The organism is Mycobacterium botniense, from assembly GCF_010723305.1.
Lineage (GTDB): Bacteria > Actinomycetota > Actinomycetes > Mycobacteriales > Mycobacteriaceae > Mycobacterium > Mycobacterium botniense.
In genome coordinates, this window is record NZ_BLKW01000002.1 from 1548256 (window position 1) to 1604758 (window position 56503).

General features: G+C 65.3%; 57 protein-coding genes and 1 tRNA gene (2 of these 58 running past the window's edge). 30 read left to right on the plus strand and 28 right to left on the minus strand.

Going from position 1 to position 56503, the window contains the following annotated elements:
• The 4 genes in view from egtA to egtD are tightly spaced (each overlapping or abutting the next) and all read left to right on the plus strand, a layout consistent with a single transcriptional unit that may run on beyond the window.
• Nucleotides 1-182, plus strand: the final stretch of a protein-coding gene (egtA, locus tag G6N08_RS07180) for an ergothioneine biosynthesis glutamate--cysteine ligase EgtA (RefSeq protein WP_163755593.1). The gene continues 1111 nt to the left of window position 1, outside the view; 182 of the gene's 1293 nt are visible here — the last part of the coding sequence; the start codon falls outside the window, past its left edge; the stop codon is at nt 180-182.
• The gene (gene egtB / locus G6N08_RS07185; protein ID WP_163755595.1) at nt 179-1537 is read left to right on the plus strand and encodes an ergothioneine biosynthesis protein EgtB; all 1359 of its coding nucleotides are present in this window, start codon (nt 179-181) and stop codon (nt 1535-1537) included. Before egtA ends, egtB begins: the two co-directional genes overlap by 4 nt.
• Entirely contained in the window at nt 1537-2235 is a 699-nt protein-coding gene (egtC, locus tag G6N08_RS07190; protein WP_163755597.1) for an ergothioneine biosynthesis protein EgtC, read from the plus strand. Before egtB ends, egtC begins: the two co-directional genes overlap by 1 nt.
• Nucleotides 2235-3200, plus strand: coding sequence for an L-histidine N(alpha)-methyltransferase (egtD, locus tag G6N08_RS07195; RefSeq protein ID WP_163755599.1), 966 nt, complete (start codon nt 2235-2237; stop codon nt 3198-3200). Before egtC ends, egtD begins: the two co-directional genes overlap by 1 nt.
• A 41-nt stretch (nt 3201-3241) precedes the next feature.
• On the opposite strand, the gene G6N08_RS07200 is transcribed toward egtD, so the two are convergent.
• Both G6N08_RS07200 and G6N08_RS07205 read right to left on the minus strand, forming a co-directional pair.
• Nucleotides 3242-3922, minus strand: coding sequence for a class I SAM-dependent methyltransferase (locus tag G6N08_RS07200; protein ID WP_163755602.1), 681 nt, complete (start codon nt 3920-3922; stop codon nt 3242-3244).
• 10 nt (nt 3923-3932) lie between these two features.
• A complete protein-coding gene (locus G6N08_RS07205) occupies nt 3933-5411 on the minus strand; it encodes a glutamate-cysteine ligase family protein (protein WP_163755604.1) in 1479 nt (492 codons plus the stop codon).
• 163 nt (nt 5412-5574) lie between these two features.
• Here G6N08_RS07205 and glpK point away from each other — a divergent pair, with 163 nt between their 5' ends.
• Nucleotides 5575-7092 carry a glycerol kinase GlpK gene (glpK, locus tag G6N08_RS07210; RefSeq protein ID WP_163755606.1) on the plus strand — a complete coding sequence of 506 codons (1518 nt, stop codon included), beginning with the start codon at nt 5575-5577 and terminating at the stop codon, nt 7090-7092.
• Between the two features lie 75 nt (nt 7093-7167).
• Here glpK and G6N08_RS07215 read toward each other — a convergent pair whose 3' ends face one another.
• Nucleotides 7168-8043: an RDD family protein gene (locus tag G6N08_RS07215; protein WP_163755607.1), complete on the minus strand. Its 876-nt coding sequence runs from the start codon at nt 8041-8043 to the stop codon at nt 7168-7170.
• A gap of 136 nt (nt 8044-8179) precedes the next feature.
• Here G6N08_RS07215 and G6N08_RS07220 point away from each other — a divergent pair, with 136 nt between their 5' ends.
• Nucleotides 8180-9172 (plus strand): stage II sporulation protein M, encoded by a 993-nt coding sequence (locus G6N08_RS07220; protein ID WP_163755608.1) that lies wholly within the window; start codon nt 8180-8182, stop codon nt 9170-9172.
• A 105-nt stretch (nt 9173-9277) separates the two neighbouring features.
• On the opposite strand, the gene G6N08_RS07225 is transcribed toward G6N08_RS07220, so the two are convergent.
• The 5 genes from G6N08_RS07225 to G6N08_RS07245 are packed head-to-tail and all read right to left on the minus strand — an operon-like array spanning nt 9278 to nt 14783.
• The gene (locus tag G6N08_RS07225) at nt 9278-10600 is read right to left on the minus strand and encodes a DUF58 domain-containing protein (protein WP_163755609.1); all 1323 of its coding nucleotides are present in this window, start codon (nt 10598-10600) and stop codon (nt 9278-9280) included.
• A complete protein-coding gene (locus tag G6N08_RS07230; protein WP_163755610.1) occupies nt 10600-11583 on the minus strand; it encodes an AAA family ATPase in 984 nt (327 codons plus the stop codon). Before G6N08_RS07230 ends, G6N08_RS07225 begins: the two co-directional genes overlap by 1 nt.
• The gene (locus G6N08_RS07235) at nt 11580-12731 is read right to left on the minus strand and encodes a DUF4350 domain-containing protein (RefSeq protein ID WP_163755611.1); all 1152 of its coding nucleotides are present in this window, start codon (nt 12729-12731) and stop codon (nt 11580-11582) included. The genes G6N08_RS07230 and G6N08_RS07235 overlap by 4 nt, the downstream gene beginning before the upstream one ends.
• Nucleotides 12728-13381, minus strand: coding sequence for a DUF4129 domain-containing protein (locus G6N08_RS07240; protein ID WP_163755612.1), 654 nt, complete (start codon nt 13379-13381; stop codon nt 12728-12730). The genes G6N08_RS07235 and G6N08_RS07240 overlap by 4 nt, the downstream gene beginning before the upstream one ends.
• 13 nt (nt 13382-13394) lie before the next feature.
• Complete coding sequence (locus G6N08_RS07245; protein WP_218033350.1) at nt 13395-14783, minus strand: DUF7847 domain-containing protein; 1389 nt, start codon at nt 14781-14783, stop codon at nt 13395-13397.
• A gap of 17 nt (nt 14784-14800) precedes the next feature.
• On the opposite strand from G6N08_RS07245, the gene G6N08_RS07250 reads away from it, so the two are divergent.
• Both G6N08_RS07250 and G6N08_RS07255 read left to right on the plus strand, forming a co-directional pair.
• The gene (locus G6N08_RS07250; protein ID WP_163755614.1) at nt 14801-15265 is read left to right on the plus strand and encodes a GatB/YqeY domain-containing protein; all 465 of its coding nucleotides are present in this window, start codon (nt 14801-14803) and stop codon (nt 15263-15265) included.
• A 217-nt stretch (nt 15266-15482) separates the two neighbouring features.
• Nucleotides 15483-16487: an LLM class F420-dependent oxidoreductase gene (locus tag G6N08_RS07255; protein ID WP_163755616.1), complete on the plus strand. Its 1005-nt coding sequence runs from the start codon at nt 15483-15485 to the stop codon at nt 16485-16487.
• Between the two features lie 343 nt (nt 16488-16830).
• Here G6N08_RS07255 and G6N08_RS07260 read toward each other — a convergent pair whose 3' ends face one another.
• The 7 genes from G6N08_RS07260 to G6N08_RS07290 form a co-directional block, all read right to left on the minus strand.
• Nucleotides 16831-17892 (minus strand): iron-containing redox enzyme family protein, encoded by a 1062-nt coding sequence (locus G6N08_RS07260; protein WP_163755618.1) that lies wholly within the window; start codon nt 17890-17892, stop codon nt 16831-16833.
• A gap of 320 nt (nt 17893-18212) precedes the next feature.
• Nucleotides 18213-19346, minus strand: a complete 1134-nt coding sequence (locus tag G6N08_RS07265) for a molybdopterin-dependent oxidoreductase (protein WP_246216634.1) — start codon at nt 19344-19346, stop codon at nt 18213-18215.
• Entirely contained in the window at nt 19343-21538 is a 2196-nt protein-coding gene (locus G6N08_RS07270; RefSeq protein WP_163755620.1) for a SpoIIE family protein phosphatase, read from the minus strand. Before G6N08_RS07270 ends, G6N08_RS07265 begins: the two co-directional genes overlap by 4 nt.
• On the minus strand, nt 21535-22161 hold the full coding sequence (locus tag G6N08_RS07275) for a SpoIIE family protein phosphatase (protein ID WP_163755622.1): 627 nt from the start codon (nt 22159-22161) through the stop codon (nt 21535-21537). Before G6N08_RS07275 ends, G6N08_RS07270 begins: the two co-directional genes overlap by 4 nt.
• On the minus strand, nt 22154-22564 hold the full coding sequence (locus tag G6N08_RS07280) for an anti-sigma regulatory factor (RefSeq protein ID WP_163755624.1): 411 nt from the start codon (nt 22562-22564) through the stop codon (nt 22154-22156). Before G6N08_RS07280 ends, G6N08_RS07275 begins: the two co-directional genes overlap by 8 nt.
• On the minus strand, nt 22554-22943 hold the full coding sequence (locus G6N08_RS07285) for an STAS domain-containing protein (protein ID WP_163755626.1): 390 nt from the start codon (nt 22941-22943) through the stop codon (nt 22554-22556). The genes G6N08_RS07280 and G6N08_RS07285 overlap by 11 nt, the downstream gene beginning before the upstream one ends.
• A gap of 23 nt (nt 22944-22966) precedes the next feature.
• A complete protein-coding gene (locus tag G6N08_RS07290) occupies nt 22967-23869 on the minus strand; it encodes an STAS domain-containing protein (protein WP_163755628.1) in 903 nt (300 codons plus the stop codon).
• Between the two features lie 166 nt (nt 23870-24035).
• On the opposite strand from G6N08_RS07290, the gene G6N08_RS07295 reads away from it, so the two are divergent.
• Nucleotides 24036-24404, plus strand: coding sequence for an STAS domain-containing protein (locus tag G6N08_RS07295; RefSeq protein WP_163755630.1), 369 nt, complete (start codon nt 24036-24038; stop codon nt 24402-24404).
• Between the two features lie 110 nt (nt 24405-24514).
• On the opposite strand, the gene G6N08_RS07300 is transcribed toward G6N08_RS07295, so the two are convergent.
• The 4 genes from G6N08_RS07300 to ponA2 all read right to left on the minus strand — a co-directional run bounded on the left by G6N08_RS07300 (nt 24515) and on the right by ponA2 (nt 29537).
• Nucleotides 24515-24588, minus strand: a tRNA-Pro gene (locus G6N08_RS07300).
• A 387-nt stretch (nt 24589-24975) separates the two neighbouring features.
• Nucleotides 24976-26082, minus strand: a complete 1107-nt coding sequence (gene cds1, locus G6N08_RS07305) for an L-cysteine desulfhydrase Cds1 (RefSeq protein ID WP_218033351.1) — start codon at nt 26080-26082, stop codon at nt 24976-24978.
• Complete coding sequence (locus tag G6N08_RS07310; RefSeq protein WP_246216710.1) at nt 26079-27044, minus strand: metallophosphoesterase; 966 nt, start codon at nt 27042-27044, stop codon at nt 26079-26081. The genes cds1 and G6N08_RS07310 overlap by 4 nt, the downstream gene beginning before the upstream one ends.
• 69 nt (nt 27045-27113) lie before the next feature.
• Complete coding sequence (gene ponA2, locus G6N08_RS07315) at nt 27114-29537, minus strand: transglycosylase/D,D-transpeptidase PonA2 (RefSeq protein WP_163755635.1); 2424 nt, start codon at nt 29535-29537, stop codon at nt 27114-27116.
• Between the two features lie 342 nt (nt 29538-29879).
• Here ponA2 and G6N08_RS07320 point away from each other — a divergent pair, with 342 nt between their 5' ends.
• Nucleotides 29880-30233 (plus strand): WhiB family transcriptional regulator, encoded by a 354-nt coding sequence (locus G6N08_RS07320; RefSeq protein WP_163755637.1) that lies wholly within the window; start codon nt 29880-29882, stop codon nt 30231-30233.
• A 20-nt stretch (nt 30234-30253) separates the two neighbouring features.
• Here the strand turns inward: G6N08_RS07320 and bagB are convergent, their stop codons facing one another.
• Nucleotides 30254-31429: an ATPase BagB gene (gene bagB / locus G6N08_RS07325; protein ID WP_163755639.1), complete on the minus strand. Its 1176-nt coding sequence runs from the start codon at nt 31427-31429 to the stop codon at nt 30254-30256.
• Entirely contained in the window at nt 31426-32439 is a 1014-nt protein-coding gene (gene bagA / locus G6N08_RS07330; RefSeq protein ID WP_163755641.1) for an ATPase BagA, read from the minus strand. Before bagA ends, bagB begins: the two co-directional genes overlap by 4 nt.
• 145 nt (nt 32440-32584) lie before the next feature.
• On the opposite strand from bagA, the gene sp36 reads away from it, so the two are divergent.
• The 3 genes from sp36 to G6N08_RS07345 are packed head-to-tail and all read left to right on the plus strand — an operon-like array spanning nt 32585 to nt 34014.
• On the plus strand, nt 32585-32746 hold the full coding sequence (gene sp36 / locus G6N08_RS07335) for a Sp36 family protein (protein WP_163755643.1): 162 nt from the start codon (nt 32585-32587) through the stop codon (nt 32744-32746).
• Between the two features lie 15 nt (nt 32747-32761).
• Nucleotides 32762-33217: a RidA family protein gene (locus G6N08_RS07340; protein WP_163755645.1), complete on the plus strand. Its 456-nt coding sequence runs from the start codon at nt 32762-32764 to the stop codon at nt 33215-33217.
• Nucleotides 33218-33222: 5 nt separating this feature from the next.
• Nucleotides 33223-34014, plus strand: a complete 792-nt coding sequence (locus G6N08_RS07345) for an MBL fold metallo-hydrolase (protein ID WP_163755647.1) — start codon at nt 33223-33225, stop codon at nt 34012-34014.
• Between the two features lie 82 nt (nt 34015-34096).
• Here the strand turns inward: G6N08_RS07345 and crp are convergent, their stop codons facing one another.
• Together crp and G6N08_RS07355 are read right to left on the minus strand one after the other, a co-directional pair.
• Nucleotides 34097-34771: a cAMP-activated global transcriptional regulator CRP gene (crp, locus tag G6N08_RS07350; RefSeq protein WP_083090133.1), complete on the minus strand. Its 675-nt coding sequence runs from the start codon at nt 34769-34771 to the stop codon at nt 34097-34099.
• A 155-nt stretch (nt 34772-34926) separates the two neighbouring features.
• Nucleotides 34927-35265 (minus strand): hypothetical protein, encoded by a 339-nt coding sequence (locus tag G6N08_RS07355; RefSeq protein WP_163756826.1) that lies wholly within the window; start codon nt 35263-35265, stop codon nt 34927-34929.
• Between the two features lie 216 nt (nt 35266-35481).
• Between G6N08_RS07355 and nth the strand changes: the two genes are divergently transcribed.
• The 4 genes from nth (at nt 35482) to marP (ending at nt 38909) form a co-directional block, all read left to right on the plus strand.
• Nucleotides 35482-36162 carry an endonuclease III gene (nth, locus tag G6N08_RS07360; RefSeq protein ID WP_163755649.1) on the plus strand — a complete coding sequence of 227 codons (681 nt, stop codon included), beginning with the start codon at nt 35482-35484 and terminating at the stop codon, nt 36160-36162.
• A 46-nt stretch (nt 36163-36208) separates the two neighbouring features.
• On the plus strand, nt 36209-36844 hold the full coding sequence (locus G6N08_RS07365) for a TlpA family protein disulfide reductase (protein WP_246216635.1): 636 nt from the start codon (nt 36209-36211) through the stop codon (nt 36842-36844).
• A gap of 92 nt (nt 36845-36936) precedes the next feature.
• A complete protein-coding gene (locus G6N08_RS07370) occupies nt 36937-37704 on the plus strand; it encodes an NUDIX hydrolase (protein WP_163755653.1) in 768 nt (255 codons plus the stop codon).
• A 14-nt stretch (nt 37705-37718) separates the two neighbouring features.
• Entirely contained in the window at nt 37719-38909 is a 1191-nt protein-coding gene (gene marP, locus G6N08_RS07375; protein WP_163756828.1) for an acid resistance serine protease MarP, read from the plus strand.
• Here the strand turns inward: marP and G6N08_RS07380 are convergent.
• Nucleotides 38902-39867, minus strand: a complete 966-nt coding sequence (locus G6N08_RS07380; RefSeq protein ID WP_163755655.1) for an alpha/beta fold hydrolase — start codon at nt 39865-39867, stop codon at nt 38902-38904. The two genes, marP and G6N08_RS07380, sit on opposite strands and share 8 nt — an antisense overlap.
• The gene (locus G6N08_RS07385; protein ID WP_371868967.1) at nt 39867-40418 is read right to left on the minus strand and encodes a phage holin family protein; all 552 of its coding nucleotides are present in this window, start codon (nt 40416-40418) and stop codon (nt 39867-39869) included. Before G6N08_RS07385 ends, G6N08_RS07380 begins: the two co-directional genes overlap by 1 nt.
• 194 nt (nt 40419-40612) lie before the next feature.
• Here G6N08_RS07385 and G6N08_RS07390 point away from each other — a divergent pair, with 194 nt between their 5' ends.
• On the plus strand, nt 40613-41317 hold the full coding sequence (locus tag G6N08_RS07390) for a chymotrypsin family serine protease (protein ID WP_163755659.1): 705 nt from the start codon (nt 40613-40615) through the stop codon (nt 41315-41317).
• An 18-nt stretch (nt 41318-41335) separates the two neighbouring features.
• On the opposite strand, the gene acs is transcribed toward G6N08_RS07390, so the two are convergent.
• Complete coding sequence (gene acs, locus G6N08_RS07395; protein WP_163755675.1) at nt 41336-43306, minus strand: acetate--CoA ligase; 1971 nt, start codon at nt 43304-43306, stop codon at nt 41336-41338.
• Nucleotides 43307-43543: 237 nt separating this feature from the next.
• On the opposite strand from acs, the gene G6N08_RS07400 reads away from it, so the two are divergent.
• The 5 genes from G6N08_RS07400 to G6N08_RS07420 all read left to right on the plus strand — a co-directional run bounded on the left by G6N08_RS07400 (nt 43544) and on the right by G6N08_RS07420 (nt 49400).
• Nucleotides 43544-45151 (plus strand): peptide ABC transporter substrate-binding protein, encoded by a 1608-nt coding sequence (locus G6N08_RS07400; RefSeq protein WP_163755677.1) that lies wholly within the window; start codon nt 43544-43546, stop codon nt 45149-45151.
• Nucleotides 45151-46077: an ABC transporter permease gene (locus G6N08_RS07405; RefSeq protein WP_163755679.1), complete on the plus strand. Its 927-nt coding sequence runs from the start codon at nt 45151-45153 to the stop codon at nt 46075-46077. Before G6N08_RS07400 ends, G6N08_RS07405 begins: the two co-directional genes overlap by 1 nt.
• 61 nt (nt 46078-46138) lie before the next feature.
• Complete coding sequence (locus G6N08_RS07410; RefSeq protein WP_371869005.1) at nt 46139-47020, plus strand: ABC transporter permease; 882 nt, start codon at nt 46139-46141, stop codon at nt 47018-47020.
• On the plus strand, nt 47017-48660 hold the full coding sequence (locus G6N08_RS07415; protein WP_163755683.1) for a dipeptide ABC transporter ATP-binding protein: 1644 nt from the start codon (nt 47017-47019) through the stop codon (nt 48658-48660). Before G6N08_RS07410 ends, G6N08_RS07415 begins: the two co-directional genes overlap by 4 nt.
• A complete protein-coding gene (locus G6N08_RS07420) occupies nt 48657-49400 on the plus strand; it encodes an oxidoreductase (protein WP_163755685.1) in 744 nt (247 codons plus the stop codon). The genes G6N08_RS07415 and G6N08_RS07420 overlap by 4 nt, the downstream gene beginning before the upstream one ends.
• Nucleotides 49401-49892: 492 nt before the next feature.
• Here G6N08_RS07420 and G6N08_RS07425 read toward each other — a convergent pair whose 3' ends face one another.
• The gene (locus G6N08_RS07425) at nt 49893-50750 is read right to left on the minus strand and encodes an HAD-IB family hydrolase (RefSeq protein WP_163755687.1); all 858 of its coding nucleotides are present in this window, start codon (nt 50748-50750) and stop codon (nt 49893-49895) included.
• Nucleotides 50751-51264: 514 nt separating this feature from the next.
• Here G6N08_RS07425 and ssd point away from each other — a divergent pair.
• The 7 genes from ssd to G6N08_RS07460 all read left to right on the plus strand — a co-directional run bounded on the left by ssd (nt 51265) and on the right by G6N08_RS07460 (nt 55911).
• Nucleotides 51265-52314, plus strand: a complete 1050-nt coding sequence (gene ssd, locus G6N08_RS07430; protein ID WP_163756830.1) for a septum site-determining protein Ssd — start codon at nt 51265-51267, stop codon at nt 52312-52314.
• On the plus strand, nt 52311-53477 hold the full coding sequence (locus G6N08_RS07435; RefSeq protein WP_163755689.1) for a TadA family conjugal transfer-associated ATPase: 1167 nt from the start codon (nt 52311-52313) through the stop codon (nt 53475-53477). Before ssd ends, G6N08_RS07435 begins: the two co-directional genes overlap by 4 nt.
• Nucleotides 53474-54268, plus strand: a complete 795-nt coding sequence (locus G6N08_RS07440) for a type II secretion system F family protein (protein ID WP_163755691.1) — start codon at nt 53474-53476, stop codon at nt 54266-54268. Before G6N08_RS07435 ends, G6N08_RS07440 begins: the two co-directional genes overlap by 4 nt.
• A gap of 67 nt (nt 54269-54335) precedes the next feature.
• A complete protein-coding gene (locus tag G6N08_RS07445; protein ID WP_174813263.1) occupies nt 54336-54926 on the plus strand; it encodes a type II secretion system F family protein in 591 nt (196 codons plus the stop codon).
• Between the two features lie 79 nt (nt 54927-55005).
• Nucleotides 55006-55209, plus strand: a complete 204-nt coding sequence (locus G6N08_RS07450) for a DUF4244 domain-containing protein (RefSeq protein ID WP_163755693.1) — start codon at nt 55006-55008, stop codon at nt 55207-55209.
• 23 nt (nt 55210-55232) lie between these two features.
• Nucleotides 55233-55535: a TadE family type IV pilus minor pilin gene (locus G6N08_RS07455; protein ID WP_246216636.1), complete on the plus strand. Its 303-nt coding sequence runs from the start codon at nt 55233-55235 to the stop codon at nt 55533-55535.
• Between the two features lie 31 nt (nt 55536-55566).
• A complete protein-coding gene (locus G6N08_RS07460) occupies nt 55567-55911 on the plus strand; it encodes an Rv3654c family TadE-like protein (protein ID WP_246216637.1) in 345 nt (114 codons plus the stop codon).
• Nucleotide 55912: 1 nt separating this feature from the next.
• On the opposite strand, the gene G6N08_RS07465 is transcribed toward G6N08_RS07460, so the two are convergent.
• Nucleotides 55913-56503: the final stretch of a DEAD/DEAH box helicase gene (locus tag G6N08_RS07465; protein ID WP_163755698.1), read on the minus strand. Its footprint extends 1734 nt past the window's final position; 591 of the gene's 2325 nt are visible here — the last part of the coding sequence; its start codon lies off the right edge, out of view; the stop codon is at nt 55913-55915.

The window sequence follows — 56503 nt, forward strand, 5'->3', positions numbered from 1 at the left end:
CGGCGGCCAATCGGTGTGTGGCCGCCGCTGTCGAGCGAGCACCGGAACAACTGACCGAGCCGATGCAGCGGTTGGTTCGTAATGTCGAACAGGGCCGCTGTCCGGCCGACGAATTCTGTGAGCAGGTGGTCGGGCACGGTATCGCACCGGCGCTCGCACGGTTGGCGCAAGGGGGATTGTGAGTCGGCGAGAACAGCTGGCCCGCGATCTGGGGCGGGCACGAGAACGCACGCTTCGGTTGGTGGATCTCGATGATGCCGAGCTTCGCCGCCAGTACGACCCGTTGATGAGCCCACTGGTGTGGGACTTGGCGCATATCGGCCAGCAGGAGGAACTGTGGTTGCTGCGCGGAGGCGACGGCACGCGGCCGGGGATGTTGCCGCCCGAAATCGACAGCCTCTACGACGCCTTCCAGCATCCGCGCGCCGGCCGCGGCGCTTTACCGTTGCTGTCCCCGGATGAGGCGCGGGCGTATTGCCGCGCGGTGCGTTCGGCTGCGCTGGATACCCTCGATGCCCTGCCCGAGCACCAGCTGGGGGATCCGATGGGCTGTGCTGACAGGTCGGAGGGGACGGCAGCGTGGTCCGATCCGGGCTTCGTGTTCGCCATGGTGGTCAGCCACGAACACCAGCACAACGAAACCATGCTGCAGGCATTGAATCTGCGCCGCGGTGCGCCGCTGCTGCGTGCAACAGCTACCGTGCCCGCGGGCCGGCCAGGGCTGGCCGGGACATCGGTGCTGGTGCCGGGCGGGCCGTTCGTGCTGGGTGTGGACGGCGCAGACGAGCCGTTCGCGCTGGACAACGAACGCCCCGCCCACCTCGTCGACGTGCCGGCGTTCCGGATCGGCCGGGTTCCGGTCACCAACGGCGAATGGCAGCAGTTCGTCGACGACGGCGGCTACACCAACCCGCGGTGGTGGTCGCCGCGCGGTTGGGAACATCGCCAGCGCGCCGGCTTGACGGCGCCCCAATTTTGGAATGGCGACGGCACCCGCACACGGTTCGGGTATGTGGAGACCATTCCCGCTGACGAACCGGTGCAGCATGTCAGCTACTTCGAGGCCGAAGCCTACGCCGCGTGGGCAGGTGCCCGCCTGCCCACCGAAATCGAATGGGAGAAGGCCTGTGCGTGGGATCCCGCGACTGGCAGCAGGCGCCGTTACCCGTGGGGGCACGACGAGCCGTCGGCCACGCGTGCCAACCTCGGCGGCGCTGCGCTACGTCCCGCGCCCGTCGGCGCCTACCCGGCGGGTGCGTCCGCGTATGGGGCCGAGCAGATGATCGGCGATGTGTGGGAGTGGACCAGTTCACCGCTGCGGCCCTGGCCGGGATTCGTCCCGATGATCTACCAGCGCTATTCGCAACCATTCTTCGGTGGCGATTACCGGGTCTTGCGGGGGGGATCGTGGGCGGTGGAGCCGGGCATCCTGCGGCCCAGCTTCCGTAACTGGGATCACCCCTACCGTCGGCAGATATTCTGCGGTGTCCGGCTGGCCTGGTCGGTCCCGGACGGCGAAGTCCGGGAACCGGCCTGATGTGCCGCCAGCTGGGATGGCTCGGGCGGGAGGTCACGGTCTCCTCGCTGATGCTGGATCCGCCGCACTCGCTGCGAGTGCAGTCATACGCACCGCGTCGGCAAAAGCACGGGATGATCAACGCCGACGGGTGGGGTGTCGGCTTTTTCGATGGTGTCACGCCGAGACGCTGGCGCAGCACGGCGCCGCTATGGGCGGATTCGTCGTTCGAGTCGGTCGCGCCGGCGCTGCGCACCCGGTGCATGGTCGCATCGGTGCGCTCGGCGAGCGCGGGAATGCCGATCGAACTCGGCGCTACCGCGCCGTTCACCGACGGTCAGTGGCTGTTGGCGCACAACGGGACCGTCGACCGCACGGTGCTGCCCCGCTGTGTGTCGGCCGAACCGGTGTGCGACAGCACCATCCTCGCGGCTGTGCTCTTCGAACGCGGGCTGGACGCTCTGGGGGAAACCGTCGCCGCAGTCGGAGCCGCGGACCGCAACGCCCGGCTGAACATCCTTGCTGCCGACGGTTCCCGGCTTTTGGCGACCACCTGGGGGGACACACTGTCGATCCTGCGCCGTGATGACGGGGTGGTGGTGGCCAGTGAGCCGTACGACGACGATCCCCGCTGGGAAGACGTGCCCGACCGCCACCTCGTGCAGGTCACCGCGGACGGGGTCACGCTGACCGCACTGCACTCTGCGAAAGGATCGTGATGACCCTGTCGCTGTCGAACCACCTGGCCGCCGGTTCGGCATATCAGGCCTTGTGTCGGGATGTGTTCGACGGCCTACAGCGAACACCGAAATCTTTGCCGCCCAAGTGGTTTTACGACTCGGTGGGCAGCGATCTGTTCGACCAGATCACTCGGCTGCCCGAGTACTACCCCACGCGTGCCGAAGCCGCTATCCTGCGGTCCTGCTCAGCGGAAGTGGCCCACGCCAGCCGGGCCGACACCCTGGTCGAGCTGGGTAGCGGCACCTCGGAGAAAACCCGCATGCTGCTGGACGCACTGCACCACCGCGGGTCACTGCGCCGATTCGTGCCCTTCGACGTCGACGCCGCCATGTTGCACGCGGCAGCGACCGCCATCCAGCGTGAATATCCGTACATCGAAATCGAAGCCGTGTGCGGAGATTTCGAGGAACACCTGGGCGAGATTCCCGGCGGCGGGCGGCGGCTTTTCGTGTTCTTGGGTTCGACGATCGGCAACCTGACCGGCGGGCCGCGCGCGCAGTTCCTGGCGGCGCTGGCCGCGGTGCTGCGCCCCGGGGACAGCCTGCTGCTGGGCACCGATCTGGTGAAAGACAGCGAGCGGCTGGTGCGTGCATACGACGACGCCGCCGGGGTGACAGCCCGGTTCAACCGCAATGTGCTCGCCGTCATCAACCGGGAACTCGACGCCGATTTCGACCTCGGCGCCTATCGGCATGTCGCACGCTGGAATGCCGGTGAAGAGCGGATCGAGATGTGGTTGCGTGCCGAGCGGCCCCAGCGAGTGCGGGTGCGCGCGCTGAACCTCACCGTCGAGTTCGCTGCGGGCGAAGAGATGCTCACCGAGGTGTCGTGCAAGTTCCGGCCCGCCGCGGTGGCAGCCGAGTTGGCCGCCGCGGAACTGCGCCGAACGCATTGGTGGACAGACGACGCCGGCGACTTCGGGTTGTCACTGGCTGTCAAGTAGGCCGCGGCTCGCCCCACCTGGTGCGGCCCGAGCAGCTTGCGTTAGCCGGTCTTGTGGGCAGTGAGCAGGTACGCAGGCATCTTCGCCCGGCCTTTCTCGTCCCTGGCGAACTCCGGCATCTGGAACGGCGCATCGGCGCGGGCCGCTGGGGTGTTGGCGTGGATGAAGGCCGGGCGGATCTCGTCGATCTCCCAGTATTTTGACACCGCTGCCCGCAACTCGTCTTCGTCGACCGTGTTGGGCCCCTGCTCGGCCTCTGGTGGAAATGCACTTTTGGCGAACACTAGCGCGAAATAGCTGGCCCCGGGGGCCGCGGCCCGGTGCACCGAGCGCAGGTAGTCGTCGCGCGCCTCGACCGGTAGCGAGTGAAACAGCGTGGAGTCGACCACGGTGTTGAAGCGGCCGTCATAGCCGGTCAATGTGGTGATGTCGGCCTGCACGAAGCTGGCGTTGCCCAGCCCCCGTTCCGCTGCCGCTTTTCGTGCGGCGGTGATGGCGGTGGGCGTGAGGTCGACGCCGACGACCGTGTACCCTTCGGCGGCCAGCGCCAGGGATAGCTCGGCATATCCGCAGCCGGCGTCGAGCACCTCGCTGCGGAACTTGCCTGCGCGCATCAGTGCAGCCAGCTCCGGCTGTGGTTCACCGATATTCCACGGCGGCGGGCCCTCGAAGACGCCCTCCTGCCGGTAGACGCTGTCCCAGTCCATCACTTCATTGGCCATGAAATCCACGCTACTCGGCAAGATCCCAGACATGCACCGGCTCATTGGTGTGCATGTTCTCGCAGTATCGGCGCAGCATCTCAGCGAGAGCCGCGGGCCGGGTCATCCCAGCCTCCTGTAGTGACCGCACGGTGGACACCTGCCAGACGGCGCCGTTGCGGCCCGTTTTGGCGCGGCCTTCGATGACACCGAGAAACCGGTCACGTGCCTCGACGGCAACATCCCACCGCCGCAGGCCCTCATCGGCCATCGGCAGCAGGTGGCGCAGGACCAATTCATCGGTTGTGACCTCGCCCACACCCGGCCAGTGCATGCGGGCAGCGATGCCGTGTCGCGCGGCATTCAAGAAATTGGCATGAGCGGCAGTGAAACTCATCTTAGTCCAGAGCGGACGATCGTCCTCTGACAGGACACGCAGCACGCCGTAGTAGAACACCGAATTGGCCAGCATGTCGACAACCGTCGGCCCGGCGGGCAACACCCGGTTTTCGACCCTGAGGTGGGGCCGGCCGTCGACGACGTCGTATACCGGCCGGTTCCAGCGGTATACGGTTCCGTTGTGCAGCCGCAACTCGGCAAGCTGCGGAGTCCGTCCGGCAGCCAGCTCGGCGACGGGATCCTCGTCGGACACCTCGGGCAGCAATGACGGAAAGTAGCGCACATTTTCTTCGAAAAGGTCGAAGATCGACGTGATCCAGCGCTCGCCGAACCACACCCGGGGCCGCACCCCCTGGGCTTTGAGCTCGTTGGGGCGAGTGTCGGTGGCCTGGGTGAACAGTTCGATGCGGGTTTCCGCCCACAGCTGATGACCGAAGAAGTAGGGCGAGTTCGCCCCCAACGCCAGTTGCGGCCCGGCCAGCACCTGCGCGGCGTTCCAGTTGTGGGCGAAAACACCGGGAGGCACCTGCAGGTGCAATTGCACGCTCGTGCAAGCGGATTCGGGAGCGATGGACGCGGAATGCAGACTCAGCGGCTCGGGGCCGCTGATGTCGATCTGAATGTCCTCGCCGCGGGCGCTGAAGATGGAGTCGTTGAGCGCCGCATACCGCGTCGACTCGCTCATCCAGCCTTCGGTGAGGTGCCCGGGCATCAGCGTGGGCAGAATACCGATCATCACGATGTGGGTGCCGTTGGTGTTGGCTTTAGCTTCGGCTGCGTTCAAGCTGGCCCGGACGTCGGCCTCCAGTTCCAGAACGGTGTGCCCGGCCAGGGGCCGGGGAGGAACATTTAATTCGATGTTGTACGCGCCCAGTTCGGTCTGATAAGCGGGGTCGGCGATAGCGGCCAGTACGGGCTGATTCGCCATCGCTGGTCGGTACTCCGAATCGACCAGATTGCACTCGATTTCCATGCCGGTGAGCGGTCGGTCGAATTCGAAACTGGACTGCGCCAGCATCGTTTCGAAGACGTCTAGGCACAGCTGTACTTTGCGCCGGTATTGACGCCGGTGAGCGCGGTTGTAGGCGGCGCGCTTGACCTCTTCACCCACATCGCCGATGCAACAGGTTTCCCGGCTTCTGCGCAACCAAGGCGATGGATTGGGGTGTGCGAGCCAGCGGCCCCCTCGCCCGCATCCTGTGCCGGGCTACCTCGTAGAGCTACCGGAAGGCCATCATGGATGGTTACACTGACCGCGGGCCAAAGGAGCACAGGTGGCCGAATTCGTCGCCGCTATCGACCAGGGCACCACCAGCACTCGGTGCATGATTTTCAGCCACGACGGCGCCGAAGTCGCGCGCCATCAGCGTGAGCATGAGCAGATCCTGCCGCGCGCGGGCTGGGTCGAACACAACCCAGCCGAGATCTGGGAGCATACCGCATCAGCGCTCACATCCGTCCTGCAGATGACCAACCTTTCACCAAAAGATATTGCTGCGCTGGGAGTGACAAACCAGCGGGAGACCACGCTGGTGTGGGATCGGCACACCGGGCGGCCGTACTGCAACGCGATCGTCTGGCAGGACACCCGCACCGACCATATCGCCGCGGTGCTGGATCGTGACGGGCGCGGCGATGTGATACGCCGCAAAGCCGGCCTGCCGCCGGCCACCTATTTCTCCGGCGGGAAATTGCAGTGGATTCTTGACAATGTCGAGGGTGTGCGTGAAGCCGCCGAACACGGTGACGCCCTGTTCGGCACCGTCGACACTTGGCTGGTGTGGAATTTGACGGGCGGACCGCGCGGCGGGGTGCACGTCACCGACGTCACCAACGCCAGCCGAACCATGCTGATGGATCTGGAGACGCTGGACTGGGACGATGAGTTGCTGTCGCTCTTCACTATTCCGCGGGAAATGCTGCCGGTGATCGCGCCGTCATCGCCGCAGCAGCCCTACGGCGTGACGTCCAAGACCGGACCGGTGGGCGGTGAGGTGCCGATCACCGGAATCCTCGGCGACCAGCATGCGGCGATGGTCGGTCAGGTTTGCCTGGCCGAAGGAGAAGCGAAAAACACGTACGGCACAGGCAATTTTCTGCTGCTTAACACAGGTGAGAAGATCGTACGGTCACGCAATGGCCTGCTGACGACCGTCTGTTACCAGTTCGAAGACGCGAAACCAGTTTATGCCCTTGAAGGTTCGATCGCGGTAACCGGTGCTGCAGTGCAGTGGCTGCGTGACCAGCTGGGTATCATCGGCGCTGCCGAGGAAAGTGAGGCGCTGGCCCGCCAAGTTCCCGACAGTGGCGGGGTGTACTTCGTGCCGGCATTTTCCGGTTTGTTCGCTCCCTACTGGCGATCCGATGCCCGTGGCGCAATCGTGGGCTTGTCCCGGTACCACACCAACGCTCACCTGGCACGCGCTACGCTGGAGGCCATTTGCTACCAAAGTCGTGACGTGGTCGATGCGATGGAAGCTGATTCCGATGTGCGCCTTGAGGTTTTAAAGGTAGACGGTGGTGTTACCTCCAACGACTTATGCATGCAGATTCAGGCTGATGTTCTGGGAGTAGATGTGGTACGGCCCGTTGTTGCCGAAACCACAGCGCTCGGCGCGGCCTACGCCGCGGGCCTGGCGGTCGGGTTCTGGGCGGATCCGGCCGAGCTGCGGGCGAACTGGCGGGAGGATAAGCGGTGGCGGCCGGTTTGGTCTGCCGACCAACGCGCAGCGGCATATGCGGGTTGGCGTAAAGCGGTGCAGCGCACGCTGAACTGGGTCGACGTGTGCTGAGTTGGTGGGCTGGACTGGGGGCCGGACCAGCCGCTCGCCGGCGAGATCACCTTGCCGGCTGTTGCGATCAAGCCGTCACTGAGGTGGTGTGAGCCCGTCGGCGTCCGGCGGCCGTTGCGAGGAGGCGGGCTGGGGGCCATGCCCCAACGGTGTCCCCGGCGTTGGCCAGGGCGGGCCCGGTGATCGCAGCGGCTCGGGTGAGCGGGGCGTCGCACGCAGTCGCGCGAGCTCGCGCCGATGCCGTTCAGCTAACACGGCGGCCAACACCAGCTGTGGCGGAGTACCTGGCGGAGGTGGTGGCGCGATGTGCGCGAGCACGTCACCGGCGATTCGGTACGCCATTTGCTCACGCACCCGAGGGTCGAGTTGTTTTGCTCGAGAGAGGAATTGCCGTGCCACTTCAGCCTGGTGACCGCTGAGGCCCGACAGCTGCAGCGACGACGCCCACTGGGCGAGCGCGGGCGGCATCTCCGGTGGTGGGCCTAACCGCGGCCCGCGTTCACTGATGACGACCGTGCCGGCAAAAATATCGCCGATACGTTTGGCTTTCGGTGACACCATACTGCAGATCATTGCCGGACTCCCGGCGAACATCCAGATTTCCACCACCGAGGCCAACGCACGAAAAAGCGCCTGCCGAAAACGTTCCGGACCGCCGTCGTCAGCTACCACGCGTAAACCCATCACGATCTTGCCGACAGAGCGACCCCGCGTCGCCGTTTCGAAAATAAGTGGATACCCGACCAGCACTGCCACTGTGAAAATGATCACGCCCGCGGTGGTCAGCGCGTCGTCGAACCGGGTCAGCGTGGCCGCCCACAGCATGAGACCGAGCATGTAGCTGACAAACATCACCGTGATGTCGATCAACGCGCCGACTGCCCGCACCGGCAACTGGGCAATCTGCATATCAAGCACAACGGCATCACCAGTGACCAGCTCTGCGGACATACCTTCGAACGCTACCGTGTGTGACTGGGGCGCTCACCGGCAAAAAGATGTGGTCCCGGGTCGACGGCGGCTGCCGGTGGCATTTGAGGACCGTGACCTGCCGCATCGCGCTGCATTCGGCACTACGCTGCGCTAGATGGACGTCGACGCGTTCGTGCTGGTTCACCGGGACACCTGGGACCGGCTTGAGAAATTGGTGAAGAACCGGCGGCGGCTCACCGGCGCCGAAGTCGACGAACTTGTCGAGCTGTACCAGCGGGTGTCCACCCATCTGTCAATGCTGCGCTCGGCGTCGTCGGACTCGGCATTGATCGGCCGGCTCTCGACCCTCGTCGCGCGTGCCCGGGCCGTTGTCACCGGTGCGCACGCCCCAATGACCGGTACGATCATCCGGTTCTGGACGGTGGCTTTCCCGGTGGTGGCTTACCGCGTGTGGCGGTGGTGGCTGGCCACGGCACTGGCCTTCTTCGCCCTCGTCGCAGTCATTGCCTTGTGGGTTGCCACCAGCCCGGAAATCCAGTCCGTCATCGGAACACCAAGTGACATAGACGAATTAGTCAACCACGATTTCGCTTCATATTACCGTGAGCACCCGGCCGGGTCTTTCGCTCTGCAGGTGTGGGCCAACAATTCCCTGGTGGCCGCGAAGTGCATTGCATTCGCGGTGCTGCTCGGGCTGCCGATCCCGTTGGTGCTGTTTCAAAACGCCGCCAACCTCGGAGTAATCTCCGGCCTGATGTTCCAGGCGGGTAAGGGTGCCATTTTGCTGGGCCTGCTCACGCCGCACGGGCTGCTGGAGTTGACCGCGGTGTTCTTGGCGGCGGCGGCCGGAATGCGGTTGGGGTGGACTGTAATATCGCCTGGTCAGCGGCCGCGGAGCCAGGTGCTCGCCGAGCAGGGGCGTGCGATGGTGTCGATCGCTGTCGGACTGGTGGCGGTGCTGTTGGTCTCAGGGGCGATTGAAGCACTGGTGACACCGTCCCCGTTACCCACCGTAGTGCGGGTAGGCGTTGGAATAACTGCGGAGGCAGCCTTTTTGACCTACATTGTCTACTTTGGCAGCCGGGCCGCACGAGCAGGCCGTACTGGGGACGTCGAGGATGCGCCCGATACCCTCCCAACGGGGTGACCACCGTGGAGCGTGAACTGGTGATGCACGGAATCGCGAAAAACCCTTCGTGACTGACTTTTCGATCCTGCTCGGACACATCGCGCCGCCCCACTGCCATGTTGGCTAAAGTCGGCCGGCAGCTTTCATCGCCAGGTAGCTGTCGGCAAGTGCGGGAGCGAGTTGTGGGGGTGCCGCGTCCACCACGTCGACCCCGCGGCGGCGTAGCCGTGATGCGATGGCGCGCCGGTCATTGCGGGCACGTTCGGCGGCTGCCGCCTCGTATACTGCGGCCGCATCGGAGCGACCGCAGGCCAGTTGGTCAAGGCGGGGGTCGGTGACCGCGGCCAGAATGACCTGGTGCCTGGCCGCTAGTTGGGGAAGGACCGGCAGTAGGCTTTCGCCGAGCGCAGCCGCGTTGAGGTCGGTCAGCAGGACCACCAGCGCACGCCGGGGAGCTCGGTGCACGATTGCGGCAACTGTTGCGCGCCAGTCTGTCTCGATCAGCTCCGGTTGCAATGGTGCAATCGCATCGACGAGTTGTGCGAGCAGTTCGGTGCGTGACGAGCCGAACACGGCGGCCTTGAGCACCCGGTCATGAGCCAGGAAGTCGACGTGATCGCCGGCCCGTGAAGCCAGTGCGGCCAGCAACAGCGCGGCGTCTACCGACCAGTCCATCCGGGGCCAGCCGGCCGGGTCGCGGGCCGTGGGATCGACGCCGACGCGACCTGCGGCCGTGCGGCCGGTGTCGAGCACGATGATGACTCGCCGGTCGCGTTCAGGCCGCCACGTGCGTACCACGACATCGGCTCGCCGGGCAGTGGCTCGCCAGTCGATCGAGCGAACATCGTCGCCCACGACATACTCGCGCAGCGAATCGAATTCCGTGCCTTGTCCGCGGGTCAGCGTCGGCAGTAGGCCGTCGATTTCGCGCAGTTTGGCCAGTCGCGACGGCAGGTGCTTACGCGACAAGAACGGCGGCAGCACCCGGAGGAGACACGGGACGGACTGCGAACTCTGCCGGCCGGCCAGCCCCAGCGGCCCGATCGACCGGGCGGTGACCACGGTAGACAGCTGGTCCCCGCGGCGAACCGGTACCAGCTGGGTCGTGACCTGAACGCAGTGCCCGGGTGCGATATCAACACGGTGACACCGCGGCAGCGCGCGTGCACTGGGAGCCCAGGCGTCGCGCACCTCGCCGCGGAACCGTCGCCGACCGCTGTTACGGATCAACAGGTCGACGCCCACCGAATCGCCGAGCCGCGCTGAGGCGTAGTTCGCTCGGGTAAATCGCAGCGCCCGGGTGCTCGCCGCTAACCAGGTATCGACCGCGACTGCCGCCACTAAGAGCGCCAGCAGCACGATGAAAGACGCAGCAGGCCAAGGTGTTATCGCGATCGGAAGGATGCACAGCAGTGCAACCAGCGCTGGCCGTCGGGTCAGACTCACTAGCGGGGCACCGGGACGGAAGCCAGGATCCCGTCGAGGATGCTGTCGGCTGTGGCGCCCTCAAGCTCCGCTTCCGGGCGTAGCGACACCCGGTGCCGCAGCACCGGCCGCGCCATGGCTTTGACGTCGTCAGGGGTGACGTAGGGGCGCCCGGATAGCCATGCCCACGAACGCGCGGTGGCCATCAGCGCCGTCGCGCCGCGGGGCGAGACACCGAGTCGCAGTGCGGGCGACCGCCGGGTGGCGGCGACGATGTCGACGATGTACCCGAGCACCTCATCGGCGACCAAAACCTGACTTACCGCGTCGCGACCGGCGGCCAGCTCTGCCGGCCCGGCCACCGGGTCGATCGCGGACAAGTCGCGGGGGTCGAAGCCGTGCACATGCCGGCCGAGGATGGCGATCTCCGAGTCCCGCCCCGGCAAAGGCACAGTCAGCTTGAGCAGGAATCTATCCAGCTGCGCTTCCGGCAGTTGATAGGTGCCCTCGTATTCGATCGGGTTCTGGGTGGCAGCGACGATAAACGGGTCCGGCAGCGCCTTGGGTTGACCATCGATACTGACCTGGCGCTCTTCCATGGCTTCCAGCAACGCCGCCTGCGTCTTGGGCGGGGTCCGGTTAATCTCGTCGGCCAGCATGAGATTGGTGAAGACCGGGCCCGCCCGGAACACGAATGCGGCGGTGCGCGCGTCGTAGACCAGCGAACCGGTGACGTCCCCGGGCATCAGGTCCGGCGTGAATTGCACCCGCTTGAACTCCAACTGCAGAGCAGCGGCCAAAGCCCGGATCAGCAGCGTCTTAGCAACCCCGGGAACGCCTTCAAGCAGGACGTGCCCCCGGCACAACAGCGCGACCACTAGGCCGCTGACTATGGCGTCCTGCCCGACAACAGCTTTGGCGATTTCGGCACGCAGGGCCAGCAGTGCTTGTCGGGCCGACTCAGCAGCCGGGGCCTGGGGTGATGCGGACGCTGGCTGTGTCACGAGTGGGTGACCCGCCTTTCGATATCGTCGAGCGCACGGGCAAGGTGTAGCAGATCGGCATCGGTCGCCGGTGGCGGACCGAACAGGCTGTGGTGTACCCAGTCCGCGGAGACGTCGGTGCGTTGTATCACAGCGGATACTACTGCCGGCGCCGGTGTGTCGGCTTCGAGTCCGATCCGGGTCAACATCCGCTGCAGCGCAGCGGTGCGCAGCGCCTGGGCGGCACGGTCGCGCGCTCGCCGGGACCGGTACAGCCGGCCCAAGCCCTCAACGGTCTCCGACGCACGCACCACCACCGGCAAATTTTCGGCCACCAGCGGACCGAGTCGGCGTCCCTTCCAGAGTGCCAGCGCGATCACCACGACCCAGAGCTGCCCGGCCATCCAGATGACCCGGTCTGGAATGACGTCGACAATAGTTGCCGAACGAGATGTCTCACCTTCGGTGCGTTGTGGTGCATACCAAATGAGGCGTGAGCGGGAGCCAGCGAGGTTCATCGCCAGCGCGGCATTGCCTGCCCGCAACAGTCCTTTGTTGGTCATGAAGTGGCTGTCGCCGACCACGGTGATGGTACGCGTGCCGTCGCGGTAGCGGACCAGCACGCCGCCATAGCAGCTCGTGACCGGCCGCTGATCGGTGGCCACATAGGTGTCGGTGGGCCCGAACTGTACCGAGCCAGCGCGGTTCGCTTCTTGTAGAGCACAATTGGGGAAACTGTCGGGCATTTCGAGCCCACCGGCTCGCAGCACCGGGGCCAGCGCGGCACGCGCACGTGACGTTGGCTTGACCAACAGCAGGTCGGCGGGAGTTTTCGCCAGCCGTTCGAGTATCGAATCGCCGGCCAGATGCTGAGTCTGGGCCACCAGCACCAGCGCGTCTGGCCGGGCTGCGTGTTCGACATCGGCGATGTTGTGCGCAACTACCACCTGCACCCCGTGGTCACGCAGCAGCGCTACAAGAGCGTGCGCCCCTGCGGGTTCGGTTGAGGCCGGGTCCATCCGCCCACCGGGTCGCGGTGCGGTGAGATATGTGCCAATCGCGGCGACGGCCGCGACAGCGACCACAGCCGCCACCATCCCACGCCATGAGCGCCACCGCCGCGACGTGGACGGGGCTACGGCGAGGCGACCCGAGGTGCCGACGGTCATTCGACTTGTGCCCAGGAACCGGACTCCGCCGGATGGACAACCTCCGGTGGTGTGGCTGGTGAACGGGTCCGCAGATGATCATCGAGGTTGACGATCATCTGATATTCCTCCGGGGTCCCACGGCGGCCTCCATAGGTAACGTCGTTGAAGACCATCGCCGCCGTGACCAATTCAGGCGACAAATCCGGCAAGGATGTACCGGCGTCGCGGGCCAGCTCGCTGGCGGTGCGGCCAGGAGCCGGGTTGAGGATATTTCTCTCCTCGAGCTCACGAGCAACGGCGCGCACCCGATGTCGAATCGCTGCAGTCCAATTGCCCGCCGCCGCATGGCTTTCGGCACTTGTTCGATGCTGCGCGGCACTGAGGAGGTTAGTGTCGAAGAGTTGGAGATCGGTATTGCGGTGGGTGTGCATGGTGCGGCGGGCAACCCGGATACCAGCCACGACCGCGATTGCCAGCGCGGTCAGTACAGCGGTGATGGCAAGCCATCCGCCGGGTACCGAGGAACCTTTTAGCGCCAGGCGATACAGGAGGTCCTCGACCCAGTCGCGGACCAGCTGTCTCGGCGAGTCTTTAGGGTAGATCGCTTTGGCCAGTTCGTGTTTCGCAGCTTCATGGGCCGCGTTGCGATCGATGTCGATAGCGGGCATTATCGGCCAGTCCTCACACCGGCCGGGTCAGCCACAGGGAGTCGGTAGCCGCCGCCGGGGCTGTCGCGCCAGCAGCGCCAGTCTGCAACACCAGGTCGAAGGCCTCTGCACGGATTCGGCGGTCGGTGTAGAGCAACACGATCACCCCGGCGCCGAACGGCGCGGTGACAATTTGCCCGATCGCCGAGCCGAGATGTGTCAGCGCGGTGCCGATGAGCAGCGGGCCGGTGGATGACGCGGCGGTCATGAGCAGCTGGCCGCCGATACTGAACGGCATCGCAATAGCGCTGCTGGCCACAAAGACCACCACGGCGGCCAGTAGCCGGATGCCCAGTACCCGCCAGAAGCTGTTGCGCACCAGCCCAATGGATCTGGTGATCGCGTCGAAAACGGTGAGTCTCTCCAATACGATCAGCACCGGTGCGAACAACAGCACAGTGTAGAGGTAGCCGATCGTGACGATCAGGCCAAGCACCAACGGGAACCCGACGACGACCGCCGCCACGCCGTTGCCCAGCGCTGCGACGGCGGCGACTATCAAGACAACCGGTCCCACGAGTGCAACCATTCCGGCGGCTTCCAGCGCCGCCAGCCCCATCAACGGCAAGAGCCGGGCACGGATTCTGGACCATGTTTCACCGGCGGTGATCGAGGTCCCGAACACCGCGCGTCCGACGATAACGGTGAGCATTCCGCTGAGCAGTATTCCGGCTAGCCAGGAAACGAAAGCGCTGGCACTGGTCGACATACTCCAGGCGCCGATGTCTCCCCAGGTGGGTTCATACGATGGATCTGCGCGCATTTGGCGTACGGCGGCCAGTGGTCCGGTCTCGGCGATCAAGGCGATGAGCTGCATGAGGACGACGACGATCGCAGTCAATCCCAGTGTCGGCTTTGGGTTGGCGCGGATATAACTGACCGCCCCGTTGAAGATGTCGCTTAAGCTCAACGGCCGAAGCGGAATGATTCCGGGTTTGACGACCGCCGGGGGCGGCTGCAATTGGGCGGCATAGCCTGCCGGTGCACCATAGCCGGTCGGTGGACCATACCCAGCTAGGGGCCCATGAGCCGGCGGTGGGTAGCCTGGCCACGGGCCGTAACCCGGGAAGCCGTAACCCGGCGGTGTTCCGTAACCCGTCGGAGCGTAACCGGGTGGCGGATAGCCCGGGGCGCCATAACCCGGCGGGCTATAGCCCCACGCCGGGTAGCCGGGCGGCACAGCGCCCGCAGAATCGTAGTCGAGTGGCGGATCGCCGGGTGCCGGATAGCCCGGAGCACCATGCGGCAGCGTGCTCACTGGCGGCGGCCGCCGTCGTCGACGATCATGAGTCCCATCCTGTCGGCCGGTGAGGTATTTCTCAACGTTGGGTCGTATTGCCGCTCGAACTAGCGCCCACCTCACCGCGTAGTGTCTGGGCTATGGCGCAACTCAAAGCCCGGCTGCGGGAAGATCTGACCGAGGCGATGAAAGCCCAGGACAAGTTGCGAACAGCGACCCTGCGGATGTTACTCGCAGCGATCCGCACCGAGGAGGTCTCCGGCAGGCAGTCGCGGGAGCTCTCCGACGACGAGGTGCTCAGGGTGCTGGCCCGCGAATCACGTAAACGTAATGAGGCAGCCGAGATCTACGCCCAGAACGGCCGCGGTGACCTCACCGCCAACGAGCACGCCGAAGCGCGCGTCATCGACGAATACCTGCCTACGCCGCTCACCGACGCAGAGTTGGCCGACGTTGTCGACACCGCCGTCGCCCAGGTGACCGAGCAGCTCGGTGAGCAGCCTGGTATGCAGCAAATGGGGCTGGTGATCAAAGCCGCCAGTGCCATCGCGGCCGGGAAAGCCGATGGTGCACGCCTGGCCGCCGCGGTGAAACAACGCCTCTGACAGTTCGAGCTGGAGTGAGGTGTCGGTTGCGCGCGATAGCGGCTCAACGGGGCTCATCACCACGCCCGGACCTGTTCGGCGCGGTCTGATCGCATCTCGGTGAGTGATGGCATGACCGCAGACGCCATGGCCGGACCGGCTGCGAGGGTGCAGCGTCGGGGGCCGGTGAATGCGGGCCGGGCAGTTTGTGCACGCCGCAGCGGGGTATGTGTTGAGTATGAGTACGACCCGTTTCGGCTACACCTTGATGACAGAACAGAGCGGCCCGAAAGACCTTGTCAGATACGCAGTTTCGGCCGAGGAATGTGGTTTCGACTTCGAGGTCTGTAGTGACCACTTTTCGCCGTGGTTGACGTCGCAGGGGCATGCGCCCAATGCGTGGGTGTTGCTGGGGGCGGTGGCGCAAGTCACCGAACGGGTTGACCTCTACTCCTATGTGACCTGTCCGACCATGCGGTATCACCCGACGGTGGTCGCTCAGCAAGCCGCGACCATGCAAATTCTTGCCGACGGACGCTTCACACTGGGGCTGGGCAGCGGGGAGAACCTCAATGAGCATGTTGTCGGCAAGGGCTGGCCGGCGATCCGCACCCGGCAAGAGATGTTGGGCGAGGCGATCGAGATCATCCGCGCATTGTTCAGCGGCAGGTTGGTAAGTTGGCGGGGCGACTATTTCCAGGTCGATTCGGCGCGACTGTGGGACTTGCCCGACGTGCCGGTGAGCATTGCGGTCGCGATGGCCGGGAAGAAGTCCCTGGATAGATTCGCGGCGCTGGCCGACCACCTGGTCGCGGCACAACCCGACGGGGAGCTGGTGGCTGCATGGCTCAGCGCGCGGCACGCAGCCGGGCAGGCCGACCGCGGCCGGGTAATCGGACAGATACCCATTAGCTGGGATCCTGACCGCGATGCGGCGATCCGGCGTGCTCACGATCAGTTCCGCTGGATCGGCGGCGGCTGGAGGGTCAACGCGGACCTGCCGACGACGGCGGCGTTCGCCGGCGCCACGCAGTTTGTGCGCCCTGACGACATCGCTGAGAGTATTCCGTGCGGGCCCGACTTGGACGCCATCGTCGAGGCGGCCCGACCATATTGGGAAGCGGGTTTCACCGACGTGGCGGTGGTGCAGATCGGCGGCCAAGCGCAGGACATCTTCTTCCAAGAAGCTGCTGAACCGTTGTTGAGGGCCCTGCGAGCGGCGTCAGGCGGTGCAGATGCCTGACGCCGCGGCCTGCTGCCGAAATGCTCGCGAGGGGCTGGATCAGTGGATTCGGCCGGACGCCTCTGACAAGTTCGGCCGCTGCCGTACGACGTCACGGGATCGAGACAGCGGCACATGTCAAACCGATTGGCTGTGAATTCATATCACATCGGTGACGATACGGCCCCCCGGCGCGGGGGTGTGAGTCACTGGACACCGGTGGGCTGTATTCGCCGCAACGTTTCTCGAGCCGCTGGGCGCACCGGCTCGACCGCGTCATCGAATCTGATTGATGCTCGCTGTCTGCACCTGCGGCTGCTGCCACTGCAATACGGCCATTCGGTATGGTTCCGGGCGGATCGGCTCAGTGAAGCGGTCGCCGCAATGACGTCTGGCCGGCCTTCCATGATGTCAGAAGTGTTTCCGACAGCCGGCTTTCGACAACGTTGTAGGCTCGTATACCGAAGACCACATCGCGTTCCAGATGCGGCTCTCGGGCCAGCAGATCGCCAACCACATCACGGCGCACGGCTTGGCCGTGCGCCGCGCCGGTCTGGGCGTGTTGACAGTAGAAGGCCAGGCACGCAGCCGGCGCGCCCAGCCGTTGCAGGGCCGCGACCAGCTGGCGCGATCCCGGCGGCGAGGTGATTTCGGTCGCTGCGAAATGTCCCACGGCGGCTCCGCGCCACCGGCGGTGCAGCCCGAATAACGACATCAGGTTGACCACCGCCAGCGACTCCGCGGGCACCGCATCCAGGTAGCCCGCATACGTCGCATCAAGATCCGCGGCGGTCAGCAAGTCCGCGAACAGCGATTGACGCATTGCTTGTCCACGTCCGGCCCCGTACTCGGCGAATTCGAGGGCGACAAAGGAGGCCTTGGCCGGACCGGATAGCCGTGGGATCGCCCACGCATGCGGATCGCCTTCTTTGAGGTGAGAAAGTGATCGGTGCACGAAATACTCGCGCATCTGGTCCCACGTCGCGTGGTCGCGCAGGTAATGCGACACGTCGGCGCCCTCGATCGGTTCCATGATGAGTGACTCGATTTCGGCAATCGCGGTGTGGTGGGCGTCAATCGGGCCGATGTCGCGATGCAGCCCAGTGAGGAAGATGCGCTCTAACTGAGCACGTAGATCGAGCAGCGCCGGATGCCACTCCCAAGCGGGGTCTGCACCAGCAAACCCCCGGTAGTGCAGCTCATAACACATATACAGCGCCAATTGGAGGTCAAGACCATAGGGGTCGGCATCGCAGACCGAAGCACCGATGTGCACGGGCTGGCTGTGCGGCGCAGGTTGGATGAGCCACCGCCGGACCGTCATCGAGAGCGGACCGTACGGCTCGGGTAGCTGCGGCTCACTGGCTGACGCCGGCGTGCTGGTGTGCGGATAGTGGGGGGCTGCAGCGCGTCCGGTTTTGGGCATCGTCGCTCCTTCTCGGCCCGTTCGGATGACCCGAACTGTCAACCCGCGGCGTCACTCGGCGACCGTGTGGCCCGCGCGTGGAATCAATACCGGGTGACGCACGCCGTATACCCGTGAGCTGCCACGGATCAAACAGTGAACAGCGGGGTGCACAAACCGCGGTCAGAGCCGGCAATCGGGCAGTCGGTGACTACCGCGGCCCGGTGGGCCGGTAACCGGCGTGCTCATCCGGCGAGAGGAGTGACTGGTGTGGATTGGAACTGTTTGTCGAAAGCCGAGAAGGAGGAGTCTGCGTACACGCCACGCCCGCGAACAGATCGTCAGATCGGCATGCGGTACCCGTAAAATTCGTGGTCTTCGTTGTAGCCGCCTTGGCCGTATCCCAGCTGAGCGAAACTCTCCACAAACTCGATGCCCTCGATCCATTTGACTTGTTTGAAGCCGAGTTCGCGCTCATTTCGCAGCCGTAGCGGAGCGCCATGGGATACGTTGAGCGGCTTCCCGTTCATTTCGTAAGCCAGCAGACACGTCGGTTCGCGCATGTGCCCGATTTGGTGGCAGTCGTAGTAGCGCCCTTCTTCTGCTCCACCGGCTCCTTCGGCCAACGAGTAAAACACCACCCAGCGGGCCGACGGCAGCGGGCGCACGATGTCGAGGATGTCAGCCATGCGCACCCCTCCCCATTTAGCGATGCCCGACCAGCCCTGGATACAGTAATGCTGGGTGACGGTTTCGTGTTTGGGCAGCGCGCGCAGCTCATCGTAGGATAGATTAATCGGGTTTTCGACTAGCCCCGCTATCCGCAGCGAATAATCTTTCCAATTGCTGGCCTGCAGCTTCCGGTAGTGTTCGGATGTGGGTATCGTGCCATTGGGCCAGAGGTACGGGGAAATATCTTTTTCAGAATATGTGGCATTCGGATGGGACCACTCCATCAATGACTTCACCCACCCGACCATGCAACGACCTACTATTTGGACCACAGCGGGATAGCGGAGTGTCATGGGCGATGCAATCAACCACAGACCGGTAATGATGACCATGGCCACCCCGTAGATCAGCAGCGCCCAATACGATTGGGTATTCTTGCCGAGGACGATATGGTTGAGATTGGCGACGAGCCCGGTGGTGAATACCATCACTGTGTGAACGATAATGAAGAACACCATCCACACAAGAACCGCAAAATGAATGGTCCGCGCAACCTGCCGATTGAAAATGCCCCGTCCGAAACCGAACCGTGCCGCAATCGCCGGCGCTTGCAACAGGCCGGTGATAAATGCCAATGGCGCGGCGATGAACACCGTAGTGAAGTAGGCGAGAATCTGCAATCCGTTGTAGTTGGTCCAACCCTGGTTTGGCGGAAAATCAAGCGAGGCGTATTGAATCCCCGTCGACACGGCATTGGGGAGAACGGCCGCGCAGTCTTGGCGCGTCAGAATTTGTGATGTCACACGACGAAGCGCATTTCCACGGTGGTCCCGGTTGTGGTGCAGTTGAGGTCGACCTGGTGGCTGACGGCCCGGATCAGCGGCAGGCCCCGCCCGCCACGATGGTCATCGGCACCCGGGGTCTTCCAGGAACCGGAGTCGGCGACGCGCACACGAACTCCGGAGCCGTCGACGTTGGCGTCGACCATCATCGTTCCCCGGTCATGTCCACGGTATGCGTGCTCGACACTGTTGGTGCAGGCCTCGTTTACGGCCAAGACGATGTCGGAAATGAGCGCTTCCGGAACGGTCAAAGCGCTCAGCCAGCTGGCGAGCTGATGTCTGATATCCACTAAATAGTCAGCAGTAGCATCGGTTTCGATCCGAAGAGGGCTAAGAATCCTTCGATATAAGACGATTGCGACGTCGTCGTCGTACCCTTCTGCCGGTGTCAGTTCCCGAAGCACCGCATCCGCGACAGCCTCGACAGGTAAATTCATCGTGTTCGTGAGAACCTCAGCGGCACGCGCGATCCCTGCGTCGATCGAATCATGTTTCCGTTCTACGAGGCCGTCGGTAAACAACATCAGGGTCGCACCCGGCGGCAGCACCTGGGATGCCTGCGGGCGGGACCGGTCTCGGTGCACCACGAGCGGAACCGAACTCGCAGCGCTTAACAAGGTTGCCCCGGACTGCGGTGTAGCAAGCACCGCGGGAACGTGACCGGCGCTGCTGTACTGCAGGACGCCGGTTTCGGTCTCCAGTGTCGCCAGAAACACTGTCGTGCAGTAGGCACCCGGTATGAGCTCCGCCACCGAGTCGAGTTGTTCGAGCAACAGGGCTGGTTCGGCGCCGGTCAGTAAAAGCGCGCGTGCCGAACTGCGAAGCTGCCCCATCACCGCGGCGGCGGGCAGGCCCCGGCCCACGCAGTCGCCGACGACGATTCCGATGCGGTGCTCGTCGATGGGCAATACGTCATACCAGTCGCCGCCGATTTCCAGTGGCGGGACAGCGGGTTCGTAGCGAACGGCAAAACCTGCCGGAAGCTCCAGGGGCGCCAACATGGCACGCTGCAATGTCAGCGAAGTCTCGCGCGCAGTTTCGAACTGTCGGACATGGTGCATCGCCAGACCCAGGTGACCGACGAGCATAGTCACCAAGAGTCGATCCTCGGCGCTGATCCGGCGAGGGCCGCCGAACTCCAACCACAGCGCATCGCCGGCGCCAGAGAGCACCGCGACGATGCCGCGTGACTCACCCGGCATATCGGCCGACTCCACCAGCCGGACCGTAAGCGGCAAGTGGTGGCGGGCTTCCTCAAGCGTTTGGCGCAGCAGTGGATCGAGATCCCGCCAGCTCGATACGGGCGGCTGGCCCGCTGCCTGCACGACCGGCTCAACATCGTTCGGTGGCCACATGACCACGACCACGCGCTGCGCATCGATGGCGGTGCCGCACTCATCGAGAGTGGCCGACAACAACTCGGCAATGTTCTTGGCGACACTGACCGCTGTGGCGAGGCGCAAGACCGCGCTTTCCCGCGCCGCAAAGGCACGCTCAGCGGTGACGTCGCGGACCGTACCCACATACACGTCCCGATCGCCGCTATAGGCGGTGACCACGTTGATGCTCACGGCTACCCATAAGAGAGTGCCGCCTTGATGCCGAATCGGTGTCTCGTACTGGACGCTGTTCTCCCGGTTGAGGCGGTCCCACGCCTGCCGTGCCGCCTTCTTGTCCACCAACCATGGGTGTGGCCACCGGTATGGCAAACCCTCTGCCGGGTAACCGGTGATTTGAGTGAACGCATCGTTGATCTCGATGACCGCACCGTCGTGGTCGGCGACGAAAAATCCCTCCTGCAGCGAGTTCACCAAAGCGGTACGGAACTCGTCGCGGTCGGCGAGATCCTCCAACCGCGCCCGCTGTTCCTCGTAACGTCTCGTGCCGTCGAGGAATCCCCGAGTGACGACGTCGAGCGCGGCCAGTGTCTGCAGCAAAAACTCCAGTGCTGCCGTTCCGTCGACGCCAGCGTCCTTCGCGAGTTCGTCGATCAGCTGGAAGTGGTGCTCGACGATATCGAGCATGCTGATTTGTTCCCGCAGGGCTTCGCGTCCGAGCTCATGTCCGACGGCCAGGCTGGCCTGATCCCGTGCGTCGAGATAGCAGTGCAGCGCCGCTGCATAGTGGAGGCGAAACTTTTCCGCATCGGTCATGGCGATGCACCTCGGTGACGCGCGGCAAGCACCGACGCATCATCGGTGTCCTTGGCGTGTTTACCCAGGACCTGGTCGCTGATCGCCACGGCGGACGCAGCGAAGTCGACGCTGTCCAAATGTCCTTCGCTGATACCGTCGCTTGCGATGACCAGCAGATCGCCGGGGCGGATTGCAACGTTCCGCGCGACTACCGTGTCCGGCATACGGAATCCGACAATGCCGCTGGCGAGCGGAGTGGCAGAACGAATCGCGACACCGCTTGGCGCCTTAGCGATGAGGTTCGCGGTGACATTGCCGACGCCGATCCAGCTCAGCATGTCAGATTCGAAATCGATCCGGGCCAGGGTCATCGCAGCCCCTCTGGTGGACATCAAGGCCCGGTGACACAGTTCGATCATCGCCTCAAGGGGTTCGGCGCGGGCGTGCTTGAGCACCTCCACCGCGCACAGTGCCGCCGTTTCGGCTTCCTCGCCGTGGCCCAATCCGTCCAGCCCGGCGAACAATGCGGCCTGACCTCCCACGTCGAGCGCGATCACATAGTCCCCGCAGGCCTGCTCACCGGGCAGTGAGCGGGTTGCCCCTGCCCACTCGATTGGACCGATCCGGCCGTGCTCACGCACTCGGCGGAACCCATTTCCACATCTCGACGACTGTGCCCTGCCCGGCGGCGGATTCCACGATCAACCGGTCCATAAGCCGGCGGGCACCGGGCAGACCCAACCCAAGCCCGCGGCTGGTCGAATACCCATCCTCCAGCGCCCTCTCGACGTCGGCAATACCGGGTCCGGCATCCTCGGCGCGCACCACCAACGCTTTGCGACCCTCCCGGTCGGCCACCATGACCCGAACCGCGCCGCGACCAGCGTAGCTGGTGATGTTGCGTGCAACCTCGGAGATCGCCGTAGCGATCATGGTGACATCTGTTAACGAAAAACCGAGATCACTGGCGAGTTGGTGACCCGCCTGACGGGCAGTGACAATGTCGTCGGGGTTATCGACCTCGACGACCACGTCATCTGCCATCGTCGCGTCCAATCGTTGATTTGCCTTGGGCGCGGTGACGATTCAATAGAGCAAGGCCTTCTTCCAGGTCCAGTGCGGTGTGCATGTCCTCGAACCCAAGACCGAGCTGGACCATCGCGAAGGCCACCTCCGGCTGTACACCCACGATCACGGTTTCGGCCCCGCGCAGCCGCGTCATGTGCGCAATGGTGCGCAACGAGCGGGCAGCAAACGAATCCATCACGTCGATGGCGGTGACGTCGACGATGATTCCTTGTGCGCGAAACCGGCTGACACGTTCCATGAGGTCGTGCTGGAGGCGTTCGGTGTCGGAGTCGGTGAGCGCAGCCTGCACCGTCGCGATCAGAATCGGGCCCTGTTTCAGGATTGGTACCGGCATAACACGTCTGCGGTGGGACCGGGTTACCCGGTCTGTTCGCCGGTGCGGGTGACTTCGTAGCCCAGCAGACGTTCGGCCTCCTCGATACCGCCCTGCAGGTCGCCGACCGCATTCATCTTCGACAGGTCCAGCCCGATCGTCACCAGGGTCAGCGCGATCTCCGAGGACAGACCGGTGATGATCACGCTCGCGCCCATCAACCCCGATGCGTCGACCGTCTGCACGAGGTGGTTGGCGACGGTCGAGTCGATGGTGGGCACACCGGTAATGTCGATGACCACGACTTTCGCCCGGTTCGCCCGGATGGCGCGCAGCAGCTGTTCGGTGAGTTGTCTGGCGCGTTGACTGTCCAGGACGCCGATGATCGGCAGGATCAGCAACTGCTCACGCACCTGGAGCACCGGGGTGGACAGCTCGCGGATCGCTTCCTGTTGCTGGCGGATGATCCGCTCGCGTTCCTGGACGAAGCTGACCGCCACCGTGTTGGCAATACGGTTGGCCGCCGGCTCGTAGGCGTCGAGCACCCTGTTGAGCAGGTCGAAGTCCGACTGGTATTTCTTGAACAAGGAGCGCGCGAGGACGTCCCGCAAAAGCAACACGATGCCGACGACCTCGTCGGTCTCCACGCCCCTGGGGATGATCCGCTCGGAGAGGTCACGCGCGTAGGCCTGCAGCGCCTCGACGCTGCCGGTCTCAAGCACCTCCACATAGTTGTCGTAGACGGCGGTTGCCTCGGAGAAGAGTTCCTCGGGCGTCATGGCGGTGAGGAGCTTCGCCTCGGCGATCCTGCGGGCCCACTCCTCGCGCAAGGCGGTTCGATTCTGCCGCAGATGCTGAACCAGCTGCGGCAGCAGACCGTCGGTGGAGATCCCGGTCGTCTGCGCGGCGGCAGCGGTACTGGCGAAACCTGTCGTCGGATCGGACATCAAACCTCCCGGATCCCGCTCGCCCTCGGCAAAAGGCGCGAGTTTTGAGACTAGCGCCGGTGCAGCGGTGTGGGAAGCGTTGAAGTCGTGTTCTTCTCGCTGTTCGCTGGGTTAGGCTTGCACCGCATCTGCTCCGGGTGGTGGGGCGCTGGATAAAGGATTGCCGTTGTCAGCTACGGATCCCATGACGACCTCGGTGGGCTACCACGAGGGGATCGCCGTGCTCGCTGTCGACGGTGACGTCGACTTGGTCACCGCTCCGACCCTCGAAGAGGTGATCGCGACCGTGGTCGCCGATCGCCCCACAGCGCTCGTCATCGATCTCTCTGCGGTGCAGTTTCTCGCCTCGGCAGGGCTCAAACTGCTGGCGGCCACCCGCGAGAAAATCCGTGGCTCGTCTCGATTTGCAGTGGTCGCACATGGGCCGGCGACACGGCGGCCCATCCACTTGACGGGGCTGGACGAAATGTTCGCTGTGTACTCCACCGTGGACGATGCGCTGACGGCGATCCAGGACAGCGAATTCGATCACTAGAGCAGCTGCATCGTCGGCTTCTCAAGTGGTGCGGCGAACCCGGGGTTTTGCCTGCTTGTGTGATCACAGCGCCCGCGCCCGGTGATCGCCTCAGAGCCTCATACCACGAGTCGGGGTGGCGGGATTTGAACCCACGGCCTCTTCGTCCCGAACGAAGCGCGCTACCAAGCTGCGCCACACCCCGCGCAAGCGACGTCAGCGTATCGCACCCGCGCGCTGGCTGGCCAAACGGCGCTGGGGGGGTGAGAGGCGGGGGTTAGAGACGTCAAAGGTTGGGTATCCTGCGGACATCGCGCGCGAGGGCCCATGCCGAGATTTTCGCGTGTGTGCCCGGCCACATCCGAACCGGTCAGCGACCCATGCCACGGTCCGCGGCGGAACAACGACGCTATCCGTGACGTTAAACAGACTAATTAAACGTGCGCTGTGTGCGTGGAAGCGAGAAAGTGAGTGAGGCCATGACGGCGTTAGGCGCAGTGGTGTTCGGTGGACTATTCGGTCTCGCAGTGCTCTGGCTTCTGCTGACCGGTCCGTATGACGACGGAGTTGTAGGCGCTCAAGTTGACGGGAATCACTCCCACAAGCACGAGCGTTCGAATGCAGCCAGCGTCGCAGCCGCTGCGGCGGTGTCAAGCCCCTGGGCGGCCACCCACTCGTCACAGAAGTAGGTGTCAGCGTAGCGATCACCGCTGTCCGCGAGCAGCGTGACCACCGAGCCGCTACGACCTGAGGCAACCATTTCGGCAATGAGGCCGAAAGCTCCCCACAGGTTGGTGCCCGTCGACCCGCCCACCCGCCGGCCCAGCACAGCGCTGGCGTGGCGGGCGGCGGCTACCGAGGCTGCATCGGGCACGGAGACCATGCGGTCAACTACGTCGGGCAAAAAGGACGGCTCCACCCGCGGTCGGCCGATGCCTTCGATGCGCGACGATGCGGTGATCACTACGTCGCCGCGGGATTCGGCGTAGGCCGGGTAGAACGCGGAGTTCTCGGGATCAACCACACACAACCGGGTGGCGTGACGCCGGTAGCGGATATAGCGGCCGATCGTCGCACTGGTGCCGCCCGTACCCGCCCCGACCACTATCCAGTGCGGGATGGGATGTTTCTCCTCGCGCATCTGAACGTAGATCGACTCGGCGATATTGTTGTTGCCCCGCCAGTCAGTCGCTCGCTCGGCGTTGGTGAACTGATCCAGGTAATGTCCCCCCGTCTCTTTGGCGACCCGCTCCGCCTCGGCGTAGACCTCGCTCGCGTGCTGTACGAAATGGCAACGGCCACCTTGTGCTTCGATCAGCGCGACTTTGGCGACGCTGGTCGACGCCGGCATCACGGCGATGAACGGCAGACCCAGCAGGGCGGCAAAATATGCTTCGGACACCGCGGTCGAGCCGGATGACGCCTCCACCACCGTCGTGTTCTCACCGATCCACCCGTTGCACAGCGCATACAGGAATAACGAGCGCGCTAGCCGATGTTTGAGGCTGCCGGTGATGTGTGTCGTCTCGTCTTTGAGGTAGAGCTCGACACCAGCGTCTGCGCACCAGGCCGACGGCAGCGGATAACGCAGCAAATGGGTATCGGCGCTGCGGCGCGCGTCGGCCTCGATCAGCCGGATTGCGTTATCCGACCAGTCGCGTGACCGGCTCCGGACTGCGATGCGGGATCGCTGCGTCAATGCACCGACACAGTGGGCTGTGACCGGCCCAGTTTTCTGCGCGAGTCGCGGTCGCCCATCGGGGCAGCGGTCAGTGTCAGCAAAGTGGCTTCCGGCCGGCAGCAGAATCGCAGCGGCGCGAACGGGGACGTTCCGATTCCGGCCGAAACATGTAACCGCATGCCGGCCCCCCAGCGTGATGTTCCCTTCACCCGGGAGCGGTCCAGACCGCAGTTGGTCACCACCGCCCCGTAAAACGGCAGGCATAACTGCCCACCGTGGGTGTGGCCGGCCAGCACCAGTTGGTAGCCGTCGGCGGCAAAACGGTCCAGGACGCGCGGCTCCGGCGAATGGGTCAGCCCCAGTCGGAGGTTCGCCGCCGGGTTTGCCGGGCCCGCGATGGTCTGGTAGCGGTCGCGTCCGATATGCGGGTCGTCCACACCTGCGGCGGCGATGAGCAACCCGCCCACCTCGAATTCGCGGCGAGTGTGGGTCAGGTCGAGCCAGCCCCGCTCGGTAAACGCAGCGCGCAAATCCTGCCAGGGCAGCGGTTTACCGTAGACCCGATGACTTGGATTGGTCACATAGTTCAGCGGGTTCTTCAGCCGCGGCCCGTAATAGTCGTTGCTGCCGAACACGAAAACACCCGGTAGGGATAGCAGATCGCCGAGTGCCTGGACGATGGCAGGCACCGCTTTCGGGTGAGCCAGATTGTCGCCGGTGTTGACGACGAGGTCGGGTTCCCACGCGCCCAATTCACGCAGCCACGCCTGCTTGCGGCGCTGGTGGGGCCGCATGTGAATGTCGCTGATATGCAACACCCGCAGCGGAGAGGAGCCCGGGCTCAACACGGGCATGGTGACCTCGCGCACGACAAACGCGTTGCGCTCGATGAGCGAGGCGTAGCCCACACCGGCCACGGCTGAGCCAAGCGCCACAGCCGACACGCGTTTCAGGGCGATCGGGTCATGAGCGGCACTCATGACAGCACTCATGGCAGCCAGCCTACTGCCGGCCGCTCGTTGCCAGCACGGCATTCACCGTGAGATGGCCTACGGTGGCGGCGGCTCGGCGGGCGGCGGTGGTGCCAGCAGCGGAATCGTGATGGGCGGAAGTCCGGGGATCTCCACTACCTGCGAGCCCACTGGCAGCGGCAGGCCCTCCGGCGGCGGGGGCGGCGCCGGGGGAATCCCGTTGCTGGTTTGTATTGTGATGATCGACCCCGGCAACGTCTGACCGCTCGGTGACGTTCCGACCACCTCGCCGTACTTTGCGGTGCTGTTGACCGGCGTGGGCTGGTCGGCGACCTGGAAACCGGCTTCCTTCAGACGCTGACGCGCCGCCTCTACGTCCAGGCCGGCCACGCTGGGCACGTGCGCGTTGGCGGACCCTTCGACGTAGCGGGGATCCGTCGGCGGCAGGTGGATGTCACCAAACTTGGTGGCGATCGGCTTCATGGCAGTAAACCACGTACGGGCCGGCTCGTTGCCACCGAATAGATCCCCGTCACCGCAGCGGCGCAACGGGTTGGAGCACAGATCCGACGGTGTGCTCGAGTCGTCGTAGATGTAGTTGGCCGCCGCGTAGCGGTTGGTGAACCCCACGAAACCCGACGAGCGGTGGGCTTCGGTGGTGCCGGTCTTGCCGGACATCGGCAACGTCCAGCCCGCCGCCGCCGCCGAACCCGACGCGGTGCCGCCGGGCTGGGAGTCCTTGCTGAGCGCGTTGGCGAGCGTGTTCGCCAGGCCTTCGGGCACCACCCGGTCGCAGGCCTCGGTGTTGACCGCGATCTCCTTACCGTTTCGGTCGACTAACTTGTCGACCGGATTGGGCGGGCACCAGACACCCCCCGACGCCAGCGTGGCCGCCACATTCGATAACTCCAGGGCGTTCAGCTCGAAGGGGCCCAGGGTGAATGAGCCGATGTTCTGGCGTTTGATGAAGTCGGCCAAACTCTCGTTACTGTCAGGATCGTAGTCGCGGGCAGTGCCCGGGTCGGCGTACGAGCGCAGTCCAAGCTTGATGGCCATGTCCACCGCGCGTGGCACGCCGACCTGCGAGATCAGTTTGGCGAACGCGGTGTTCGGTGAGGTCGCCAGCGCGTCGGTCACGTTCATCGGGGAGTGGTAGTTTCCCGCGTTGACCACGCACCAGGTCTCCTTCGGGCAGCCTTTGGCGCCCCCGCTGCCCATGCCCTTGGCCTGGAACCGGCCCGGCACCTCGAGCTGGGCGTTGATGCCCATGCCCATCTCCAGCGCAGCGGCCGTCGTGAAGATCTTGAATATCGATCCCGCACCGTCGCCGACCAGGGAGAAGGGCTGTGGCCGCATCGTTTCGCCGGCGTCGGTGTTCAGCCCGTACCTGCGGTTGCTGGCCATCGCCAGCACCTTGTGGGAGTCCTTACCGGGTTTGATCACACTCATCACGCTGGCGATTCCCGGCAAATCGGGCGGAGCGAATTTGTCGATGGCCTGTTTGACCGACATCTGGACGTCCGGGTCCAAGGTGGTGCGGATCGTATAGCCGCCTCTGGCCAATTGCTCTTTACTGATGCCGGCGCGCGCCAGATACTCCTGCACGTAATCACAGAAGAAGGCGCGATCGCCCGCCGCGATACAGCCGCGCGGCAATTCTTTCGGTTGCGGCAATATCCCCAGCGGCTCCGCTTTCGCCGCACGCAGGGCGTCGGCCTCCCCGGGAAGGTTTTCGATCATGGTGTCCAGGACCAGGTTTCGCCGCGCCAGCGCGCCCTCGGGGTTGGTGTAGGGGTTGAGTGCGCTGGTCGACTGCACCAGTCCGGCCAGGAGTGCGGCTTGCTGCCAGTTCAAGTCCGACGCATTCACCCCGAAGTAGGTTTGCGCGGCGTCTTGCACACCGAACGAGTTGTTGCCGAACGATACGAGGTTGAGGTAACGGGTCAGGATTTCGGGCTTGCTGAACGTCTTGTCGAGGGTGAGCGCCATCCGGATTTCGCGCAGCTTACGGGCCGGGGTGGTCTCGACGGCGGCGCGTTTCTCAGCGTCGGTCTGGGCCGTGACCAGCAGCTGATAGTTCTTGACGTACTGCTGTTCGATAGTCGAGCCGCCGCGGGTGTCGACGTCACCGGAGGCGTAGCCGGCCAGTCCGGTCAGCGTACCTTTCCAGTCCACACCGTTGTGCTCGGCGAAGCGCTTATCCTCGATCGACACGATTGCCAGCTTCATGGTATTGGCGATCTTGTCACTGGGCACTTCGAACCGACGTTGCGAGTACAGCCAGGCGATCGTGTTGCCCTTCGCGTCAACCATGGTCGAGACCGCCGGCACTTCGCCTGTGAGCAGCTGAGCCGAGCCGTTGGCAACCACTTCGGAGGCGCGATTGGACATCAGCCCGATCCCGCCGGCCACCGGGAACATGAGCGCGGCGGCGATCACACTGGCCAGCAGACAACAGCCGGCGAGCTTGAGGACCGTGACAGTCTCGCGGCGCTCCAGCATGCTACTACAGTAGCGGTGCCTGGGCCTGAGCCCCCAGTACCTCTCTGGCCCACAGCGCCGACGGGCCGTGACAACCCTGGAATTTTCGGCCGCGTCACAGGTCAGGGGCGTTGCCGAGCGTCTCGTCGGGCGGTTTGGACGCCCCGATCACGATCGGACGGCACGGTCGTCCCAAAAAAGCCTGTATGAGGCAGTTGCGCAATTGCCACCTGACCACCTAACTTAGACACACACTGAGACATAGGTAACAGCAGCCTGCATAGTGTGGCGTAGATCGCATCTGGTCTGCACCCGAGGGACTTGCCGTCAAGCAGAGGGCGGCCGGAGCGAAGGGGACCGCTGGTGTCAGGTACACGAACCACGGCGCACAGCACCAAGACGACATCTGCTCACCGCACGCTCCGACGCGCCGATGCCGAATCCCGGATCGCTTGGGTGTCCCAAGCGCTCTGCCGCACCGCCGACCCTGATGAACTTTTCGTCCGCGGGGCCGCACAGCGCAAGGCTGCGGTGATCTGTCGGCACTGTCCGGTGATGTTGGAGTGTGGTGCCGACGCCCTGGACAACCGCGTGGAGTTCGGCGTGTGGGGTGGGATGACCGAACGTCAGCGTCGTGCCCTGCTCAAACAGCACCCTGAGGTGGTGTCGTGGGCGGATTTCTTCGCCGCCCAACGCAAACGCCGCACGGCGGGTTGACAACACTCGGGTTCAGGCTGCTAGCCACTCGCATCATCGCCGACCGGCGTGATGTGGTCGGCGGTGATTTGGTCGGCGAGCGCATGTAGCGCCTCCAGGTCGGAGACGTCGAAGGGTAAGGACGGTACCCCGACGATCGCCACATGCGGATGAGCCCCGGTAAATCGGGACAGCAAACGGGTCTCGCGTTTGGCCGTCTGGGCGCGGTCGGCGTGGATCTGCAACACCGCAATCGCAAGCGCTGCCGCGGCCTCGAGGTCGGTGGCCTCCGCCTGCAAGGTTTCAGCAGCATCGATAGCACGCTCGACGGGCAAGCTGCACAACATCGGATGGGTGCGGTTCAAGATGAGGCCCGCCAGCGGCATGCCTTCTTCTGACAGCCGGTCGACAAAGAAGGACGCCTCGCGCAGCGCGTCCGGTTCGGCCGCCGACACCACAACAAACTGGGTACCGTGCCGCTTCAAGAGCGCATACGTGCGTTCCGCCTTCGCCCGAAAACCGCCGAAGGTGGCGTCCAGCGACTGGACGAACGCCGCTGCGTCGGAAAGCATCTGAGAACCCAATACCGTCGATATCGCCTTCATTGCCAGACTCATTGCGCCGGTCACCAGCCGCCCGATGCCCCGCCCGGGGCCCAGCAGCAGCCGCCACAGCCGGCTGTCCATGAAGCTGCCCAGTCTTTTCGGCGCGTCGAGGAAATCCAGTGCGTTGCGTGACGGCGGGGTGTCAACCACCACCAGATCCCAGCGGTCCTGGGCCAGCAGCTGACCGAGCTTTTCCATCGCCATGTACTCTTGTGTCCCCGCGAGCGAGGTGGCGACGGTCTGGTAAAACTGGTTATTCAGAATTGCTTGGGCGCGTTCCGGTCCGGAATACTGCGCCACCATCTCGTCGAAGGTGCGCCGCATGTCGAGCATCATCGCGTAAAGTTCGCCGGGGACTTCAGGCGCAAGCGGGACGCGTTGCGGTGTGTTGCCAAGGGCGTTGATTCCCAGTGCTTGTGCTAGCCGCTTGGCCGGGTCGATCGTTAAAACTACTACTGTCCTGCCATATTCAGCAGCCCGGAGCGCCAGCGCCGCAGCGGTGGTGGTCTTGCCGACACCGCCGGCGCCGCAACACACAATGACGCGGTTGCTGGTGTCAGACAAAATGGACGCCATATCCAGTCTTGGCGGCGTGTGCACCGGAGGACTCATCGCACCCCCTGTTGGGCAAGGGATTCAGAGAGCTCGTAGAGGCTGCCGAGGTCGACACCGTCGGCAACCGCCGGGAGTTCTAATCGCGGCACATGTAGCTGGTCGAGCTGCTCCGCGGTTTCAGCGCGCGCAGCGATCCGGGCGGCGTGATGGATCGTTTCGGTGAGCAGCCCGGCGAAGTCGGCGTCCGCCAGCTTGATCCCTGCTCTGGCCAATCCGGCCCGGACGGCGTCGGCGTCGACATCACCCTCGGCGGCTTTGGCCAGGTCGTCGGGCTGCAGATAGGCGGGGATGTTGCGATTCACGATCACGCTGCCGATCGGCAGGTTCAGCTGGCGCAGTTCGTCGATCGCTTCGATCGTCTCCTGCATCGGCAACGCTTCCAGCAGCGTCACCAGGTGGATGGCGGTCTGGTCGGAATGCAGCAGCTGCACCACACCTTCGCTTTGGGAGTACACGGGCCCGCCCTTGGCCAGATCCGAAACTGCCCGGGTGACATCGAGGAAACGCGCGATACGTCCAGTTGGGGGCGAATCAACGACGACCGCGTCGTAGACCGGCAGTCTGTTCTTGTCAACGCGGACGACCGATTCCTTGATCTTGCCGGTAAGCAGCACGTCGCGCAGACCGGGCGCGATTGTTGTCGCGAACTCGATCGCACCGACGCGTCGCATCGCCCGGCCCGCAATGCCAAGGTTGTAGAACATGTCGAGGTATTCCAGGAAGGCGGCCTCGATGTCGATCGCCAGTGCGTTCACGTGGCCGCCGTGCTCGGCGGTCGCGATTTTGACTTCCCGGTACGGCAGTGGCGGGACGTCGAATAGCTGTGCAATCCCTTGGCGCCCTTCAACTTCCACAAGCAGCACCTTGCGGCCGCCCGAGGCCAGCGTCAGGGCCAGCGCCGCCGCGACGGTGGACTTGCCAGTGCCGCCTTTGCCGGTGACGAAATGCAGCCGAGCCTTCGAGGGCCAGCGCGCGGAACCGGCGCCGCTCGGTGTGGTTGCCACCACCGCATGCTAGCCCGATGGCTCGGCGGCCTCTGACAGGCCGGCTCTCTCGCTGAGGTGGTCTCTTCGGGAACACCCGATCCCCGGCGCCGCGCCGTGGTGTCGGCGACCTGCCTGTCGCACCCAGCCCGACCGATAAGCTCACGGTATGACCCAATCGACCGCGTGGGAGTACGTGACGGTTCCCCTCTTGACGCACGCAACCAAACAGATTCTCGACCAGTGGGGTGCTGACGGCTGGGAGCTGGTTGCGGTGCTGCCGGGACCAACCGGTGAGCAACACGTCGCTTACCTCAAGCGCCCCAAGTAAGCGCCGGTGAATGCCGTGAGTGCTTCGGCACGGCTCGGGCAGCTCGGTATCGAGCTTCCGCAAGTAGCGGCGCCGCTGGCGTCCTACGTACCCGCGGTACGTGCTGGGAACCTGGTCTTTACAGCAGGGCAGCTGCCGATGCAGGCCGGCAAGCTGGTCCGGACCGGCAAGGTCGGCGCCGAGGTCAGTCCCGAGGAAGGTCACGCACTGGCCCGGATCTGCACGCTGAACGCGCTGGCGGCGGTGGATTCGCTGGTAGGTATCGACGCGGTGACCCGAGTGGTCAAGGTGGTCGGATTTGTCGCCTCCGCACCGGGTTTCAATGGCCAGCCCGGTGTTCTCAACGGCGCATCCGATTTACTCACGGACGTGTTCGCCGATAACGGCGCACATGCGCGCACCGCGGTCGGCGTCGCCGAATTGCCGCTGAACGCACCGGTGGAAGTCGAGTTGGTGGTGGAGGTCGGTTGACGGGCGTGACCGGGGTTGCTGAGTCGTTGAACCATCCTGCCTACGGGCGGCTGCGGCCGGTCACCGACACGGCGTCGGTGTTGTTGGCCGAAAATCCCGGTTTGATGACGCTGGAGGGCACCAACACCTGGGTACTGCGCGGGAGAGGCAGCGACGAGCTGGTCATCGTCGATCCCGGCCCCGACGACGACGCCCATATCGCCCGGCTCGCTGCACTGGGGCGTATCGCGCTGGTGCTGATCAGTCACCGCCACGGTGACCACACCGACGGTATCGACAAGCTCGTCGAGCTGACCGGGGCCCCGGTGCGCTCGGTGGGCAGCGGGTTTTTGCGGGGGCTCAGCGGACACTTGGTCGACGGTGAAGTCATCGAGGCCGCGGGCCTTACCATCACCGTGTTGGCGACCCCGGGCCACACCGCCGACTCGGTGTCCTTCGTTCTCGAGGACGCCGTGCTGACGGCGGACACGGTATTGGGCCGCGGCACCACCGTCATCGACACCGAAGACGGCAGCCTGGCCGACTACCTGCAATCACTGCACCGTCTGCGTGGTTTGGGCCCGCGCATGGTCTTACCCGGACACGGCCCGGACTTACCCGACGTACAAGCCGCGGCCGCCGGATATCTGGCCCATCGGCAGCAGCGCCTCGAGCAGATTCGCTCCGCCCTGCGAGATCTCGGTGATGACGCGACCGCCCGCCAGATCGTCGAACACGTCTATGGCGACGTCGACGAGAAACTTTGGGGTGTCGCCGAATGGTCTGTACAGGCCCAACTGGATTACCTGCGCAGGTAGACCGCTCGGTTGCGCCCGCGTTTCGCGGGCTTACCTCGCACCGGGTGGGTTGCTCGCTCGGTTGCGCCCGCGTTTCGCGGGCTTACCTCGCTCGGCGGGCTAGCCTTTCCGAGTCCGAGATCAACACACTCTTGCCCTCCAAACGGATCCAGCCGCGGTGGGCGAAATCGGCCAGCGCTTTGTTCACAGTCTCCCGGGACGCTCCGACCAGCTGGGCGATCTCCTCCTGCGTCAAATCGTGGGTGACCCGCATCGCCCCACCCTCCTGGGTGCCGAAACGCTGGGCCAGCTGTAGCAACTGCTTGGCGACCCGGCCGGGCACATCAGTGAAGATGAGATCAGCCAGGTTGTTGTTGGTGCGGCGCAGCCGGCGGGCGAGGACCCGCAACAGCTGTTCGGCGATCTCAGGACGATCAGCAATCCATGAGCGCAGGGCGTCGCGGTCCATCGACACCGCCCGGACTTCGGTGATCGTGGTCGCGCTGGACGTCCGCGGCCCGGGGTCAAAGATCGACAACTCGCCGAACATGTCCGAGGGACCCATGATCGTCAGCAAGTTTTCCCGACCGTCGGGAGAACGGCGCCCGATCTTGACCTTTCCGGAAATAATAATGTAGAGCCGATCACCGGGCTCTCCCTCGGCAAAAATGGTATGTCCGCGCGGGAAATCGACCGGCTGCAACTGTTTGGTCAGCGCGGCGACGGCGCTGGGTTCAACCCCCTGGAAGATTCCGGCCCTCGCCAGGATCTCGTCCACATTGCCCCTATCGGTATTTCGATGTTTGCCATATGTGCGAGCCGATTGCCCCGCTCGTACTCCAGCGTCGCGCGGCCGCTCTGGTGGCCGCGCAGGTCAACCGGTTGCTAGTGAGATCGAGTCTAGAGGCAGCCCATCGGTTCAACGTGCCAACGCTACACATGATTGACGTGAGGAGTCGCCCGAAATTGTGGATTGGCCCGGGAACGCTGATGTTGCTGTGCCGACAAACCGGGCCCCACGGCACCCAACGTCGTCGTGAAGAACGTGTCCGCGCGATGTTTCCCGCCGGGTGGTGCGTGCAGCGCGGGACCGATAGTTCGCTGAGCCCGGCGCCGGTGCAGGTAGTCGAGCGCCTCCGGCATCCCCTGCCGGACCAGGGTGCCCACCTCCTGGGCGCCGGCCTGGTCGAGAAACTCCGCCACGTCAGTCGAGGTGACGGCATCACGTGCCAGACCCTTTTCGAGGCGCTCGAGTCCGAACGTTGCCAGCATCAGCAATGCCGGAACGAAGGCCGCCAGCAACCATGACACAAGGTGCAAGTAAACACGGCTAAGGTCTCAGTGGGGTCACGAATCAGTACGCTGTCGAAGGTGACACTGGGTGAACCTGCCAGGCGCGCCGTGCCGGCACCTGTGGCGTCTGACCTTGCCGGGACAAAACGCTGGTCGTCCGAGACCCGTCTGAGCCTGGTGCGACGAGCTCGCCGCATGAATCGCAAGCTGGCACAAGCTTTTCCACACGCTCACTGCGAGCTTGACTTCACGAATCCACTCGAGCTGACGGTAGCGACCATATTGTCGGCACAGAGCACCGACAAGCGGGTGAACCTGACCACCCCGTCGTTGTTCGCGCGCTACCGGACGGCGCTGGACTACGCGCAGGCGGACCGCACCGAACTGGAAAACCTCATCCGTCCCACGGGTTTCTACCGCAACAAAGCGGCGACGCTGATCAAGCTCGGCCAAGCGCTGGTCGAGCGGTTTGACGGTGAGGTGCCCGCCACCATGGAAGAGCTGGTGTCGTTACCCGGCATAGGACGTAAGACCGCCAACGTCATCCTTGGAAACGCGTTCGGTGTCCCGGGAATCACGGTTGACACCCACTTTTTGCGGCTGGTCAAGCGGTGGCGCTGGACCGCGGAGACGGACCCGGTCAAGGTCGAGCACGCGGTTGGCGAACTGATCGAACGTCGCGAGTGGACCGCCCTGAGCCACCGCGTGATCTTCCACGGCCGGCGTGTGTGCCATGCTCGCAAACCGGCGTGCGGCGTATGCGTGCTGGCCAAGGATTGCCCGTCGTTCGGGCTCGGTCCCACCGAGCCGCCGATCGCGGCCGCACTCGTCCAAGGTCCGGAAGCCGAACACCTCCTGGCTCTGGCCGGTCTATAGCGCTGGGATGCTCGAACAGTCAAGCCGCTGTCGCCCGAAGGCCACTATGAGTACTCGCTGGACCATTGCAATTCTGGTGTTGGTCACCGCTCTGCTTATTGCGCTGATGGTCGAGTTACGCGCAACCTTCGTGCCGGCACTGAGCCCGACGAACCCGGTAACCGAAAACCGCGAACACCGAGACGCAGACACTCCGGCTGCGCTGGCAGGACCCCGGCAGCGGGCCAACTTGCCGCCGTGTCCTTCCGCCGCAGCGGGGCCCGGTTCGACGGCGCTGCGCGGCGTCATCGTGCAATGCGCGGCGGACGGGTCGGCGGTCGACGTGGCGCGGGCGCTGGCGGGGCGGTGGGTGGTCCTCGACTTGTGGGCATATTGGTGCGCACCGTGCACGGCTGAATTGCCCGCGATGGCCGAGTATCAGCGGCGTGCCGGGCCGGCGGTGATGGTGGTGACCGTGCATCAAGACGAGAACGAGACGGCGGGGTTGTTGCGCTTGGCGCAGTTAGGTGTTCGGCTGCCCACTCTGCAAGACGGCCGCCGCCGCATCGCGGCGGCGTTGCGAGTCCCCAATGTGATGCCCGCGACGATCGTATTGCGGCCTGACGGTAGCGTGGCGCAGGTCCTGCCACGAGCTTTCGGCAGTGCCGACGAGATTATGGCTGCGGTTGGGAACCACGCGTGAACCATTCGGTGATAATCCGGGCGGTGCGGTGCAGACCGGGCTCGCCCCGGGTGCGAAGCGAGGAGGGCGGCAATTGGACGAGGGAGACCCCCGTGAGCCCAGCGGTTCCGCTGAGTCCTGAGGGGAGCCCGCCGTGGCTGCGGCGGCTGGTCGATAACGTCGGTCAGATTCCGGACGCATATCGGCGCCGGCTGCCAGCCGATGTGCTGGCGATGGTCACCGCCGCCAAGGCGAGTGCGACAGTGCGCTCCGACGGACGCGACGCCGCAGTGCTGGTGCTGTTCTCCGGACCGGACTCGGGTCCTGCCGGCGGCGCTGTTCCCGACGAGGCCGACCTGCTGCTGACCGTGCGGGCCTCGACACTGCGCCACCACGCGGGTCAGGCGGCCTTCCCCGGCGGCGCGTCCGAACCCGGCGATGACGGGCCGGTGGCCACCGCGCTGCGCGAGGCTCACGAAGAGACCGGGATTGACCCGCGCCGACTGCGTCCGCTGGCCACCCTCGAGCGCACCTTCATCGCGCCTTCACGTTTCCATGTGGTGCCGGTACTGGCCTATTCGCCGGACCCCGGCCCGGTGGCTGTCGTCAACGAAGCCGAAACAGCCGTGGTGGCGCGGGTACCGGTACGTGCTTTCATCAATCCGGCCAATCGGCTCATGGTGTACCGCCGCAGCTTCAGCCACCGCTTTGCCGGGCCGGCGTTCATGTTGAACGAAATGCTGGTCTGGGGATTCACCGGCCAGGTGATTTCGGCGATGCTGGATGTGGCCGGCTGGGCGCAGCCGTGGGACACCACTGACGTGCGTGAGCTGGACGAGGCGATGGCGCTGGTGGGCAAGGAAGGCGGTGCGCCGCGATGACAGCGATAGCATCGATGACCTCATCGCAGTGGCTGGACGTCGCCGTGCTGGCCGTCGCCTTTATCGCGGCCATCTCCGGGTGGCGCTCAGGAGCGTTGGGGTCGATGCTGTCGTTCATCGGCGTGCTGCTGGGTGCGGTCGCCGGGGTGCTGCTGGCCCCGCATATCGTCACCCATATCAGTGCTCCGCGCGCGAAGCTGTTCGCTGCGCTTTTTTTGATCCTGGCGCTGGTCGTCGTTGGTGAAGTGGCCGGTGTGGTGCTGGGCCGGGCGGTGCGCGGCGCGATCCACAGTCGCCCAATCCGATTCGTCGACTCGCTTGTGGGCGTCGCCCTGCAGATGGTGGTGGTTTTGATCGCGGCCTGGTTACTCGCGACACCGCTGACCCAATCGAAAGACCAGCCCAGCTTGGCCGCTGCCGTTCGTGGTTCACGGGTTCTGGCTCAGGTCAACGACGTTGCGCCGAGCTGGTTGAAAACCGTGCCCAGAAGGCTGTCCGCACTGCTGAATACCTCAGGTCTGCCCGCGATTCTGGAGCCGTTCAGCCGCACTCCGGTTGTCGCGGTGGCAGCACCCGACGCCGCACTGGCTGATAACCCTGTGGTGGCTGCCGCCCAACCAAGTGTGGTCAAGATCCGGGCCATCGCACCCAGCTGCCAGAAAGTGCTGGAGGGCAGCGGATTTGTGATCGCGCCCGAAAGGGTGATGACGAATGCGCACGTGGTAGCCGGGTCGAATAGTGTCACGGTCGCCGCCAGCGGCAATTCCTACGATGCCACCGTTGTGTCGTACGACCCAAGGGTCGACATCGCCATTCTGGCCGTCCCCAACCTGCCTCCGGCTCCGCTGGCGTTCGCCGACGCTGCGGCGAAGACAGGCACTGACGTGCTCGTGCTGGGCTATCCCGGCGGCGGTGATTTCGTCGCAACCCCGGCCAGGATTCGTGAAATCATCGAACTCGACGGTCCTGATATCTACCGCAATGCGACAGTCACCCGCGAGGTGTACACCATCAGGGCCAGTATTGAGCAAGGCGATTCGGGCGGGCCGATGATCGACGTCAACGGCCATGTGCTCGGCGTGGTCTTCGGTGCGGCTGTCGACGAGAATGACACCGGTTTCGTGCTCACCGCCAAGGAAGTGGCCAGTCAGCTGGCGCATATCGGCGACACCCAGCCGGTGAGCACCGAAGGATGCGTCAGCTGAGCCACGGCTCGCGCAGCTGCCCGATAAACCGCCTCAGGTGGCGGTTGACTTCCTCTGGCGCCTCTTCGTGGCTGTAATGTCCAGCGCCGGCAATGGATACATAGTGCCCATGCGGGGCGTATCGCTGGGTTCGTTCAACGGCGTCGCCCAGTATGTAGGGATCGGCATCGCCGCGCAAGTGCAGCACCGGGATTCCGTGATGCCGGTTGATCGCCTTCATAAAACGACGGCCCTCCTCACGCAGCTGGCTGCGCACAGCCCAGCGCTGGTACTCGAGTGCGGAATGCGCTGCGGACGGAATCTGGATCGCTTGCCTGAGGTGACGAATCGATTCCGAGAAATCTTCGGACGCAACCCATTTAGCGCTGGCGCGGCTACGCACTAAACGTTCGATCTCATCCGCGTTGTTTCGGGTGAGCACACGTTCCGGCCAAATCGGCAGCTGGTATTTCAACAGCGACGGTAGCAATGCGCGTCCTTGATCGCGTCGCGTCAGCGCTGACCGGCGCAGTGCCGCCGGGTGCGGGGAGCTGATCAGGGCGATGGCGCGCACTAGCCGGGGATGAAGCACCGACGTGGCCCAGCAGACCAACCCGCCGTCGGCATGGCCAACCAGAATCGCCGACGCATGCCCCAGCGCGCGGATCAACCCAGCGGTGTCCCCGGCGAGCGTCCAGCCATCGTAGCCGCGGGGCGGCTTGTCGCTGCCGCCGTAGCCGCGCAGGTCGACTGCGACCACCCGGGCCCCGCTCAATCCCCGCAATTGATGACGCCACGACCACCAGAACGAGGCGAAACCATGTAACAGGACCACCAGCGGCCGCGCCGTCGGCGGTGTGGTCACATCGTGGTCGGCCGACGCTGCCTCGACTACGTGGAAGCGGATGCCGTTGGCGTGCACGTCCAGATGACGCCACGGTCCGTGGATACGGGTTACCGACGGATCGGGCGGACCCATTACCAGCCTGAGGGATCGGGAGGTGTCTTGGCGTCGAAGGCAGAAACCGCTGGCTCGCTGGTCTTGTCGTGGCCGGGACTGAACGCGGTGCGGGTTTTCTTCACAGTTTCGATCGTTTGCCGGGGCCCCCGGATGCGGCGCAGTTTGAGAAAACCCAACAGTGCCAGCATCGCGGTGACGATGACCATGATCCCGAAAACGATGAGAAACGACACCCAGCGCCATAACCAGGTGTCGAGCAGTTCAGCCAGGAAGAAGAAGAAAAAGAACGTGGAGTAAAACAGCACCACCAGCGCTGAAATGAAGAACACGCTGCCGGTCAGGCCCTTCTTGATGTCGCGGGCGATTTCGGCACGGGCCAGCTCAACCTCGGCCCGAACCAGCGTTGACACCTGAGCGGAAGCAGTTTTGACCAGGTCACCGATCGACGGTTGCCCGGAAGCGGCGTATGGATCGGTCAACGGAATGGTGGTCAGCGCGCCGGGCACACCATTCCCACGGTCGGTTTCGGCCGCTTCACTTTCCACGCTTTTACGATCGGCCTTGTTCACAGCTGGTCCTCTCCGAGTTGCGCGGGCTGTCTCGCGGTTCATGTTGCCACGCGGTGCCGTGCCGTACGAGGCCCGCCGGAAATTGCATAGGATCAACCGGGTTGCCGCGGTCATGTAACGGCGACGGGAGTTTCGCGGTGATCATTTAAACTGACGCAGCTGTTGCGGACGCCGACCTTGACAGGAGTGTTGCTGTGCAGACCGTGCACCGGTGTGTGGCAGCGGCGGTAGCGGTCCTGACCTCGGTGCTGGCTCTGGTCGGTCTGTCCGGTACCACTGCGACTGCCGACGACAAAGTCCCGTTAGGGGGCGGTGCAGGCATCGTCGTCAACGGCGACACGCTGTGCACCCTGACCACGATCGGCACGGACAACGCCGGCGACCTGGTCGGTTTCACGTCCGCCCATTGTGGCGGGCCCGGTGCTCAGGTCGCCGCTGAGGCGGCGAAAGATCGCGGCACGCTAGGCACTATGGTTGCCGGCAACGACAACCTCGACTACGCGGTGATCCGGTTCGACCCGGCCAGAGTGGCCCCCGTCGCCAACTACGACGGGTTTTTGATCGCCGGTATCGGACCGGACCCGGCCTTCGGCCAAATCGCCTGCAAACAAGGCCGCACCACGGGCAACTCCTGCGGGGTGACCTGGGGCCCGGGTCAAGACCCCGGCACCATCGTGATGCAGGTCTGTGGCCGGCCCGGTGACTCCGGGGGGCCGGTCACCGTCAACAATCTCCTGGTCGGAATGATCCACGGTGCGTTCAGTGAAAACCTGCCGACCTGCGTGATCAAATACATTCCGCTGCACACTCCGGCGGTGGTGGTGTCCATTAACGCCGTGCTGGCCGACGTCAACAGCAAAAACCGGCCGGGTGCCGGGTTCGTGCCGGTGCCGGTTTGATCGTGCGCAATCGGCAAATCAGCCCGTGGCCGGCCGGTCGAATCCGGCGCGGATCGCGTCGAACACGCTGGAGTCGAGCAGTGTCGAGGTGTCACCGAGTTCGCGGTTGTCGGCAATGTCGCGCAGCAGCCGCCGCATGATTTTGCCGCTCCGGGTCTTCGGCAGCTCCGGAACCACATGGATTTCGCGCGGCTTGGCAATCGGCGAGATCACCCGGGCCACTTGCGCACGAAGGTCGTCGACGATCCCCGCATGAGGGGTGCAGTCGTTCTGCAGCACGACGAACGCACAGACAGCTTGACCGGTGGTGTCGTCGGTGGCTCCGACCACCGCTGCCTCGGCCACCGCGAAATGTCCGACCAGAGCCGACTCCACCTCGGCGGTAGAGAGGCGGTGGCCGGAGACGTTCACGACATCATCGATACGGCCCACCACCCAGATGTCGCCGTCGGGGTCGTAGCGCGCGCTGTCACCGGCGAAATACCAACCCTGCTGGGCGAACTTGGACCAGTAGGTGTCGATATAGCGTTGCGGATCGCCCCAGATACCGCGCAGCATCGCCGGCCAAGGCTGGTCGAGGACCAGGTAGCCGGTCGCGTGCTCACCCTCGTCGGTCGACGGGGGTACAAGCTGATCACCGAAATCATCGACGATCTTGGCCGATATGCCCGGCAGGGGCCTCATCGCCGAACCGGGTTTGGCTGGCGCGACACCGGGCAGCGGTGAGATCATCGCGGCGCCGGTCTCGGTCTGCCACCAGGTGTCGACCACGGGGGTGTTGCCCGCGCCGAGCACTTCCCGATACCAGCGCCAGGCCTCGGGATTGATCGGTTCGCCGACTGAGCCGAGCAGTCGCAGGCTAGACAGGTCGTGGGCGTCGGGAAGCTCACGGCCCCACTTCATAAACGTCCGGATGAGGGTGGGTGCAGTGTAATAGATGGTCACCCCCCATTTTTCGATGATCTCAAAATGGCGGTGGCGGCTTGGTGTGTCCGGTGTGCCCTCGTACAGGATCTGGGTGGTGCCGTTGGACAGCGGACCGTAGACACCGTAGGTGTGCCCAGTGACCCAGCCGATATCGGCAGTGCACCAGAACACGTCGGTCTCGGGTTTGATGTCGAAGACACTGTAGTGGGTGTAGGAGGCCTGGGTGAGATACCCGCCGCTGCTGTGCACGATACCTTTGGGCTGACCGGTGGTGCCCGACGTGTACAGCAAAAACAGCGGGTGTTCGGCGTCGAACGCGGCGGGTGTGTGCTCACAGGGCGCAGGGTCGACCACATCGTGCCACCAGAGGTCGCGACCCGCGGTCCAGGGCACGGCCACCCCGGTGCGCCGCACCACCAGGACGTGTTCGACAGGGCTGTCCTGGCCGACCGCCTCATCAGCCGCCGCCTTCAGCGGTGCCGGGCTGCCGCGGCGGAACTGCCCGTCAGCGGTGATCAGCAGCCTGGCCCGGGCGTCGGCGATGCGGGTGCGCAGCGCGTTGGCGGTGAAACCGGCGAACACAACGCTATGCATGAGGCCCAGCCGGGCGCAGGCCAGCATTGCGACCACGGCCTCCGGGATCATCGGCAGATAGATTGCGACCCGGTCACCGGCGACCAGACCAAGCTCGCTCAACGCGTTGGCGGCTTTGCACACCTGGATGCGCAGGTCCGCATAGGTGAGGGTGCGCGTCTCGCCGACGGGTTCGCCCTCCCAGTACATGGCCACCCGATCGCCGAGACCGGCTTCGACGTGGCGGTCCACGCAGTTGTAGGCGACATTGAGCTTGCCGTCGGCGAACCACCGAGCAAACGGTGCCTGCGACCAGTCCAGCACCTGCGTGAAAGGTGTCGACCACGAAAGCCGGTTGGCTTGCGTGGCCCAAAACGCCAGCCTGTCACGATCGGCCTCGCGGTACACCGCGGCGGTGGCATTGGCGTGGGCCGCGAATTCCGGGGACGGCGGATAGGACGACGGTGCTTGGGTGGGTGTCCGGGTCACGTCGTTGAGCCTAGAACGTGTCCACCGCCGCGCAAGGCCGCCAGCAGGTTCAGGAAAGGCGTCGCGGGCGGCCGTTGCGGCTGGGTGGGCCGGGGGCCGGGAATCGTTGACCGTGGCCGATGCGCTCGACGGATGCGTCTCGTGGGCGACAACGCCGCTGCTATCCCTCCCGTGCCGCGGTCTGCGGTTGCCCGCGGCGCGCATTGCCGAAGCGGCCAAGGTCTTAATGTCGCTGTCATGCGTCGGATGCGTGTGGCAGCGGTCATTGTCGCCGCCGCGTTGCCAGCGGCCCTGTTAGCCGGCTGCGGTGGGGGCGGCACGACCACCGACCTGGTCATCGTCAACGGCGGTGAGCCACAAAACCCGCTCATTCCGACCAACACCAACGAAACCAACGGCGGGCGCATCATCGATCGCTTGTTCGCCGGCCTGGTGTCCTACGACGCCAACGGCACCCCGGCGCTCGAAGTCGCCCGGGCCATCGAGACCACCGACAACATCAACTATCGAATCACCCTCAAACCGGGATGGACATTCAGCAACGGCGAGCCGGTGACGGCCAAGTCGTTCGTCAACGCCTGGAATTACGGTGCCTTGACTACCAACGCCCAACTGCAGCAAAGCTTCTTCAGCCCGATCGATGGTTACGACCAGGTAGCGGCGCCGGCACCGACAGCGCGAACGATGTCTGGCCTGCGGGTGGTCAACGACCACGAGTTCACCGTCCGGCTGAAGGTGCCGACAATCGACTTCACACTGCGGCTTGGGTTTTCGCCATTCTACCCGCTGCCGACTGCGGCATTCGCCGATATGGCGGCGTTCGGCAGGCACCCCATCGGGAATGGTCCCTACCGGCTGGCCGACGCGCATCCCTGGCTGCACAACGTGCGAATCGATCTCGTCCCCAATTCGTGCTATCACGGTAATCGAATGCCGAAAAATAAAGGGCTGCGGATCATCTTCTACGCCAGTCTGGAAACCGCATACGCGGACTTGTTGACCAACAACCTCGATGTGCTGGACACCATTCCGCCCAGCGCGCTGCCGACCTACCGCCGCGACCTGGGGGACCGCGCGATCACCGGACCCGCGGCGGTCAACCAGACCCTCGACACACCGCTCTGGTTGCCTCATTTCGGCGGTGAAGAGGGGCGGTTGCGCCGCCTGGCGATCTCGGCGGCAATTGACCGGCCGCAGATCTGTCGGCAGATTTTCAACGGCACCCGAGCACCCGCCAAAGATTTCACCGCCCGTTCCCTGCCGGGCTTCGACCCCGATATCCCCGGCAACGACGCCCTGAACTACGACCCCGAGCGCGCCAAAAGACTGTGGGCACAGGCCGACGCGATCTCGCCGTGGAGCGGCGCGTACCAGATCGCCTACAACGCCGACGGCGCGCACCAGGAGTGGATTGACGCGGTCGCCAACAATATCAAAAACACGTTAGGGATCGACGCGGCCGGAACACCCAAACCGACGTTCGCGCAGTTCCGGACTCAAATCACCGGCCGCAAAATCACAACCGCGTTCCGCGCGGGCTGGCAGGGTGATTATCCGTCGCTGCTGGAATTCCTTGAGCCGCTGTTCGTCACCGGAGCAGCCTCCAACGACGTCGGCTACACCAATCCCCGGTTCGATGCCGCGATGCGCGCCGCGCAGGCGGCGCCGACTCTGCCGGCCGCATATGCGGCGGCCAACACCGCTCAACAGATTCTGCTGCACGACATGCCGGTGGTCGCGTTGTGGGACAACATCAACGCGGCCGGGTTCTCGCGGTTCGTCAGCGGTGTGACGATCGCCTGGAACGGGTTGCCGGTCTACGAGAACATCGTCAAGAGCACCTGATGGCCCGCTATCTGCTCAGGCGCCTGTTGATCATGCTCCCGGTGTTTTTCGGGGCGACATTTCTGATCTATGCAATGGTGTTTTTGCTGGCTAGTGATCCCATCGCGGTGCTGGGCGGCGACCGCGCAGTCAATCCCGCAGTGGCCGCGCAGCTGCGCGCGCAATACCATCTCGACGACCCGTTTTGGCTGCAGTATATGAAATACCTGGGCGGTATCGCTCGTGGTGACTTAGGCCAGTCGTTCTCTGGGCTGCCGGTGAGCGAGGTGCTGGCCCAGGCTTTTCCGGTGACGATCCGGCTGACGCTAATCGCGCTGACCGTCGAGACGGTGCTCGGCGTCGGTTTCGGCGTGGTGGCCGGGCTGCGCCGGGGCGGAGTATTCGACGCCGCCGTGCTGCTGGCCGGGTTGGTTGTCATCGCCGTGCCGATCTTCGTGCTCGGGTTTGTCGCGCAGTTCGTGTTCGGGGTTAAGCTCGGCCTCGCCCCGGTGACGGTCGGGGATCAGGCGACGCTGCGCCGCCTGCTGCTGCCCGGTTTCGTGCTGGGTTCGGTGTCTTTCGCCTATGTGGTCCGACTGACCCGTTCTGCGGTCGCCGACAATGCGGGGGCCGACTACGTGCGCACGGCCGCCGCCAAGGGGCTGTCGCGGCCGCGGATCGTCACGGTGCACATTCTGCGCAACTCGTTGATACCGGTGGTGACGTTTCTGGGTGCAGACCTGGGTGCGCTGATGGGCGGGGCGATCGTCACCGAGGGCATCTTCAACATCCACGGCGTCGGCGGCGCGCTGTATCAGGCGCTGGTGCGGCAGGAGACGCCTACCGTGGTGTCGATCGTGACCGTGTTGGTGCTCATCTACCTGCTCACAAACCTGGTCGTGGATGTACTGTATGCGGCCCTGGACCCGAGGATTCGCTATGGGTGACATCGGGCCCGGGCAAGAACGGTTCGTCGCGACCGACCAGCCTCAGGACGCTGACAGGGAACTGGCTGCGCCCACGGGTTTCTGGAGCGCGACCTGGCGGCAGCTGCGAAACCGCCCGAAATTTGTCATATCGGCTGCAGTGATCGTCCTGCTGGTGATGGCCGCAGCATTCCCGCAGCTGTTCACCGGAATCGACCCCAGCTACGCCAACCCGTATCAGAGCCTGCTGCCCCCGTCGAGGCAGCACTGGTTCGGCACCGACCTGCAGGGACATGATATCTACGCTCGCGTTGTCTACGGTGCACGGGCATCGCTCACCGTCGGTATGGCGACGACCCTGGCGGTGTTAGGGATAGGGGGAACCCTCGGTGCATTGGCCGGTTTCTACCGTGGCTGGATTGACACGGTGGTGTCCCGGGTGACCGACGTGTTCTTCGCCATTCCGTTGTTGCTGGCCGCAATCGTGCTGGCGCAGGTATTGCCGCGACGCGGTGTGTGGACGGTGGTTGCGGTCCTGGCGATTTTCGGGTGGCCCCAGCTGGCACGGGTCACGCGGTCAGCGGTTCTCGAAGCACGGCAACGCGACTACGTAACCGCAGCAGAAGCGTTAGGACTCGGCAGGTTTCGCATACTTCTCACTCATGTTCTGCCTAACGCGATGGGACCGGTCATCGTAATCACGACACTATCGCTGGGCGCCTTCATCGTGGCCGAGGCGACGCTGTCTTATCTGGGTGTCGGACTGCCGCCGTCCACGGTTTCGTGGGGCGGTGATATCAACCTGGGCCAAAGCAGGTTGCGGTCAGGCTCGCCGATCGTGTTCTACCCGGCTGGGGCTTTGGCCCTGACAGTGCTGGCTTTCATGATGCTCGGTGACGTGTTGCGCGAGGCTCTGGATCCGGCCGCCCAGCGGATGCGTCGAGGCAGGTGCAGCGGGCGATGAGCGAACCGCTGCTGCGCATCGAAGACCTCGAGGTGCGATTCGGTGCTGCCGCACCGGCGGTGCGCGGCGCCCGGTTGACGGTGTATCCCGGGCAAACCGTGGCGCTGGTCGGGGAGTCCGGTTCCGGGAAGTCCACCATTGCCGGAGCAATTTTGGGTCTGCTTCCCCCCGGTGGCCGGATTACCAAAGGCCGCATCGTCTTCGAAGGCCGCGATATCACCTCGGCCGGTCGACGACAGATGCGGTCGATCCGGGGACGCGCCATCGGCTATGTGCCGCAGGACCCGATGACCAATCTGAACCCGGTCTGGAAGGTGGGCTTTCAGATACGAGAAGCGTTGCGCGCCAACGCTTGTAAACACGACGTGCGGCGACAAGCGGCGCAAATGCTCGGCCAGGCCGGTGTGCCCGATGCGGTCACCTATGCCAGGCGCTATCCGCATCAGCTGTCTGGGGGGCTGTGCCAGCGTGCGTTGATTGCCATCGGGCTGGCGGGCCGTCCACGACTGCTGATCGCCGACGAGCCGACCTCCGCGCTGGACGTCACCACCCAGCGGCACATACTCGACCATCTGCAGCTGCTCACCGCAGAGCTCGGCACCGCTGTGCTGTTGATCACCCATGACTTGGCGGTGGCGGCTGAACGGGCTGCACATCTGGTTGTCATGCACCGCGGCATGGTGGTGGAAGCCGGCGCAGCGCGGGACGTTCTGCAAGACCCGGAACATGAGTACACGCGAACACTGGTGGGAGCGGTTCCGTCGCTTCGAAGCACCAATGCGGTGCGGGTGCGAGATCGGATGCGGCGCGACGCGGCAGCGACTGTTGCGAGTGAAAACGTAATCGTAGCTTCCGGTTTGACAAAGGTTTTTCGGGAACCGTCGGGTGCTGCCTGGCGGCACAGAGAGGTCCGCGCCGTGGACGGGGTATCGCTTCAGCTGCGGCGCGGCACAACGCTGGCGGTCGCAGGCGAGTCGGGGTCGGGCAAGTCGACATTGGCGCGGATGGTGCTGGGTCTGCTGAAACCCACCTGCGGCACGGTGGTTTTCGGCGGCAAAGACATCTACGCACTGGATCGAAGCGGGTTATTCGCTTTTCGTCGCGGTGTCCAGCCAGTTTTCCAAAACCCCTACAGCAGCCTGGATCCCATGTATTCGGTGTTCCGCGCGATCGAAGAACCCTTGCGGGTTCACCGGATCGGTGACCGCCGGCAACGGCAGCAGATGGTGTACGAGCTCGCCGACCAGGTGGCGCTGCCCTTGTCGCTTTTGGGGAGGTTGCCGCGCGAGCTGTCGGGCGGTCAGCGCCAGCGGGTCGCGATCGCCCGCGCGCTGGCGCTTCGGCCCCAAGTGCTGGTGTGCGACGAGGCGGTCTCAGCACTGGACGTCGTGGTGCAGGCCCAGATTCTGGAGTTGCTGGCCGATCTGCAGGTCCGGTTGGGTCTGACGTATCTGTTCATCAGCCACGACCTGGCGGTAATCCGGGAGATTGCCGACGACGTCATGGTGATGCGGGCCGGTCGCGTCGTCGAGTTTGGGGCCGTCGGCGAGATATTCACCCGGCCCCGCGCTGACTACACCCGTCAGCTGTTGGCGGCGGTTCCGGGCGTGAGCCGCGCTGGCTATCGTGACCGGTCATGAGCGCTGACCCGCTGGCTCCGCTGATGGAGCTGCCCGGCGTCGCCGATGCCAGCGAACGCGCACGTGAGGCGCTGGGCCGAGTGCATCGGCACCGGGCGAACCTGAGAGGTTGGCCGGTGACCGCCGCGGTGGCCGCGCTCCGGGCCGCGAAGGCCTCCTCGGTACTCGATGGCGGTGCCCGGCACCGGGACGAGTCCGCATCAGGCGATCCGGTGTTCGCCGGGGCGTTGCGGGTCGCCCAGGCTGTGGAAGGTGGGCAGACCAGCCTGGTGTCGATCTGGCGGCGCGCGCCACTGCAGGCGCTGGCCCGAGTCCACATGCTGGCCGCCGCCGGTTGGGTCGATGACGAGCGGCTGGGGCGGCCGCGGGCCGACACCTCCATCGGGCCGCGTCTGGAGCTGCTCGCGACCCTGGTGACCGGGAACACCGTGGTCCCGGCAGCGGTCCTGGCAGCGGTCGTGCACGGCGAGCTTCTGGCGCTGGCGCCCTTCGGTTGCGCGGACGGCGTCGTGGCACGGGCGGCTTCGCGGCTGGTGACCATCGCCAGTGGGCTCGACCCGCACGGACTGGGTGTGCCAGAGGTGAGTTGGATGCGCTGCGCAGCTGAGTACCGCGACACGGCGCGTGGTTTTGCCGCCGGCACGCCCGACGGTGTGACCGCCTGGCTGATGCTGTGTTGCCGGGCGATGCAGGCCGGCGCGCACGAGGCTCTGCAGATTGCCGAATCGCTGCCGAATTAGGTGCCAGATTGGTTGCCACGTCGAGCACCGCGGCCGCTGCGGCAACGCGTGCACACCCGCAAAGCGGGCGGCGGTCCGAAGCGTTCCGGCCCGCCGCCCGCTAGCACGGAGCCCGGTTACCAAGCGTGCAACATGGGGCTGCGTGGGTTGGCCTCGGCGATCTTGCGAGACGTCTGGCCGCAGCCCCACCCAAAGGGCTGACGACACCATTCGTTTCTCGCAATAACGCAGGCCCGCAACACTTCTGCCATTATCGCGGCTGTAGCTCCGCGTGGGTGCCGGGAACCGTGCTAGGACGCCCGGATCGGGAGATCGAACCTTCTCTTCCGGATCGACCTTGGCCTCTCCGGGCTTCCGTGACTCCTTTGTACTACGTGACCCCTATCACATCAAGGCCCAATTCCGGCCGGCACTGCGCAGCGACGTCGACCACACCAGGCAATGTGTTTGCTGTGATATGCGGGCGGAACGGGCATGACTGTGCAACCCCAGTTAAAACGCCAGGCGGCGCAACAGCGAATAGGTCACCGCACCGGCCGCGAGCGCGCTCACCCCAACGGCGGCGGTTGTGGCAACCGCGACCCCCGAGGGGGGTTGGAAACGGTTGCGAAGCGACACGGGCCGGGTGAATGTCAGCACGGGCCAACCGCGGGCGATTGCTTCCTTGCGCAAGGCACGGTCGGGATTGACCACAGTGGGGTGTCCGACGGTCTGAAGCATCGGCAGATCGGTGATCGAATCGGAATACGCGTAGCAGTGTTCTAGCGGATAGCCCTCACGGGCAGCCAATTCGCGGATGGCCTGGGCCTTGCCCTCGCCGTAGCAGTAGAACGCCACCTCACCGGTGTACTTCCCGTTGTCGACGACCATGCGTGTCGCCATCGCGTGGGTGGCGCCGAGGGTGCGGGCGATCGGCGCCACGATCTCTTCACCGGAGGCCGACACGACCACCACATCGCGGCCGCAGAGCTTGTGGCCCGCGATCAGATGTGCGGCCTCCGCGTACACCAGTGGGGTGACAATGTCGTGCAGGGTTTCGTTGACAATCGAACGGACCTGCGCGACATCCCAACCCGCGCACATGTTGGTCATATGGGCCCGCATCCGGTCCATCTGATCATGGTCGGCGCCGGAGAGCAGAAAAATAAACTGGGCGTAAGTGGACTTGAGCACAGCCCGTCGGTTGATTAGCCCCTGATTGAAGAATGGTTTGCTGAATGCGAGCGCGCTGGACTTGGCGATGATGGTCTTATCCAAGTCGAAGAACGCGGCAGTGCGGATCTCCGGATGGCCGGTTGCCGGTGTTTCCGGTGTCGCTCGCTGTCGCTCAGCCGGATCGGAGACGGTCACCGGCCCAGCATAGGGCGGGGCGCGACGTGGTCTCGATCGGTGTGCTTAAAGCCACCGTTCACAACGCGTCTACCAGGATTTTCCCGACTATAAGGCGGCGTTGTGACGGCCCGGGCTGATCGCGCAGGCACCCTGCGGGCGCCGGCAACACTTGCGCCGAACTAGACTCTCATGTGTATAGTAACAAGTACTCGGCTGTGCCGAGGGTGTATCAGCCCGACCCCCCGGGGCTGATACACGACGACCCTCGCCTCCTCCCCCCCTGGCGGGGGTCGTCCCTTTTTCTGACCGAATAGGTGGCCGGCAGCGGCGGGCAGATTGCTGCATCCCGGGTGTTTTCCGATGCACCGATGGTGCCGTCGCGCGTCAGCACAGCGCGTGACGTGCGTCGGTGTTGTGCACAGATCCGGATTTGTCCACAAAAGTGTCTGAGCGGCTGGCATGCCGTGAGCGCACCCCGCATGGTAGCGGAGTGCCTATCGCGACGAGTCCCGCCGGTTGCGGAATATTGGCGGTGCTGACCGAACCCGGATTACGTGCCGACATCGACCGGGTGGCAGCGGCTGCGGGTGTGCGGGTGGTGCATGCCGACGCCGAGTCGCCGATGACGAGGAAAGCCTGGTTTGCGGCCGCGGCTGTGGTGCTTGACCAGGCGGCGATCACGCGGTGCGCCCAACGCGCGCTGCCACGGCGCGCCCATGTGATCATGCTGACCCGCGGCGACCCGACGACCGAGACCTGGGAAGCGGCGATTGCTGTTGGAGCCCAACAGGTTCTGCGGTTGCCCGCACAGGAACACGCGTTAGTGCGGGAGTTTTCCGAGGCCGCGGAATCAGGGCGCGACACCCACAAGCGCGGCCAGGTCGTCGCGGTTGTCGGTGGATGCGGCGGGGCTGGGGCTTCGTGGTTTGCCGCCGCGTTGGCTCGGGCGGCCACCAACGTGCTGCTGGTGGACCTCGATCCCTGGGCCGGCGGCATCGATTTGCTGGTCGGCGCGGAAACCGTGCCGGGTCTGCGTTGGCCCGATCTGGCTTTACAGGGCGGGCGGCTGAATTGGGCCGCCGTGCGTGAGGCGCTGCCCCGCTACCGCGGGGTGAGCATGCTCTCCGGTACGCGACGCGGGTATGAGCTGGAGCCCGGGCCGGTGGACGCCGTCGTCGACGCCGGACGCCGCGGCGGCGCGACGGTGATCTGCGACCTGCCCCGACGGTTGACCGCCGCCACCCACACAGCTTTGGACAGCGCGGATCTGCTCGTTATCGTCAGCCCGTGCGACGTGCGGGCGTGCGCGGCCACCGCAACGGTCGCCGCGGTGTTTTCGGCCATCAATCCCGCTGTCGGACTGGTCGTGCGGGGACCGTCACCGGGCGGACTGCGCGCCGCTGAGATCGCGGACATCGCCGGCGTGCCGTTGCTGGCGTCGATGAAGGCGCAGCCGCACCTGGCCGCGCAACTGGAACACGGTGGTCTGCGGTTATCCCGTAGGTCCCCACTCGCTGCGGCCGCGCGTCGTGTGCTCGCGGTGCTCCCAGCGGCGCCGAAGCAGAACGGTCGAGCAGCATGAGCGGGTCACTGATCGAGCGTGTGCGAGAACGGCTGGCGGCAGAATCCGCCCCGTTGCGGCCGAATGTGGTCGCCGCCGCGATCCGGGCGGAATCCGGGGGAGTGCTCGGTGACACCGAGATGCTGGCCAGTCTTCGCGTGCTGCAGACCGAACTGACCGGTGCGGGTATCCTCGAACCGCTGCTGTGCGCCGACGGTACCACCGATGTGCTTGTCACCGCTCCCGACGCAGTGTGGGTTGATGACGGAAACGGGTTGCGGCGCAGCGAGATCCATTTTGACGACGAAGCGGCTGTGCGGCGTTTGGCGCAGCGGCTGGCGTTGGCTGCCGGCCGCCGCCTTGACGACGCGCAACCATGGGTTGACGGCCAGCTGACCGGTATCGGCACGGGGGAGTTCGCGGTGCGGCTCCATGCGGTGCTGCCACCGGTCGCGGTGGCTGGTACCTGCTTGTCGTTGCGGGTACTGCGGCCCGCTACCCAGAACCTGGACGGGTTGACCGCTGCGGGCGCGATCGCGCCGCAGGCCGCCACGCTGCTGTCGCAGGTGATCGCCGCGCGGCTGGCGTTCTTGGTGTGCGGGGGTACCGGGGCAGGCAAAACCACCCTGTTGGCCGCGATGCTGGGAGCGGTGTCCGCGGCGGAGCGAATTGTGTGCGTCGAGGATGCCGCCGAGCTGGCGCCTCAGCATCCGCACCTGGTCAAGTTGGTTGCGCGGGGTGCGAACGTCGAAGGTGTCGGCGAGGTTACTGTGCGCCAGCTCGTCCGCCAAGCGCTGCGCATGCGCCCCGATCGCATCGTGGTCGGGGAGGTCAGAGGTGCTGAAGTGGTCGATCTGCTGGCCGCACTCAACACCGGTCACGAGGGCGGGGCGGGCACTGTGCACGCCAACAACCCCGGCGAGGTTCCGGCCCGGCTGGAGGCGTTGGGTGCGCTCGGCGGGCTGGATCGTGCCGCGCTGCATAGCCAGCTTGCGGCGGCGGTCCAAGTGTTACTGCATGTTGCGCGGGACCGCGCCGGACGGCGCCGGCTCAGCGAAATCGCGATATTGCGCCAGTCCGGCAACGGCCGGGTTCATGCGGTCACCGTCTGGCACGCAGAGCGGGGCATGACCGAGGATGCGGGCGATCTGCAGCGGCTGCTGCGAGAACGGATGTCAGCATGAGCGGCCAGTTGGTGGCAGCGCTGCTGTTGGTGCTGGCGATAGGGGTGTCGCCGTCGTCGTCGCGGGGCCGGATCGCTGCCCGCGTCAGCATTCGCGTGCCGCTCAAAACCCGCTGGATCAGCTGGCTCGCAGGGTGCGCGGCCGTCGTCGCCGCTGTAGTACTCCCACTGACAACCACGGTGGCGGCCGCCGTGCTGGTAACGACCGTCGGCGTGCGGTCGCGCCGACGCCATCGCAGCCGACGTGCCATGAAGGACACCAGGGCGCTGGAAACCGGCCTTGATGTGGTGGTCGGTGAGCTGCGCGCGGGCGCCCACCCCGCGCAGGCGTTCTCCGCCGCCGCTGAGGAGACCGATGGAGCGGTTGCCGAGGCTTTCCGCGCAGTGTCCGCACGCGCCAGACTGGGCGCCGATGTCAGCGCAGGACTGCGTGGGGTGAGCGGCTCGTCGGTTGTGCATACACACTGGGAGCGGCTTGCGGTGTGCTGGCAGTTGGCATGCAACCACGGCTTGGCGATATCCACTGTGATGCGGACCGCGCAGCACGATATCGGTGAGCGCCGGCGCTTTTCCGCACGAGTGTCAGCAGGGATGGCGGGTGCGCGCACCACCGCCGTGATATTGGCGACTCTGCCGGCGCTCGGGGTAGCCCTGGGTCAGTTGATCGGAGCCCACCCGCTGCGCTTCCTGCTGGGTGGACACGCGGGTGGGTGGCTATTGGTGGTTGGGCTCACACTGACCTGTGCCGGGCTGCTGTGGTCGGATCGAATCACCGACCGGGTGGCGCGGTGAGCCCCGCGGCGACAGTGAGGATCGCAGCGCCGAACGAGTGCGGACCGGCGCCTCCAGGAGCCGCAGTATGAGCATCGCAGCGGTGCTGCTCGCGGTCGCGGTCGTGGTCGGCGCCGGGCCGTCGAGGGTGCGGGCGCGCGCGGGCAAAGTGGTGGCGCCGGGTCGGCCCCCGCGTGGGCATGCACCCGCCTCCGACCCGCTGGCCGTCGCGTCGAGTCTGGACGTGCTGGCTGTCTGCCTGGGCGCGGGTATGGCGGTGTCGACCGCGGCGGCCGCAACCGCTGAATCGGCGCCGCCGCGCCTGGCCACGCTGCTGCGGCGGGCCGCGGATCTGCTGACGTTGGGCGCCGATCCCGCTGTTGCCTGGTCAGCCCCCTCGCAGAGCCTGGCCGGCTCGATCGATGCCCCCACCGACGCGCTGCTGCGGCTGGCGCGGCGCTCGGCGTCCTCGGGCGCAGCGCTGGCCGACGCCGTCGCCGAATTGGCTGCGCAGGTCCGCCACGACGCCGCGCAGGCGGCCACCGCTGCCGCCGAGCGGGCCGCGGTCCTTATCGCCGCTCCGCTCGGTCTGTGTTTCCTGCCGGCGTTCGTGTGCCTGGGCATCGTTCCAGTGGTGGCCGGGTTGGCCGGCACGGTCTGGCAATCGGGTGTGCTGTGAGGCCGCCGGCCGGCCACGCGGAAGTCTCGCGGAACGGCCGCGGGGAAACTTCAACCGGTAACTAAAAGGAGGAAAAACATTGGCGCGAAATATTTTCCGTGCTCTGGGGGCGCGTATAGCCGTTCTGGCGGCCGACGAGTCGGGAATGTCGACAGTCGAATACGCCATCGGGACGATCGCGGCCGCGGCCTTCGGCGCCATCCTCTACACCGTCGTCACCGGCGACTCCATCGTCTCAGCGCTGACCAACGTCATCAGCCGGGCGCTCAACACCAAGGTCTAGTCGACGATGCCGGTAGCAGCACTGTGGAAGCGGCTTTCGCGATAGCCGCGCTGGTCACGGTGCTGGTGTTGTGCTTGGCGGGGATCACCGCGGTGTCGATGCAGGTGCGGTGTGTGGACGCCGCCCGCGAGGCGGCTCGGCTCGCCGGGCGTGGTGACGACCGGGCCGCGCTTGAGACCGCGCGCCGAGTCGCACCGGGCGGGGCGCGGGTCGTGCTGCGTCGTGACGGTGAATTCGTCATCGCCACCGTCACCGCACGCTTCAGCCTTCTTCCGGCGTTGCCTATTGCAGCCCAAAGTGTTTCGGCAGCAGAGCCCCGGCGCTGAGCGCGGCTCGGCCACAGTGGCCGCAGCTGCGATGGTCGCTGCGTTGCTGTGCGTCACCGGCGGCGCCGCGTACCTGGGATCGGCGGTGGTCGCTCGTCATCGCGTGCAGGCGGTGGCCGATCTCGGCGCGCTGGCCGCTGCCGAGCGCTTGCCCGCCGGAGCAGAATCAGCCTGCACCCGGGCGACTGCCGTCGCCCGGGCGATGGGAATCGCCCGGATCGGCTGTGCGGTGCAAGGACTCGATGTCGTTGTCAGCGTCGAAATGGACGTCACCTTTGGCGGGGTCGTGCGTGCCGCGGCCCGCGCGGGCCCGGCGCCGCTGTCGGGGTCTCCGCCGAGGCTGCGGGCGGGGGCGACGCTCAAGGGTCAGCGATGACTCACCGCGAGCCGCGTGCCAGCTCGGCGAGCACCAGCCGCAGCACCTGCACCGCACCCGCTTTGTCCAGCGGGTCGTTGGCGTTACCACATTTGGGAGACTGAACGCAGGAGGGGCATCCTCTCGGGCATTCGCACGCCGCGATCGCCGCGGCCGTCGCACCCAACCACGTGCTGGCCTGGCGGAAGCCCCGCTCGGCGAATCCGGCTCCCCCCGGATAACCGTCGTAGACGAAGACGCTGGGTTGCGGGTCCAGTGGGTCAGGGCCCACCGCGGTGGACAGGCCGCCGATATCGCCGCGATCACAGCTGGCCACCAGCGGCAGCAGCCCGATCGCGGCATGTTCTGCGGCGTGCAGTGAGCCGGGGATGCGCGGCGCGTCGATACCGATGCGCGCCAACGCCTCGGGTGTGACGGTGTACATGACGGCGGTCGTGGCCAGGGTGTGGGCCGGCATGTCCAGCTCGACGAAGTCGATCACCTCGCCGCTGAGCCGCCGGCGCAGATACCCGATGACCTGGTTGGTGACACTGACCGGGACCAAGGCGAGGGTGACCGAACCGAACTGTGTGCGCTCACCAGCGCCGGTGAT

Excerpts from the sequence above, each read along its gene's own strand:
- egtC (WP_163755597.1), top strand. The coding sequence starts at position 1,537 with ATGTGCCGCCAGCTGGGATGGCTCGGGCGGGAGGTCACGGTCTCCTCG.
- egtD (WP_163755599.1), top strand. The coding sequence starts at position 2,235 with ATGACCCTGTCGCTGTCGAACCACCTGGCCGCCGGTTCGGCATATCAG.
- G6N08_RS07200 (WP_163755602.1), bottom strand. The coding sequence starts at position 3,922 with ATGGCCAATGAAGTGATGGACTGGGACAGCGTCTACCGGCAGGAGGGC.
- G6N08_RS07215 (WP_163755607.1), bottom strand. The coding sequence starts at position 8,043 with ATGTCCGCAGAGCTGGTCACTGGTGATGCCGTTGTGCTTGATATGCAG.
- G6N08_RS07220 (WP_163755608.1), top strand. The coding sequence starts at position 8,180 with ATGGACGTCGACGCGTTCGTGCTGGTTCACCGGGACACCTGGGACCGG.
- G6N08_RS07235 (WP_163755611.1), bottom strand. The coding sequence starts at position 12,731 with ATGACCGTCGGCACCTCGGGTCGCCTCGCCGTAGCCCCGTCCACGTCG.
- G6N08_RS07240 (WP_163755612.1), bottom strand. The coding sequence starts at position 13,381 with ATGCCCGCTATCGACATCGATCGCAACGCGGCCCATGAAGCTGCGAAA.
- G6N08_RS07250 (WP_163755614.1), top strand. The coding sequence starts at position 14,801 with ATGGCGCAACTCAAAGCCCGGCTGCGGGAAGATCTGACCGAGGCGATG.
- G6N08_RS07255 (WP_163755616.1), top strand. The coding sequence starts at position 15,483 with ATGAGTACGACCCGTTTCGGCTACACCTTGATGACAGAACAGAGCGGC.
- G6N08_RS07260 (WP_163755618.1), bottom strand. The coding sequence starts at position 17,892 with ATGCCCAAAACCGGACGCGCTGCAGCCCCCCACTATCCGCACACCAGC.
- G6N08_RS07270 (WP_163755620.1), bottom strand. The coding sequence starts at position 21,538 with ATGACCGATGCGGAAAAGTTTCGCCTCCACTATGCAGCGGCGCTGCAC.
- G6N08_RS07280 (WP_163755624.1), bottom strand. The coding sequence starts at position 22,564 with ATGGCAGATGACGTGGTCGTCGAGGTCGATAACCCCGACGACATTGTC.
- G6N08_RS07285 (WP_163755626.1), bottom strand. The coding sequence starts at position 22,943 with ATGCCGGTACCAATCCTGAAACAGGGCCCGATTCTGATCGCGACGGTG.
- G6N08_RS07290 (WP_163755628.1), bottom strand. The coding sequence starts at position 23,869 with ATGTCCGATCCGACGACAGGTTTCGCCAGTACCGCTGCCGCCGCGCAG.
- G6N08_RS07310 (WP_246216710.1), bottom strand. The coding sequence starts at position 27,044 with ATGAGTGCCGCTCATGACCCGATCGCCCTGAAACGCGTGTCGGCTGTG.
- ponA2 (WP_163755635.1), bottom strand. The coding sequence starts at position 29,537 with ATGCTGGAGCGCCGCGAGACTGTCACGGTCCTCAAGCTCGCCGGCTGT.
- bagB (WP_163755639.1), bottom strand. The coding sequence starts at position 31,429 with ATGAGTCCTCCGGTGCACACGCCGCCAAGACTGGATATGGCGTCCATT.
- sp36 (WP_163755643.1), top strand. The coding sequence starts at position 32,585 with ATGACCCAATCGACCGCGTGGGAGTACGTGACGGTTCCCCTCTTGACG.
- G6N08_RS07355 (WP_163756826.1), bottom strand. The coding sequence starts at position 35,265 with ATGCTGGCAACGTTCGGACTCGAGCGCCTCGAAAAGGGTCTGGCACGT.
- nth (WP_163755649.1), top strand. The coding sequence starts at position 35,482 with ATGAATCGCAAGCTGGCACAAGCTTTTCCACACGCTCACTGCGAGCTT.
- G6N08_RS07365 (WP_246216635.1), top strand. The coding sequence starts at position 36,209 with ATGAGTACTCGCTGGACCATTGCAATTCTGGTGTTGGTCACCGCTCTG.
- marP (WP_163756828.1), top strand. The coding sequence starts at position 37,719 with ATGACCTCATCGCAGTGGCTGGACGTCGCCGTGCTGGCCGTCGCCTTT.
- G6N08_RS07380 (WP_163755655.1), bottom strand. The coding sequence starts at position 39,867 with ATGGGTCCGCCCGATCCGTCGGTAACCCGTATCCACGGACCGTGGCGT.
- G6N08_RS07400 (WP_163755677.1), top strand. The coding sequence starts at position 43,544 with ATGCGTCGGATGCGTGTGGCAGCGGTCATTGTCGCCGCCGCGTTGCCA.
- G6N08_RS07405 (WP_163755679.1), top strand. The coding sequence starts at position 45,151 with ATGGCCCGCTATCTGCTCAGGCGCCTGTTGATCATGCTCCCGGTGTTT.
- G6N08_RS07415 (WP_163755683.1), top strand. The coding sequence starts at position 47,017 with ATGAGCGAACCGCTGCTGCGCATCGAAGACCTCGAGGTGCGATTCGGT.
- G6N08_RS07420 (WP_163755685.1), top strand. The coding sequence starts at position 48,657 with ATGAGCGCTGACCCGCTGGCTCCGCTGATGGAGCTGCCCGGCGTCGCC.
- G6N08_RS07435 (WP_163755689.1), top strand. The coding sequence starts at position 52,311 with ATGAGCGGGTCACTGATCGAGCGTGTGCGAGAACGGCTGGCGGCAGAA.
- G6N08_RS07440 (WP_163755691.1), top strand. The coding sequence starts at position 53,474 with ATGAGCGGCCAGTTGGTGGCAGCGCTGCTGTTGGTGCTGGCGATAGGG.
- G6N08_RS07445 (WP_174813263.1), top strand. The coding sequence starts at position 54,336 with ATGAGCATCGCAGCGGTGCTGCTCGCGGTCGCGGTCGTGGTCGGCGCC.
- G6N08_RS07460 (WP_246216637.1), top strand. The coding sequence starts at position 55,567 with ATGGTCGCTGCGTTGCTGTGCGTCACCGGCGGCGCCGCGTACCTGGGA.